This window comes from Azonexus hydrophilus, from assembly GCF_038368255.1.
Classification (GTDB): domain Bacteria; phylum Pseudomonadota; class Gammaproteobacteria; order Burkholderiales; family Rhodocyclaceae; genus Azonexus; species Azonexus hydrophilus.
Window position 1 is genome coordinate 3,162,617 of record NZ_CP151406.1, and the last position, 54,595, is coordinate 3,217,211.

Annotated in this window: 59 protein-coding genes and 1 pseudogene (2 of these 60 cut by a window edge); 34 read left to right on the forward strand and 26 right to left on the reverse strand. The window is 64.7% G+C overall.

Features of this window, described 5'->3' with window-relative positions; translation table 11 throughout:
• Window positions 1-1,330, forward strand: partial view of a nitroreductase family protein gene (locus AADV58_RS15350; protein WP_341743618.1) — the 3' portion only. It extends 305 nt beyond the left edge of the window; the window shows 1,330 of its 1,635 coding nt (coding positions 306-1,635); its start codon lies off the left edge, out of view; the stop codon is at window positions 1,328-1,330.
• Between the two features lie 10 nt (window positions 1,331-1,340).
• Here the strand turns inward: AADV58_RS15350 and crcB are convergent, their stop codons facing one another.
• Window positions 1,341-1,730 (reverse strand): fluoride efflux transporter CrcB, encoded by a 390-nt coding sequence (crcB, locus tag AADV58_RS15355; protein ID WP_341743619.1) that lies wholly within the window; start codon window positions 1,728-1,730, stop codon window positions 1,341-1,343.
• A gap of 168 nt (window positions 1,731-1,898) precedes the next feature.
• Between crcB and AADV58_RS15360 the strand changes: the two genes are divergently transcribed.
• The 8 genes from AADV58_RS15360 to AADV58_RS15395 all read left to right on the forward strand — a co-directional run bounded on the left by AADV58_RS15360 (window position 1,899) and on the right by AADV58_RS15395 (window position 8,709).
• Complete coding sequence (locus AADV58_RS15360) at window positions 1,899-3,470, forward strand: inorganic phosphate transporter (protein WP_341743620.1); 1,572 nt, start codon at window positions 1,899-1,901, stop codon at window positions 3,468-3,470.
• 66 nt (window positions 3,471-3,536) lie between these two features.
• The gene (locus AADV58_RS15365) at window positions 3,537-5,333 is read left to right on the forward strand and encodes a glutamine--tRNA ligase/YqeY domain fusion protein (RefSeq protein ID WP_341743621.1); all 1,797 of its coding nucleotides are present in this window, start codon (window positions 3,537-3,539) and stop codon (window positions 5,331-5,333) included.
• Window position 5,334: 1 nt separating this feature from the next.
• Entirely contained in the window at window positions 5,335-5,526 is a 192-nt protein-coding gene (locus AADV58_RS15370) for a hypothetical protein (RefSeq protein WP_341743622.1), read from the forward strand.
• Window positions 5,523-6,008 carry a nucleotidyl transferase AbiEii/AbiGii toxin family protein gene (locus tag AADV58_RS15375; RefSeq protein ID WP_341743623.1) on the forward strand — a complete coding sequence of 162 codons (486 nt, stop codon included), beginning with the start codon at window positions 5,523-5,525 and terminating at the stop codon, window positions 6,006-6,008. Before AADV58_RS15370 ends, AADV58_RS15375 begins: the two co-directional genes overlap by 4 nt.
• A complete protein-coding gene (locus AADV58_RS15380; RefSeq protein ID WP_028994395.1) occupies window positions 6,001-6,198 on the forward strand; it encodes a hypothetical protein in 198 nt (65 codons plus the stop codon). The genes AADV58_RS15375 and AADV58_RS15380 overlap by 8 nt, the downstream gene beginning before the upstream one ends.
• The gene (locus AADV58_RS15385; protein WP_028994394.1) at window positions 6,198-7,367 is read left to right on the forward strand and encodes an Eco57I restriction-modification methylase domain-containing protein; all 1,170 of its coding nucleotides are present in this window, start codon (window positions 6,198-6,200) and stop codon (window positions 7,365-7,367) included. Before AADV58_RS15380 ends, AADV58_RS15385 begins: the two co-directional genes overlap by 1 nt.
• Entirely contained in the window at window positions 7,364-8,176 is an 813-nt protein-coding gene (gene pyrF, locus AADV58_RS15390) for an orotidine-5'-phosphate decarboxylase (protein ID WP_028994393.1), read from the forward strand. The genes AADV58_RS15385 and pyrF overlap by 4 nt, the downstream gene beginning before the upstream one ends.
• Window positions 8,176-8,709 carry a protein disulfide oxidoreductase gene (locus tag AADV58_RS15395; RefSeq protein WP_028994392.1) on the forward strand — a complete coding sequence of 178 codons (534 nt, stop codon included), beginning with the start codon at window positions 8,176-8,178 and terminating at the stop codon, window positions 8,707-8,709. The genes pyrF and AADV58_RS15395 overlap by 1 nt, the downstream gene beginning before the upstream one ends.
• A gap of 3 nt (window positions 8,710-8,712) precedes the next feature.
• On the opposite strand, the gene AADV58_RS15400 is transcribed toward AADV58_RS15395, so the two are convergent.
• The 6 genes from AADV58_RS15400 to AADV58_RS15425 all read right to left on the reverse strand — a co-directional run bounded on the left by AADV58_RS15400 (window position 8,713) and on the right by AADV58_RS15425 (window position 14,873).
• On the reverse strand, window positions 8,713-10,029 hold the full coding sequence (locus tag AADV58_RS15400; protein ID WP_341743624.1) for an ATP-binding cassette domain-containing protein: 1,317 nt from the start codon (window positions 10,027-10,029) through the stop codon (window positions 8,713-8,715).
• A gap of 12 nt (window positions 10,030-10,041) precedes the next feature.
• Window positions 10,042-10,803: an ABC transporter ATP-binding protein gene (locus AADV58_RS15405; protein ID WP_341743625.1), complete on the reverse strand. Its 762-nt coding sequence runs from the start codon at window positions 10,801-10,803 to the stop codon at window positions 10,042-10,044.
• Window positions 10,800-11,738, reverse strand: coding sequence for a branched-chain amino acid ABC transporter permease (locus tag AADV58_RS15410; RefSeq protein WP_341743626.1), 939 nt, complete (start codon window positions 11,736-11,738; stop codon window positions 10,800-10,802). The genes AADV58_RS15405 and AADV58_RS15410 overlap by 4 nt, the downstream gene beginning before the upstream one ends.
• 2 nt (window positions 11,739-11,740) lie before the next feature.
• Entirely contained in the window at window positions 11,741-12,616 is an 876-nt protein-coding gene (locus AADV58_RS15415) for a branched-chain amino acid ABC transporter permease (protein ID WP_298398520.1), read from the reverse strand.
• Between the two features lie 79 nt (window positions 12,617-12,695).
• Complete coding sequence (locus tag AADV58_RS15420) at window positions 12,696-13,745, reverse strand: 2Fe-2S iron-sulfur cluster-binding protein (RefSeq protein WP_298398518.1); 1,050 nt, start codon at window positions 13,743-13,745, stop codon at window positions 12,696-12,698.
• 99 nt (window positions 13,746-13,844) lie between these two features.
• Window positions 13,845-14,873: a hypothetical protein gene (locus AADV58_RS15425; protein WP_341743627.1), complete on the reverse strand. Its 1,029-nt coding sequence runs from the start codon at window positions 14,871-14,873 to the stop codon at window positions 13,845-13,847.
• A 354-nt stretch (window positions 14,874-15,227) separates the two neighbouring features.
• On the opposite strand from AADV58_RS15425, the gene paaN reads away from it, so the two are divergent.
• From paaN to AADV58_RS15470, 9 genes are all read left to right on the forward strand, one after another.
• A complete protein-coding gene (gene paaN, locus AADV58_RS15430) occupies window positions 15,228-16,895 on the forward strand; it encodes a phenylacetic acid degradation protein PaaN (protein ID WP_341743628.1) in 1,668 nt (555 codons plus the stop codon).
• Between the two features lie 9 nt (window positions 16,896-16,904).
• Window positions 16,905-17,699, forward strand: a complete 795-nt coding sequence (gene paaG / locus AADV58_RS15435; RefSeq protein ID WP_341743629.1) for a 2-(1,2-epoxy-1,2-dihydrophenyl)acetyl-CoA isomerase PaaG — start codon at window positions 16,905-16,907, stop codon at window positions 17,697-17,699.
• Window positions 17,700-17,701: 2 nt separating this feature from the next.
• Complete coding sequence (gene paaH / locus AADV58_RS15440) at window positions 17,702-19,225, forward strand: 3-hydroxyacyl-CoA dehydrogenase PaaH (RefSeq protein WP_341743630.1); 1,524 nt, start codon at window positions 17,702-17,704, stop codon at window positions 19,223-19,225.
• Window positions 19,218-19,688 (forward strand): hydroxyphenylacetyl-CoA thioesterase PaaI, encoded by a 471-nt coding sequence (gene paaI, locus AADV58_RS15445; protein ID WP_341743631.1) that lies wholly within the window; start codon window positions 19,218-19,220, stop codon window positions 19,686-19,688. The genes paaH and paaI overlap by 8 nt, the downstream gene beginning before the upstream one ends.
• Before the next feature lie 26 nt (window positions 19,689-19,714).
• Window positions 19,715-21,040, forward strand: a complete 1,326-nt coding sequence (paaK, locus tag AADV58_RS15450) for a phenylacetate--CoA ligase PaaK (RefSeq protein ID WP_341743632.1) — start codon at window positions 19,715-19,717, stop codon at window positions 21,038-21,040.
• A gap of 10 nt (window positions 21,041-21,050) precedes the next feature.
• The gene (gene pcaF / locus AADV58_RS15455; protein ID WP_341743633.1) at window positions 21,051-22,256 is read left to right on the forward strand and encodes a 3-oxoadipyl-CoA thiolase; all 1,206 of its coding nucleotides are present in this window, start codon (window positions 21,051-21,053) and stop codon (window positions 22,254-22,256) included.
• Between the two features lie 42 nt (window positions 22,257-22,298).
• The gene (locus AADV58_RS15460) at window positions 22,299-23,444 is read left to right on the forward strand and encodes an ABC transporter substrate-binding protein (protein WP_341743634.1); all 1,146 of its coding nucleotides are present in this window, start codon (window positions 22,299-22,301) and stop codon (window positions 23,442-23,444) included.
• Window positions 23,445-23,526: 82 nt separating this feature from the next.
• Window positions 23,527-24,300 carry an enoyl-CoA hydratase gene (locus tag AADV58_RS15465; protein WP_341743635.1) on the forward strand — a complete coding sequence of 258 codons (774 nt, stop codon included), beginning with the start codon at window positions 23,527-23,529 and terminating at the stop codon, window positions 24,298-24,300.
• 13 nt (window positions 24,301-24,313) lie between these two features.
• Window positions 24,314-25,096, forward strand: a complete 783-nt coding sequence (locus AADV58_RS15470) for an enoyl-CoA hydratase/isomerase family protein (RefSeq protein WP_028994377.1) — start codon at window positions 24,314-24,316, stop codon at window positions 25,094-25,096.
• 5 nt (window positions 25,097-25,101) lie between these two features.
• Here AADV58_RS15470 and AADV58_RS15475 read toward each other — a convergent pair whose 3' ends face one another.
• Window positions 25,102-25,902 (reverse strand): IclR family transcriptional regulator, encoded by an 801-nt coding sequence (locus AADV58_RS15475; protein ID WP_028994376.1) that lies wholly within the window; start codon window positions 25,900-25,902, stop codon window positions 25,102-25,104.
• A 68-nt stretch (window positions 25,903-25,970) separates the two neighbouring features.
• Between AADV58_RS15475 and paaY the strand changes: the two genes are divergently transcribed.
• The gene (gene paaY, locus AADV58_RS15480; protein ID WP_028994375.1) at window positions 25,971-26,591 is read left to right on the forward strand and encodes a phenylacetic acid degradation protein PaaY; all 621 of its coding nucleotides are present in this window, start codon (window positions 25,971-25,973) and stop codon (window positions 26,589-26,591) included.
• Here the strand turns inward: paaY and paaX are convergent.
• Window positions 26,580-27,527 (reverse strand): phenylacetic acid degradation operon negative regulatory protein PaaX, encoded by a 948-nt coding sequence (gene paaX / locus AADV58_RS15485; protein WP_341743636.1) that lies wholly within the window; start codon window positions 27,525-27,527, stop codon window positions 26,580-26,582. The two genes, paaY and paaX, sit on opposite strands and share 12 nt — an antisense overlap.
• A gap of 214 nt (window positions 27,528-27,741) precedes the next feature.
• Here paaX and AADV58_RS15490 point away from each other — a divergent pair, with 214 nt between their 5' ends.
• The gene (locus AADV58_RS15490; protein WP_051295337.1) at window positions 27,742-28,527 is read left to right on the forward strand and encodes a peptidoglycan DD-metalloendopeptidase family protein; all 786 of its coding nucleotides are present in this window, start codon (window positions 27,742-27,744) and stop codon (window positions 28,525-28,527) included.
• Window positions 28,528-28,536: 9 nt separating this feature from the next.
• Here the strand turns inward: AADV58_RS15490 and AADV58_RS15495 are convergent, their stop codons facing one another.
• Window positions 28,537-29,223: a DUF3334 family protein gene (locus tag AADV58_RS15495; RefSeq protein WP_028994373.1), complete on the reverse strand. Its 687-nt coding sequence runs from the start codon at window positions 29,221-29,223 to the stop codon at window positions 28,537-28,539.
• Between the two features lie 95 nt (window positions 29,224-29,318).
• Here AADV58_RS15495 and AADV58_RS15500 point away from each other — a divergent pair, with 95 nt between their 5' ends.
• The 7 genes from AADV58_RS15500 (at window position 29,319) to AADV58_RS15530 (ending at window position 35,253) form a co-directional block, all read left to right on the forward strand.
• Complete coding sequence (locus AADV58_RS15500; protein WP_341743637.1) at window positions 29,319-29,624, forward strand: hypothetical protein; 306 nt, start codon at window positions 29,319-29,321, stop codon at window positions 29,622-29,624.
• 330 nt (window positions 29,625-29,954) lie between these two features.
• The gene (locus tag AADV58_RS15505) at window positions 29,955-30,542 is read left to right on the forward strand and encodes a hypothetical protein (protein ID WP_341743638.1); all 588 of its coding nucleotides are present in this window, start codon (window positions 29,955-29,957) and stop codon (window positions 30,540-30,542) included.
• A gap of 8 nt (window positions 30,543-30,550) precedes the next feature.
• A complete protein-coding gene (locus AADV58_RS15510) occupies window positions 30,551-31,687 on the forward strand; it encodes an efflux RND transporter periplasmic adaptor subunit (RefSeq protein WP_341743639.1) in 1,137 nt (378 codons plus the stop codon).
• Window positions 31,688-32,380 (forward strand): ABC transporter ATP-binding protein, encoded by a 693-nt coding sequence (locus AADV58_RS15515; RefSeq protein ID WP_341743640.1) that lies wholly within the window; start codon window positions 31,688-31,690, stop codon window positions 32,378-32,380.
• Window positions 32,367-33,575: an ABC transporter permease gene (locus AADV58_RS15520; protein ID WP_341743641.1), complete on the forward strand. Its 1,209-nt coding sequence runs from the start codon at window positions 32,367-32,369 to the stop codon at window positions 33,573-33,575. The genes AADV58_RS15515 and AADV58_RS15520 overlap by 14 nt, the downstream gene beginning before the upstream one ends.
• Window positions 33,576-33,577: 2 nt before the next feature.
• On the forward strand, window positions 33,578-34,777 hold the full coding sequence (locus tag AADV58_RS15525) for an ABC transporter permease (protein ID WP_341743642.1): 1,200 nt from the start codon (window positions 33,578-33,580) through the stop codon (window positions 34,775-34,777).
• A gap of 53 nt (window positions 34,778-34,830) precedes the next feature.
• On the forward strand, window positions 34,831-35,253 hold the full coding sequence (locus tag AADV58_RS15530) for a MaoC family dehydratase (RefSeq protein ID WP_341743643.1): 423 nt from the start codon (window positions 34,831-34,833) through the stop codon (window positions 35,251-35,253).
• A 92-nt stretch (window positions 35,254-35,345) separates the two neighbouring features.
• Here the strand turns inward: AADV58_RS15530 and AADV58_RS15535 are convergent, their stop codons facing one another.
• Both AADV58_RS15535 and AADV58_RS15540 read right to left on the reverse strand, forming a co-directional pair.
• Complete coding sequence (locus AADV58_RS15535) at window positions 35,346-36,461, reverse strand: pseudouridine synthase (RefSeq protein WP_341743644.1); 1,116 nt, start codon at window positions 36,459-36,461, stop codon at window positions 35,346-35,348.
• Complete coding sequence (locus tag AADV58_RS15540; RefSeq protein WP_028994363.1) at window positions 36,458-36,802, reverse strand: FKBP-type peptidyl-prolyl cis-trans isomerase; 345 nt, start codon at window positions 36,800-36,802, stop codon at window positions 36,458-36,460. The genes AADV58_RS15535 and AADV58_RS15540 overlap by 4 nt, the downstream gene beginning before the upstream one ends.
• Window positions 36,803-36,930: 128 nt before the next feature.
• Between AADV58_RS15540 and rplU the strand changes: the two genes are divergently transcribed.
• The 4 genes from rplU (at window position 36,931) to proB (ending at window position 39,784) form a co-directional block, all read left to right on the forward strand.
• Window positions 36,931-37,242 (forward strand): 50S ribosomal protein L21, encoded by a 312-nt coding sequence (gene rplU / locus AADV58_RS15545; protein WP_011289195.1) that lies wholly within the window; start codon window positions 36,931-36,933, stop codon window positions 37,240-37,242.
• Between the two features lie 21 nt (window positions 37,243-37,263).
• On the forward strand, window positions 37,264-37,527 hold the full coding sequence (gene rpmA / locus AADV58_RS15550) for a 50S ribosomal protein L27 (RefSeq protein ID WP_028994362.1): 264 nt from the start codon (window positions 37,264-37,266) through the stop codon (window positions 37,525-37,527).
• 68 nt (window positions 37,528-37,595) lie between these two features.
• Window positions 37,596-38,669 carry an Obg family GTPase CgtA gene (gene cgtA / locus AADV58_RS15555; protein WP_028994361.1) on the forward strand — a complete coding sequence of 358 codons (1,074 nt, stop codon included), beginning with the start codon at window positions 37,596-37,598 and terminating at the stop codon, window positions 38,667-38,669.
• Complete coding sequence (gene proB / locus AADV58_RS15560) at window positions 38,666-39,784, forward strand: glutamate 5-kinase (RefSeq protein ID WP_341743645.1); 1,119 nt, start codon at window positions 38,666-38,668, stop codon at window positions 39,782-39,784. The genes cgtA and proB overlap by 4 nt, the downstream gene beginning before the upstream one ends.
• A 147-nt stretch (window positions 39,785-39,931) precedes the next feature.
• On the opposite strand, the gene AADV58_RS15565 is transcribed toward proB, so the two are convergent.
• The 8 genes from AADV58_RS15565 to rpe form a co-directional block, all read right to left on the reverse strand.
• Window positions 39,932-41,032, reverse strand: a complete 1,101-nt coding sequence (locus AADV58_RS15565; RefSeq protein ID WP_341743646.1) for a porin — start codon at window positions 41,030-41,032, stop codon at window positions 39,932-39,934.
• Between the two features lie 235 nt (window positions 41,033-41,267).
• The gene (locus AADV58_RS15570; protein WP_028994358.1) at window positions 41,268-41,597 is read right to left on the reverse strand and encodes a nucleotidyltransferase domain-containing protein; all 330 of its coding nucleotides are present in this window, start codon (window positions 41,595-41,597) and stop codon (window positions 41,268-41,270) included.
• On the reverse strand, window positions 41,597-42,019 hold the full coding sequence (locus AADV58_RS15575) for a nucleotidyltransferase substrate binding protein (protein ID WP_043420899.1): 423 nt from the start codon (window positions 42,017-42,019) through the stop codon (window positions 41,597-41,599). Before AADV58_RS15575 ends, AADV58_RS15570 begins: the two co-directional genes overlap by 1 nt.
• Before the next feature lie 30 nt (window positions 42,020-42,049).
• Complete coding sequence (gene trpC / locus AADV58_RS15580) at window positions 42,050-42,838, reverse strand: indole-3-glycerol phosphate synthase TrpC (protein ID WP_341743647.1); 789 nt, start codon at window positions 42,836-42,838, stop codon at window positions 42,050-42,052.
• Entirely contained in the window at window positions 42,835-43,863 is a 1,029-nt protein-coding gene (gene trpD, locus AADV58_RS15585) for an anthranilate phosphoribosyltransferase (protein WP_341743648.1), read from the reverse strand. Before trpD ends, trpC begins: the two co-directional genes overlap by 4 nt.
• Window positions 43,860-44,432, reverse strand: a complete 573-nt coding sequence (locus AADV58_RS15590; RefSeq protein ID WP_028994355.1) for an aminodeoxychorismate/anthranilate synthase component II — start codon at window positions 44,430-44,432, stop codon at window positions 43,860-43,862. The genes trpD and AADV58_RS15590 overlap by 4 nt, the downstream gene beginning before the upstream one ends.
• A 10-nt stretch (window positions 44,433-44,442) precedes the next feature.
• On the reverse strand, window positions 44,443-45,918 hold the full coding sequence (trpE, locus tag AADV58_RS15595; protein WP_341743649.1) for an anthranilate synthase component I: 1,476 nt from the start codon (window positions 45,916-45,918) through the stop codon (window positions 44,443-44,445).
• A gap of 228 nt (window positions 45,919-46,146) precedes the next feature.
• Window positions 46,147-46,848 (reverse strand): ribulose-phosphate 3-epimerase, encoded by a 702-nt coding sequence (gene rpe / locus AADV58_RS15600; protein WP_341743650.1) that lies wholly within the window; start codon window positions 46,846-46,848, stop codon window positions 46,147-46,149.
• 35 nt (window positions 46,849-46,883) lie between these two features.
• Here rpe and apaG point away from each other — a divergent pair, with 35 nt between their 5' ends.
• Both apaG and AADV58_RS15610 read left to right on the forward strand, forming a co-directional pair.
• On the forward strand, window positions 46,884-47,267 hold the full coding sequence (gene apaG, locus AADV58_RS15605; protein ID WP_298398456.1) for a Co2+/Mg2+ efflux protein ApaG: 384 nt from the start codon (window positions 46,884-46,886) through the stop codon (window positions 47,265-47,267).
• On the forward strand, window positions 47,268-47,861 hold the full coding sequence (locus AADV58_RS15610; RefSeq protein WP_081700104.1) for a class I SAM-dependent methyltransferase: 594 nt from the start codon (window positions 47,268-47,270) through the stop codon (window positions 47,859-47,861).
• A 21-nt stretch (window positions 47,862-47,882) separates the two neighbouring features.
• Here the strand turns inward: AADV58_RS15610 and ydiK are convergent.
• The 4 genes and pseudogenes from ydiK to AADV58_RS15630 all read right to left on the reverse strand — a co-directional run.
• A pseudogene (gene ydiK, locus AADV58_RS15615) lies at window positions 47,883-48,917 on the reverse strand (AI-2E family transporter YdiK); the annotation flags it as partial.
• A gap of 3 nt (window positions 48,918-48,920) precedes the next feature.
• Window positions 48,921-50,147 carry a bifunctional glutamate N-acetyltransferase/amino-acid acetyltransferase ArgJ gene (gene argJ, locus AADV58_RS15620; RefSeq protein WP_341743651.1) on the reverse strand — a complete coding sequence of 409 codons (1,227 nt, stop codon included), beginning with the start codon at window positions 50,145-50,147 and terminating at the stop codon, window positions 48,921-48,923.
• Window positions 50,148-50,212: 65 nt separating this feature from the next.
• Complete coding sequence (gene secA / locus AADV58_RS15625) at window positions 50,213-52,918, reverse strand: preprotein translocase subunit SecA (protein WP_341743652.1); 2,706 nt, start codon at window positions 52,916-52,918, stop codon at window positions 50,213-50,215.
• 106 nt (window positions 52,919-53,024) lie between these two features.
• Window positions 53,025-53,948, reverse strand: coding sequence for a M23 family metallopeptidase (locus tag AADV58_RS15630; RefSeq protein ID WP_281985609.1), 924 nt, complete (start codon window positions 53,946-53,948; stop codon window positions 53,025-53,027).
• Window positions 53,949-54,012: 64 nt separating this feature from the next.
• Between AADV58_RS15630 and AADV58_RS15635 the strand changes: the two genes are divergently transcribed.
• Window positions 54,013-54,393, forward strand: coding sequence for a DciA family protein (locus AADV58_RS15635; protein WP_281170380.1), 381 nt, complete (start codon window positions 54,013-54,015; stop codon window positions 54,391-54,393).
• Here the strand turns inward: AADV58_RS15635 and AADV58_RS15640 are convergent.
• Window positions 54,380-54,568 (reverse strand): hypothetical protein, encoded by a 189-nt coding sequence (locus AADV58_RS15640; protein ID WP_028994346.1) that lies wholly within the window; start codon window positions 54,566-54,568, stop codon window positions 54,380-54,382. The two genes, AADV58_RS15635 and AADV58_RS15640, sit on opposite strands and share 14 nt — an antisense overlap.
• A gap of 7 nt (window positions 54,569-54,575) precedes the next feature.
• A protein-coding gene (lpxC, locus tag AADV58_RS15645) for a UDP-3-O-acyl-N-acetylglucosamine deacetylase (protein ID WP_341743653.1) crosses the window boundary here: on the reverse strand, window positions 54,576-54,595 show its 3' end. Its footprint extends 895 nt past the window's final position; the window shows 20 of its 915 coding nt (coding positions 896-915); its start codon lies off the right edge, out of view; its stop codon occupies window positions 54,576-54,578.

Genomic DNA, 54,595 nt, shown 5'->3' on the forward strand with positions numbered 1-54,595 from the left:
GCGCTGCAATCCCTCGTCGGGCAACCTGCATCCGGTCGAAGCCTGGGTACTGACCGGCGGACTGCCCGGCGTGACGGACGGCGTGCATCACTACGACCCCGAGCAACATGCGCTGGAGGGCCGGGCGTTGACCGCGCCGAGCGGCGAAGGCCCCTGGCTGGCGATCGCACTGAGCAGCGCCATGTGGCGCGAGGCATGGAAATACGGTGAGCGCGCTTTCCGCTATTGCCAGCTCGATGTCGGTCATGCCGTCGGCGCCCTCGCCTACGCCGCGGCGCTGCTCGGCTGGGAGGCGCGGCCACGGACAATCACCGGCGACGACCTCGGGTACTTGCTCGGCCTGGATCGCCCCGACGATTTTCCCCCTTCGCGCTACAGCTTCACCGAGAACGAGGAAGCGGAAATCCTGCTGACCCTCCACGGCCCCGGCCTGAGCACCATGCCACCGGTCGAGCACTTGCGTCAGCGTCTGGCCGGCGTCATCTGGCAAGGGAGTCCAAGCCGGATTGACCCCGCACCTGGCTACCGCTGGCCAGTCATCGACCAGGCGGCCGCTGCCAGCCGTTTCTTGCGGTCGACCGCAGAAAACCCCCTCTTTTCGCCGCTACCGCCACTCGCCCCGCACCCGACATCTGCGAGCACGGCCAAGCTGATCCGGCAAAGACGCAGCGGCCAGCGCTTCAACCCGAACAGCAGCCTGCCCAGTGCCGGTTTCTACCGGATGCTCGACGCCCTGCTACCGCGCCCGCAAGCACCGTTCACCGCGCAGGAAGCCTGTCCACGCATCCACCTGCTGCTGTTTGTGCTGCGCGTCGACGATCTGTCGCCCGGTCTCTACCTGCTGCCGCGCACCCCCGCCGCCGCCAGCGATCTGCCGGCAGCCATGCGCCCCCATTTTCCCGAACTGCGCCGGGTCGAGCACGCTCCGCCACAGCTCGGCCTGATCCAGCTCGCCGAATTCGGGCTGCAAGCCTTGCAGCGCCTCGCCCGCAGCCTTTCCTGCCATCAGGACATCGCCTCGAACAGCGCGTTCTCGCTCGGCATGCTGGGTGAATTCGACGAGGCGACCCGTGACGGTTACGGCTACCGTGAATTGTTACGCGAAGCCGGTCTGGTCGGTCAGAGCCTTTACCTCGAAGCCGAAGCGGCCGGCGTACGCGGCACCGGCATTGGCTGTTTCTTCGACGACCCGGTTCACGAAGCCTGCGGCCTCGCCGGCACGCGCTGGCAAAGCGTTTATCACTTCACTGTCGGCACGCCAATCACTGACTCACGCATCGAAACCTCGCCGCCCTACCCACAACGCCGGCAGGAGCAAAAGCTTCGCTGAGGAACGCGGCCTACGACCAGATCCGCGTCGCCCCAACCGTCATCAGCCCCAGCCAGGTCGCGGTCAGCGAACCGGCCAGGTGGATCGAGGCCAGACCCAGGGCCAGCATCGGCTGGTTCGACAGCAGCCGCTCGACCACTTCGGCGGAGAAAGTCGAAAAGGTCGTCATGCCCCCCAGGAAGCCGGTGATGACGAACAGCTTCAGGGCCAGCGGCAAGCCGGAATTGAGATGAAAGACTCCGACGGCGATACCGACCAGGTAACCGCCGGCCACGTTGGCCGCCAGCGTCCCCAGTGGCAGGGACAGGAATAGCGGATTGAGCGCCAGGCCAAGACCCCAGCGCACCCAGGCACCCAGCGCGGCACCCGCACCCACGGCAGCAAATCCGATTGCATTCATGGGGGCATTCTAGCGCGACGCCAAGCCTGGCGACACCCAGGGCGACGATAACAAAATCGAAACAAAGCTGTCACAATAGCGCCTTTTTGAAACACCGAGCATCGTCGCACCCAGAAACGATGCCATGACCTCATGGTTACGCCCGCATCGCGGGCCAGGGAGAAATGCATGGAACTGAAGGACTTCAACGATATCGAGAAAGCCACCAAACGTGGCCGGCGTGAGTTTTCCCGTCTTGGCATCGGTCTGCTCTTCGTCGTCTGCATCATGATCTACACCGCGCTTGGCGTCGGCGTCACCGGCACCCAGGGCATCATGCTGGTGGTAGCCGCGATGATCGGCGGCTACATGGCAATGAACATCGGCGCCAACGACGTCGCCAACAACGTCGGTCCGGCGGTGGGTTCACGCGCCATCACGATGACCGGCGCCATCATCATCGCCGCCATCTTTGAAGTCATGGGCGCGCTGATCGCCGGCGGTGACGTGGTATCGACCATCCGTGGTGGAATCATCAATCCGGCAGCAATCTCCGACAGCAACCGCTTCATCTGGATGATGACCGCCGCCCTGCTGGCCGGCGCCCTGTGGCTGAACTTCGCCACCGCCGTCGGCGCCCCGGTATCGACCACCCATTCCATCGTCGGCGCCGTGCTCGGCGCCGGTGTTGCCGCCGGCGGCATGGAAGCCGCCAACTGGGGCACGATGGGCAGCATTGCCGCCAGCTGGGTCATTTCGCCGGTGCTCGGCGGCGCCGTTGCCGCGGGATTCCTGTACTGGATCAAGCGCTCGATCACCTACAAGCCGGACATGGTCGAAGCGGCAAAGAAAACCGTGCCTGTCCTGATCGGCCTGATGGCATTTGCCTTCAGCACCTACCTGATCCTCAAGGGCCTGAACAAGATATGGAAAGTCGACTTCTGGACGGCAAGCGCCATTGGCGCCGGCATCGGACTGCTGACCTGGTTCCTGATGGGCGTCTCGATCAAGGGTAAAGCTGCCAGCCTGAGCAACAGCAAGGCCAGTATCAACTCGCTGTTCACCATGCCCCTGATCTTCGCTGCCGCCTTGCTCAGCTTTGCCCACGGCGCCAACGACGTTGCCAACGCCATCGGCCCCCTGGCCGCGATTGCCGATACCGTCGCCCATGGCGAGGTTCACGGCAAGGCCGGCATTCCGCTGTGGATCATGCTGGTCGGCGCCATCGGCCTGGCCGTCGGTCTGGCACTGTACGGCCCCAAGCTGATCCGCACCGTCGGCAGCGAGATCACCGAACTCGACCAGATGCGCGCTTTCTGTATCGCCATGTCGGCCGCCCTGACCGTCATCATCGCTTCGCAGATGGGCCTGCCGGTCAGCTCGACGCATATCGCGCTGGGTGGCGTTTTCGGGGTCGGTTTCCTGCGCGAATTCATCAAGAGCAACTACTCGCAGATGATCGACGAGATCAAGGAGCACCATCTCGGCACCGACAAGGAAGTTGTCGAAACCTTCCTCAACCGTTTTGCCAAGGCCAGCATCAAGGAAAAGCAGGAAATGCTCGACCAGTTGAAGGCCCGCACGGCCCAGGCCGACCTGTCGAAGTACGAGCGCAAGCAGATGCGCAAGGTCTATCGCCACGAACTGGTCAAGCGCTCGGCTGCATTCAAGATCGCTGCTGCCTGGATCATCACCGTGCCGGCATCGGCGCTGATGGCAGCGATGATCTACTTCATGATTTTCGGCATCGTACACGCCTGATCCGGGGCCGGCGGCTGGTAAAATCGGGGCTTTGTGGCTCAACACATCGCCCCCGAACAGCACCTCATGTCAAAAGAAACCTCTGCGCCAGTCGCCGCCGCCAATTTCATCAAGAACATCGTCGAGGCCGACCTCGCTGCCGGCAAGCACGCCCAGCGCCGTTGGGCCGGCGGCCCCGGTCTCGCCGCCGACCATGCAGCGGCACCGCTCGACGCGGCGAAGATCCGCACCCGTTTCCCGCCCGAACCGAACGGCTACCTGCACTTCGGTCACGCCAAGTCGATCCTGCTCAACTTCGGCCTCGCCCGCGAATTCGGCGGCCGCTGCCACATGCGCTTCGACGACACCAACCCGGAGAAGGAAGAGCAGGAATACGTCGATTCCATCCTCGACGCCGTCAAATGGCTGGGCTGCTCGTGGGCTGACGACGCCGAGGACAACCTCTACTACGCGTCGAACTACTTCGACTGGATGGTCCAGTTCGCCGAATACCTGATCTCCGCCGGCCACGCCTATGTCGACAGCCAGTCGGCCGAGGAAATGCGCGCCAACCGCGGCACGCTGACCCAGGCCGGCAAGGATTCGCCGTTCCGCAACCGCTCGGTCGCCGACAACATGGACCTGTTCAAGCGCATGCAGGCCGGCGAATTCGCCGACGGCGCCCACATCCTGCGCGCCAGGATCGACATGGCCTCGGCCAACATCAACCTGCGCGATCCGGCCATCTACCGCATCCGCCACGCCACCCATCACAACACCGGCGACAAGTGGTGCGTCTATCCGATGTACACCTTCGCGCACCCGATCGAGGACGCGCTCGAGTGCATCACCCACTCGATCTGCACGCTCGAGTTCGAGGACCAGCGCCCGTTCTACGACTGGCTGCTCGAACGCCTGGCCGAAGGCGGCCTGCTGCAACGGCCACTGCCGCAACAGATCGAATTCTCGCGCCTGAATCTGACCTACGTCGTCCTGTCCAAGCGCAAGCTGATCCAGCTGGTCGAGGAAAAACACGTCGACGGCTGGGACGACCCGCGCATGCCGACCCTGGTCGGCGCCCGCCGCCGCGGCTATTCGCCCGAGGGCTTCCGCCTCTTCGCCGAACGCATCGGCGTCTCCAAGCACGACTCGCTGATCGACTACGTCGTTTTCGAGGACGCCATGCGCGAAGTCATGAACGAGGCCGACGAACGCCGCGTTGCCGTGCTCGACCCGCTCAAGCTGATCATCGACAACTATCCCGAGGGCCAGTTCGAGGACTGCCACGCCCCCAACCATCCGCTCAAGCCGGAACTCGGCCAGCGCACCATGCCCTTCGGCCGCGAGTTGTGGATCGAGGGCGAGGACTTCCAGGAGGTCCCGGAAAAGGGCTTCCGCCGCCTCTTCCCGGGCAACAAGGCGCGCCTCAAGTACGGCTACATCGTCGAATGCACCGGCTGCGACAAGGACGAGAACGGCAAGGTGATCGCCGTGCATTGCACCTACCTGCCCGAGACCAAGTCGGGCACCCCCGGTGCCGACAGCATCAAGGTCAAGGGCAACCTGCACTGGATTTCGGCGGCACATGCCTGCCCGGCCGAAATCCGCCTCTACGACCGCCTGTTCTCGGTGCCGGCACCGGGCAGCCGACGCGAAGGCGACGCCCCCGACCTCGAACGCAACTTCCTCGACGACCTCAACCCGGATTCGCGCAAGGTCATCACCGCCATGCTCGAACCCTCGCTCAAGGATGTCCAGCCCGAACAGCGCTTCCAGTTCGAACGGCACGGCTACTTCGTCGCCGACCGCATCGACTCGCAACCGGGCACGCCGGTCTTCAACCGCGCCGTCACGCTCAAGGACTCGTGGGGCAAGGGTAGCTGAGATGGCGGGAAGCTGGGGTTGTCCGCACGAGGTCGCTGACCGCTGCACGAAGATCAACAATCTGCCGTGCAACCCCGGCATGAAGGGCTGCGAACTCGCCGGCCGCTACCGCTTCGTCGACGAGAGCAAGAACGAGCGCTACTGGGAAAAGAAGGCGCGCGAACAGGCCGGCGCCGAAGGCGCAAAGCAATGATCTACCTTGACCTTTTCCGTGCGCTGGAGAAACACCAGGTTCGTTATCTGCTGGTTGGTGGTTTGGCAATGAACCTGCACGGCGTCCCCCGCATGACGATGGATGTCGATCTCGTGCTGGCAATGGACGAAGACAACCTGGATCGTTTCATCGCCTGTGCCGGCGAACTCAATCTCACGCCCAGCGCCCCCGTACCGCTCAACGACCTGAAAAAACCTGAGCAACGCAGACTCTGGCACGAACACAAGCGGATGATCGCCTTCGGCCTGCAAAACCCCCAGGCCCGCATTCCAACCATGGTCGACATCCTGATCGCTCCTTGCATCGATATTGGCCTGGCGATGCAACGTGCGGTCGTTCGCGATCTGGACGGCACGCCAGTGACCCTGGCCAGCATCGACGACATGATCGCGCTAAAAAAGGGAACAGGGCGAGCGCAGGACGAAAGTGACATCGAGCACTTGGAGCGTACGCGTGGCTGAACGGCAGGACTCCCCCCAAGGCGGTTACCGTTACTTCGTCAGCGATGAGCAACTCGCCGCCTTCGCCCGGCTGACGCCCCTGCAGCGCCTGGAATGGGTCGAGGCCGCACGGGAATTTACCTGGCTCGGCCAGACCACAGAAACCCGCGCACGACACGAACGCCTCCGTCAGGGAAAGCCCATCGCCTGATGCCGCTCGACGTCGAACGCCTCGGCCAGGTCTTCACCCCGCCCAGCGTGGTGGAGTTCATGCTCGGCCTGTGCCGCAACCGTGGGCGAGTGCTCGAACCGTCGGCCGGCGACGGTGCGTTCTACCATGCGCTGCAGGCGCGCGGCGCCGAGCTCACCGGGGTCGAGATCGACCGCCGCGTGGCCCCGGCCGGTGCCCGCGTCATGGATTTCTTCGCGCTGCCGGAAAGCGAGCGCTTCGCCACCATCGTCGGCAATCCGCCCTATGTCCGCTACCAGGACATCGCCGCACGTACCCGCAAGAAACTGAAATCGCCGCTGTTCGACAAGCGCAGCAACCTGTTCCTGTTCTTCATCGAGAAGTGCATCCGCCACCTCGAGCCGGGCGGCGAACTGGTCTTCATCGTGCCGCGCGAATTCATCAAGCTGACCTCGGCCCGAAAGCTCAACGCCTGGCTGTTCGCCCAGGGCAGCATCACGCATTTCTTCGAGACCGGCGATGTCCGCGTCTTCGCCGGGGCGACGCCGAACTGCTGCATTTTCCGCTTCGAGAAGGGCCGTTTCGACCGGCGCATGGACGACGGCCGGACCTTCACCGAAGTGGACGGCCAGTTGATGTTCCTGCGCGAAAACCACGGCGTGCGCCTGTCCGACCTGTTCGACGTGCGCGTCGGCGGCGTTTCCGGTGCCGACCCGGTATTCCGGCACGCCGAGGGAAACCTCGATTTCGTCTGCTCGAAGACCGCCGACACCGGCGAGACGCGGCGCATGATCTACGGCATCGAACACCCCGCCCTGCTGCCGCACAAGCAACGCCTGCTCGCCCGCCGCGTGCGCAAGTTCGACGATAGCAACTGGTGGCACTGGGGCCGCCATTTCCCGATCAACGACGATCCGCGCATCTACGTCAACGGCCGCACACGCAAGCCGACGCCGTTCTTCCTGCACGACTGCCCGAATTTCGACGGCTCGGTGCTGGCACTGTTCCCGAAAAACCGCCGGATGCGTCGCCGCGACCTGATCGAGTGCACGATGATGCTCAACCACGAAGTCGACTGGCAGCAACTCGGCTTCGTCTGCGACGGCCGCTTCCTGTTCACCCAGCGCAGCCTGCAGACCTGCCTGCTGCCAGACAAGTTTTCCCGCTATCTGCCAAAGGACGAAACATGACCTTTACCGAACAACTCGCCGCCGCCTGGCAAAAGAACGACTCGCAGCTCTGCGTCGGCCTCGATCCCGATCCGGCCAAGTTCCCGGCACACCTGAAGGGTCGCGATGACGCCATCTTCGAATTCTGCAAGACCATCGTCGACGCCACGGCCGACCTCGTCTGTTCGTTCAAGCCGCAGATCGCCTACTTCGCCGCCCGCCGCGCCGAAGACCAGCTGGAAGCGCTGATCGCCCACATCCACGAGCGGCATCCCGGCATCCCGGTGATCCTCGACGCCAAGCGCGGCGACATCGGTTCGACCGCCGAGCAGTACGCAGTCGAGGCCTTCGAGCGTTTCAAGGCCGATGCCGTCACGGTCAATCCCTACATGGGCCGCGATTCGGTCGAGCCCTACCTGGCCTTCCCGGACAAGGGCGTGATCCTGCTCTGCCGGACCTCGAACGCCGGCGGTTCCGACCTGCAGTTCCTCGATGTCGGCGGCGAAAAGCTGTACGAACGCGTCGCCCGCCTGGCCGCCGAACAATGGAACACGACCGGCCAGATCGGCCTGGTGGTAGGCGCCACCTTCCCCGCCGAAATCGCCCGCGTGCGCGCAATCGTCGGCGAGATGCCGCTGCTGGTGCCCGGCATCGGTGCCCAGGGCGGCGACATCGAGGCCACCGTCAAGGCCGGCCGCACTGCGGCGGGTACCGGCCTGATGATCAATTCCTCGCGCGCCATCCTCTACGCCGGTAAAGGTGAGGATTACGCCAGCGCCGCGCGTCTTGCCGCGCGCGAAACGCGCGACGCGATCAACGCCCACCGCTGATGCCGGAAAACGCCGGGAAAAAACCGCGCTGGCGCCGCTGGGCGCTGGAAATCGCCCTCTTCGTCGCCGCCTTCCTCGCCTTCCAGGCCTGGCAGTTGCGCGACACGGCGCGCGGCCCGGCACCGCAGTTCGCCGGCGTGCACACCGATGGCCAGGCTTTCGACCTCGCCGCCTGGCGTGCTGCGCATCCCGGCCAGCCGCTGCTGATCTATTTCTGGGCCGAATGGTGCCCGATCTGCAAGACCACCGCCGGCAGCGTCGAAAACATCGCCGCTGATCGTCCGGTGATCACCGTCGCCACACAGAGCGGCGACGCTGCGGCAGTCGCGCGTTTCATGGCGGCCAACGGCTACCGCTTCCCGGCCCTGCCCGACCCCGCCGGGGCGATCATGAAAAGCTACCGCCTGCCCGGCACGCCTGGCTTCGTCGTACTGGCGCCGGACGGCCAGATCCGCTTCGTCTCGGTCGGCTACACAAGCGAGATCGGCCTGCGCCTGCGCCTGCGGTGGGCCGGCCTCGGCGCCACCACCTGAACGCTACATGCCGAGGTAAGCGGCGCGCACCTGTTCGTTGGCGATCAGTGCCTGGCCGCTGTCGGTCAGCGTCACCGCGCCGGTTTCCAGCACATAGCCGCGGTCGGCGATGGCCAGCGCGGCAAAGGCGTTCTGCTCGACGAGCAGGATGGTCATGCCCTGTGCCTTCAGCGACTTGACGACGTTGAACACCTCCTCGACCAGCAGCGGCGCCAGGCCCATCGACGGTTCGTCGAGCAGCAGCATCTTCGGCCGCCCCATCAACGCCCGGCCGATGGCCAGCATCTGCTGCTGGCCGCCGGACAGCGTACCGGCCGGCAGGTGGCGCTTTTCCTTGAGGATCGGGAACATCGCGAAGACCTTTTCCAGTTCCGCCTCGACCCCGGCCTTCGGCTGGGTGTAGGCGCCCAGGCGCAGGTTGTCCTCGATCGACAGCGGACCGAACACCTGCCGCCCTTCCGGGCTCTGGCAAATGCCGCGGCGCACGCGCTGGTCGGCACGTAGGCCGCTGATGTCCTCGCCGTCGAAGAAGATGCGCCCGCCGCTCATCGGCTGCACGCCCGACAGGGTGCGCAGGAAGGTCGTCTTGCCGGCGCCGTTGGCGCCGACCAGAGCGACCAGCTCGCCCTTGCGCACTTCGAGGTCGATGCCCTTCAAGGCCTTGATCCGGCCGTAGCAGCTTTCCAGGGCGCTGACGTGGAGCAGGATGTCGCCGGCCGCGTAGTGGCCGCCGGGTTCCAGCTCGCCGCCGCTGTGCGCGCCGAGGCCCACCGATTCCGGCGCCAGGCTGGCGATGCGGTGGTAGAGCTGGCGGTACTCGACCCGCGCCTGCTCGCCGAACAGCGGATCGTCGTTATCGGCAAAAGCCCGGTCGATGCTCTCCCAGTCCTCGGCGGTCAGCACCTCGCGGGCCAGCGGCATGGCGTCCTTTTCCTCGGTCCGGATGTGCGCCTTCAGGCTCTGCGTGTAGATGCGCAGGGCGCCGATGAACTCGGCGTTGCCCAGCGTCCCGGCCGCGGTCGCCGCCAGTTGCGCGCGCAACGAGCGCAGCACTTCGGGACCGTTGCGGTGCTCGGCCTGCAGGCGGTCGAGGACAGCTGCCGCTTCCGGGCTGCGCAAGCGCAGCGCCGGGAACAGGTGATCGTCTTCCTTGGCGTGATGGCAGGCGTCCATGAAGTGCTCGATGTAGTCGAAGACCGAGCTGAAGAAAGCCGGGTCGACCGGTTCGCCGGCTTCCATTTCCAGGGCGACGGCGTCGAGCGTAGTGGCGATGCGCCAGAGATTCTGGTGTTCTTCGGTGATGATGGTCAGTGTTTTCATGTCTCGTCCCTGTCAGGCGTGGGTGCCGAGGTAGGCGGCGATCACGTCGGGATTGCCGCGCACCTCCTGGCCGGTGCCCTCGGCCAGCTTGCGGCCGTAATCGAGCACCAGGATGCGGTCGGAGAGGTTCATCACCATCTTCATGTCGTGTTCGACAAGAACGACGGTGATGCCCGAATCGGCAACCTTGCGCACCAGATGGTCGACTTCCTGGGTTTCCTTGGGGTTGAGGCCGGCGGCCGGCTCGTCGAGGAAGATCAGACGCGGCTTCATCGCCAGCGCACGGGCGATTTCCAGGCGCTTGAGCGCGCCGTAGGACATCGCATCGGGGCGCGCGCCGACGTATTTGCCGAGGCCGACGAATTCCATCAATCCGGCTGCCTCCTCGCGCAGCGCCTCGTCGCGCCGCTTGAGCGCGGGCAGGCGCAGGATCGCCTTGAACAGGTTGCGATCCAGGCGCAGATGGGCGCCGACCATGACGTTCTCGATGGCGCTCATGTTCATGCAGATCTGCAGGTTCTGGAAGGTCCGCGCCATACCCCGCCGTGCCAGCTCATCCGGCGACTTACCCTGGATGATTTCGCCGTCGAGACGGATTTCCCCGCTGGTCGGCGTATACACGCCGGTGATCAGGTTGAACAGGGTCGTCTTGCCGGCACCGTTGGGGCCGATCACCGAATAGACGATGCCGGAATCGATGCTGAAGCTGACATTCTGGACGGCCTTGACGCCGCCGAAATGAATCGACAGATCCTTGACTTCGAGCAGGCTCATTTGTCGTCCCCCTTGCTGAAGCGTGCCGCCAGCGTCGGCACCAGGCCGCGCGGCATGAAGATCATGCACAGCATCAGGATGGCGCCGAAGGCGACCGTTTCCCAGCCCTCGAAGGTCGCCAGCGCCTGCGGCAGCGCCGTCAGCAGCACGGCGCCGACGATCGAGCCGTAGACCGAGGCCATGCCGCCGATGACGACCATGGTGACCAGTTCGATGGAATGGAAGAAGTCGGCGAAGTTGGGGCTGATGAAACCGATGTAATGCGCCGAGATGCTGCCCATGATGCTGGCCGAGAAGGCCGACAGGACAAAGATCGACACCTTGTAGCGGGCGACGTTGACGCCGACCACCTGCGATGCCACCTCGGAACCGTGGAGCGCCCGCAGCGCCCGCCCGAACGGCGAGTCGATCAGGTTCAGCGAGCCCCACACGGTCAGCACCAGCAGTGCCGCCACCACCCAATACCACTGGCGGTCGGAGCCGATCTCGAAACCGAACAAGGCCATCGGCAGCACCGGCATGCCGTCGGGACCGCCGGTCCACTGGGCTTCATTGCGCAGCGCGATGTTGATGATGATGCCCAGGCCGAGCGTCGCCATCGCCAGGTAATGCCCCTTCAGCTTGAAGATCGGCTTGGCCACCAGCGCCGCCAGCAGGGCCGAGGCCAGGGCCCCGGTGAGCATGGCGGTCACCGGGTGCCAGCCGAAATGCATCGGCAGCACCGCCGAGGCATAGGCACCGATGCCGAGGAAGCCGGCGTGACCGAGGCTGATCTGGCCGGCAAAGCCGATCAGCAGGTTGAGCCCGATGACGATGATGGCGTTGATCGCCATGCGCACCGCGAGGTCGAGGTAGAAATTGTTGGGCACGACGAAGGGCAGCACCAGCAAGATCACGATCAGGCCGTAGAGGCCGAAATAAATGCGCTTGTTCATGCTTACACCCGATCCGTCGATTTACCGCCGAACAGGCCGCGCGGCATGAAGAAGAGAATCAGCAGGATGAGCACGAAGGGAATCGCGTCCTTGTACGCCGACGAGATGTACCCGGCGCCCATGGCTTCGAGGATGCCGACCAGCAGGCCGCCAACCACCGCCCCCAGACCGTTGCCCAGGCCGCCGACGACGGCGGCGACGAAGCCCTTGAGGCCGAGCATGATGCCGACATCGTAGGAAGTCATGGTGATCGGCGTGATCAGGATGCCGCCAAGCGCACCGAGCGCAGCCGACATGGCGAAGCTCATGAACAGCACCCAGCTGGTGTTGATGCCGACCAGTTCGGCGGCCAGCCGGTTGACCGAGGTCGCCAGCATGGCCTTGCCCTGCAAGGTGCGGTTGAAGAAGTACCAGAGCGCGACCACGACCAGGGCAGTGATGCCGAGCACCCACAGGCTCTGCGGCAGCAAGGTGGCGCCGAGGACGTGAATCGGTTCGTCACCCGAGAAAGCCGGCAGGCTAAAGGTGTTCTTGCCCAGCCAGACCTGGATCAGACCGCGGATGACCAGCGAGGCGCCGATGGTGATGATGATCAGGGTCACCGTCTCGGCGCCCTTGACCGGTTCGATCGCCAGTTTCTCGACCAGCACGCCAACCACCGCCGGCACCAGGACGGCGAGCAGCAGGACAGCCGGCAGCGGCAGGCCCATCTGGGCAAATAGCACGGCCAGCATGCCGCCGAGCATGATGAATTCGCCCTGGGCGAAGTTGATCACATGGCTGGCGTTGTAGATCAGCGTGAAGCCAAGCGCCGCCAGCGCATAGGTGGCACCGACGGTGATGCCGGAAAACAGGAATTGCAGGAACTCAGCCAGCATGGTGGCTCCCTGCCCGTTGACGGGTCGTTGTCATATTGTCTCCTCCGTGTGTTTATCGCGCATTGTCCCGTTCGGGCGACTAGCTTGGCAACAGGTGATCGCTGTCGGGAACCTCGGGCTGTTGCTGCGAGAAGAAGCCTTCGGTATGGATCAGCTCGGGTTTGGCGCCCAGTTGCTTGACGACCTGGACGCAGGCGTCGACGAACTCCGGACTGCCGGCGGCGAAAATGGTGTGCTTGGACAGATCGGTAAACATCTTCGGCAGGACCGCGTCCACCCGCCCGTTCAGATAGCCCTCGCGCTGCTCGCGGGTCAGCGTGACCTTGTAGTCGAAATTGCGATGCTTGGTCCGCCACCAGGCCATCAGGCCTTCGGCATAGACGTCGTCGTGGCTGCGCGCCGAAAACAGCATCGTGACCGGCCGCCGGAAACCGCGGCGCAAGGCAGCCTCGGCCAGTGCCAGCACGGGTGCCAGACCGGTGCCGGCAGCCAGGCAGAGGACCGGCGTATCGACCGAAGGATCGCCGATGAAGGTGCCGTAGGCGCCGGAAACCTTGACGCTCTCGCCGATACCGAGCTGTTCGTGCACCCAGTTGCTGGTGACGCCGCCTTCCTGGCGGGCAATCTGCAGCACCAGTTCGCCATCCGGGCGCGGTGCGTTGGAAATCGAATAGGCACGCGCCGGCACATCGGCCCGCGGATTGCCCAGGGTGACATACTGGCCGGGCCAGTAACGGATCGGCTGGCCGACCGGGCGCAGCCTCAGTTCAACCACACGCGCGGCGATCGATCGCTTGTCGACGACGACGAAGAGCGCATCCTCGCGCGGCGGGAAAAGTTTCGGTTTGGCATCCTCGGTGCCCCACTCGATGGTGATTTCCTCGGAAATCGGCTTGGCCATGCACATCAGGCCGTAGCCCTGTTTGCGCTCGTCCTGGGAGAGCGCCATGTCGAGGACCATGCCCTGGTCGAACTGACCCTGCGTGACCTTGACCTTGCATTCGCCGCAGGCACCGGCGCGGCAGTTGTTGGGCAGCGCGTAGCCGGCCTTCTCCAGCGCCATCAGAACGGTATCGCCATAATTGCATTCGACCGATTTTCCGGACGGCTGCATGATGATACGAGCCATTTGTCTTCCCCTTGTTATCCTGTGTTCTCTGTTGTGGCAAAGCCGGCGCCCCGTCAGGGGCACCGGCTGTCGATCAGACCGATAGGCGGATGAGGCGCATCAGAAGACCGGGATGATGTCGTCCAGGTCGACGTCGCTGACTTCCTGGCCGGTGATGCCGACTTCCGGGATCGACGGGAAGGGGATGTTGTAGCGGTCGAGGACGCCCTTGAGGTTGATCATCGCGTTGCGCCAGTTTTCCTTCTTCGCCTCGTAGCTGGGGATGCCGAAGCCGGCACCGCGGGCCACTTCCTCGGCCTCGCGCTGGTTGTCGATGAAGTCGGCCGGCAGGTCCCAGAACTCCATCGGCGGCTCGAACAGCACGGCCGACAGGAACAGGTAACCGGCGCGGATCTGCTTGGTGACGACGGCCTTGGTCTCTTCCTTGAGGCCCGGGTAATCGCGCTCCATGACCGCCATGCAGATGGCCATGTGACGACCTTCGTCGCGGCCGATGTTCTTGAAACCTTCCTTGAAGACGGCCTCGCGGGAGTTGTCGTACATCTGCTTGAAGATGGTGGCGGCGGCGATCTCGCCCATCAGGAAGGACGAGAACAGCACGGCCAGGTCGTACTTGGGCACCGCCTGCTTGTAGCCGTTCCAGTAGCGGGCACCGTTGAAGTACAGCCACTGCACGTTCTTCTGCAGGCGCTTGCCGAGTTCGGTCTTCGGCTGGTAGGTGATCGGATCGGGATGGCCGAGTAGCTTGGTGATGGCCAGGCCGCACATGATCTCGTGGTTCTGCTCGTCGCGGGTGACCGAGAAGAAGCACTTGCGCACCGGATCTTCCTCATGCACTTCATAGGTCTTGATCAGCGCTTCGGCGAAGACCGGCGGGGCGGATGCGTCGAACACCGACAACAGGCTCCACCAGTAGGCGATCGATTCGCGCTCTTCCCAGGTGTAGCTTTCCAGGTCCAGCGTGTCCCACGGCAACTTCTCGGGATCCCAGTCCTCGCGCCGCGCCGCTTCCCACACTTCCTGCAACTTCTTGGTCTTGCTGTTCCAGGACAGCGGATAGACGTTGGGTTGCTGGATTTCCGGCGGGAATTCCATCTTGTCCGAAAAACGCTCCTTGTTGGCAGCCATAGCTCCTCCTTCAATCGAAATATCGTGGTCGTTTTGGGCACCGCACCGGTTTGGCGAGGCGACGGAGAAATAATGATACACACTGACAAGCCATGTCAACGATTTTTGTATCGAAATATGAAAAATTACACACGAAACAACTTACGCAATCCAGAACACGAAGAAACAACAATCGCAATTTTAATAACAACATGTTGTTTTTTATTGATTAACCATATCGCAAGTAATCGATTTTGCTAAACATAACCAAAAAATCATCGCAAAAAAACGATACCTTTATTTGACTTTCTTAAAACAACTTCGTATCGTTGCAACAAAGAAGCACGACAGAAACCGTCACCCAGGAGACACCCCATGCCCCAGCAACTATTGAACAAGCACCGCGCCACGCTCGACGGCGCCCTGGAAGCCATCCGCACCCGCGGCTACTGGTCCGCCTATAACGAAATGCCAAGCCCCAAGACGTATGGTGAAACCGCCGCCGACGATGGCAAGGCGGCGTTTGCCGCCCACCTCGGCCAGGCCTTCGAGCTCGACCAGCCGGGCAGCACGGGCTGGCATGGCGGCGAACGCTCGCCTTACGGCATAGCACTGAACGTCAGCTACCCGGTGTGCGATCCGGAAGTGCTGATCGCCGCCGGCCGGAAGGCCATGGACGGCTGGCAGAAGGCCGGCGTGGACGGGCGCACCGGCGTCTGCCTGGAAATCCTCGATCGCCTCAACAAGCAGAGCTTCGAAATCGCCCACGCGGTGATGATGACCACCGGCCAGGGCTGGATGATGGCCTTCCAGGCCGGCGCCCCGCACGCCCAGGACCGCGGCCTGGAAGCCGTCGCCTACGCTTACCGCGAACAGAGCTTCGTGCCAACCGAGACGGTCTGGGACAAGCCGCAGGGCAAGAACCCGCCGCTGGTCATGAAGAAGCACTTCGAGATCGTCGGCCAGGGCGTCGGCGTCGTCGTCGGCTGCGGCACCTTCCCGACCTGGAACACCTATCCCGGGCTGTTCGCGGCGCTCGCCACCGGCAACGCGGTGATCGTCAAACCGCACAGCAACGCCATCCTGCCGGCAGCGATCACCGTGCGCACGATCCGCGCCGTGCTCGCCGAAAACGGCATCGATCCCAACCTGGTCACCCTGTGCGTCGCCAGCGAACGCAGCGCGACGCAGAAGCTGGTCACGCATCCGGCCGTGAAATCGGTCGATTTCACCGGCGGCAACGCCTTCGGCCAGTGGCTGGTCGACAACGCCCGCCAGGCCCGCGTCTATGCCGAACTGGCCGGCGTCAACAACATCGTCATCGACTCGACCGACGCCTACAAGGCGATGCTGCGCAACCTCGCGTTCACGCTCTCGCTCTATTCAGGCCAGATGTGCACCACCTCGCAGGCGATCTTCGTGCCGGCCGCCGGCATCGATACCGAAGACGGCCACAAGTCCTACGACGAAGTGTGCGCCGACCTGGCCAAGGCCGTCGCCGGCTTCCTGAGCAAGCCGGAAGTCGCCCTCGCCGTGCTCGGCGCCGTGCAGTCGGCCGACACCCTGCAGCGGATCAAGGACGCCGACAGCGGCGCCCTCGGCCACGTCGTGCTCGCCTCCTGCAAGCTGGACAACCCGGAATTTCCGGCCGCCGAAGTGCGCACCCCGGTCCTGCTCGCCTGCGACGCCGCCGACGAAGCCGCCTATATGGAAGAACGCTTCGGGCCGATCAGCTTCATCGTCAAGGTGGCCGACACGCCGGCTGCCATCGCCCTCTCCGAACGCATCGTGTCCACCCACGGCGCGCTGACCGCCGGCATCTACTCGACCCGCCCGGAAATCATCGACGCGATGACCGCCGCCACGATGCGCGCCAAGGTCGCCCTGTCGATCAACCTGACCGGCGGCGTCTTCGTGAACCAGTCGGCGGCCTATTCCGACTACCACGGCACCGGCGGCAACCCGGCAGCGAACGCGTCCTACGCTGACGCCGCCTTCGTCGCCAACCGGTTTGTCGTCGTCCAGCGTCGTTACCATATCTGAGGGGGCCGCATGGAATTCGCCACCATCCGTTTTGAAGTCAGCGACGGCATCGCCCGCCTGACCCTGAACCGCCCCGACAAGCTGAACAGCTTCACCGGCGAGATGCACGCCGAACTGCGCGTCGCCCTCGACCGCGTCCAGGCTGACCGCAGCATCCGCGTGCTGGTGCTCAGCGGCGCCGGCCGCGCCTTCAGCGCCGGCCAGGACCTGGCCGACCCCGACATGCAGGCCATAGCCGGCCACCAGCCGGACATCGGCAACATCGTCGAGAAGAACTACAAGCCGCTGGTGCTGCGCCTGCAGAACCTGCGCGTGCCGACCCTGGCCGCGGTCAACGGTATCGCCGCCGGCGCCGGCGCCTCGGTGGCGCTGGCCTGCGATCTGGTCGTCGCCACACAGTCGGCCTCCTTCCTGCAGGCCTTCTCGAAGATCGGCCTGATTCCCGACACCGGCGGCACCTGGTTCCTGCCGCAACGCGTCGGCATGGCGCGCGCCATGGGCCTGGCCCTGCTCGCCGACAAGCTGCCGGCAGCGAAGGCTGCCGAATGGGGGCTGATCTGGGAATGCGTCGCCGACGACGCCTTCGCCGCCCGCATCGACGCGCTCGCCGCCCAGCTCGCCAGCCTGCCGACCAAGGCGCTGGTGCGCACCCGCCAGGCGATGCACGCCGCCCCCGGCCACACGCTGGAGCAGCAGCTCTCCTATGAGGGCGGCTTCATGCGCGAACTCGGCTGGAGCGCCGACTACGCTGAAGGCGTCGCTGCCTTCATGGAAAAACGCGCACCGAAGTTCACCGGGGACTGACGATGGCCGCCCTTCATCAAACCGCGGTCGTCGCCGTGGTCGGCGCCGGTGCCATGGGCGCCGGCATCGCCCAGGTCGCGGCGCAAGCCGGCCACCCGGTGCGCCTGCTCGACAACCGGCCGGGCGCCGCAGCCGCCGCCATCGAGAACATCCGCGGCCAGTTCGCCAAGCTGGCCGACAAGGGCAAGCTCAGCGCCGCCGATGCTGCCGCCGCCGGTGCTCGCCTGCAACCAGCAGAAAGCCTGGCCGACCTGGCCGGCTGCGCGCTGGTGGTCGAAGCCATTGTCGAGAACCTGGAAGCCAAGCAGAAGCTGTACGCCGACCTCGAAGCCATCGTCGGCGACGACTGCCTGTTCGGCACCAACACCTCGTCGATCTCGGTCACCGCCATCGGCAGCGCGCTCAAGCGCCCGCAGCGGCTGGCCGGGCTGCACTTCTTCAATCCGGCGCCGCTGATGGCGCTGGTCGAGATCGTCTCCGGCCTGGCCACCGACGACGCCGTCGCCGACACGCTGTACGCCACCGCCGCCGCCTGGGGCAAGACGCCGGTGCATGCCAAATCGACCCCCGGCTTCATCGTCAACCGCGTCGCCCGCCCCTACTACGCGGAAGCGTTGCGCCTGCTGCAGGAAGGCGCCGCCGACCCGGCAACGCTCGACGCCGTGCTGCGCGAAGCCGGCGGTTTCCGCATGGGACCGTTCGAGTTGATGGACCTGATCGGCCACGACGTCAATTTCGCCGTCACCAACTCGGTCTGGCGCGCCTTCTACCACGACCCGCGCTTCCTGCCCTCGCTGATCCAGCAGGAACTGGTCGACGCCAGCTTCTACGGCCGCAAGACCGGGCGCGGCTTCTACGATTATTCCGCCGACGCCGCCCGCCCGGCACCGCAGACCGAAGCGCCGTGCACGCCGGCCGGCAAGATCGTCGTCTGCGGCGAATCGCCGCTCGCCGAAGCATTGGCCGAGCGCCTGCAGCACGGCAAGCTGTCGTTCAGCCGGGCACCGTCGACCGACGGGCGCGTCGCCGAAATCGGCCGCGCCGTGCTGTTCCAGACCGACGGCCGCTCGGCCACCGAGCGCGCCGCCAGCGAAGGCGTCGCCAACTGCGTGCTGGTCGACCTGGCGCTCGATTACGAAACCGCCGGCCGCCTCGCCGTCGCCGTCGCCGCGCAGTGCGAGCCGGCCGCTGCGGAAGCCGCCATCGGCCTGCTGCAGGCCGCCGGCTACGCCGTCTCGCGGCTCGCCGATGTGCCCGGTCTGGCGGTCATGCGCACCGTCGCCATGCTCGCCAACGAGGCCGCCGACGCGGTCAACCAGGGCGTCTGCGCCGCCACCGCCGCCGACGCGGCGATGCGCTTGGGCGTCAATTACCCGCGCGGCCCGCTGGCCTGGGCCGACCAGGTCGGCGTCGGCGCCATCCGCGACGTCCTCGCCAACCTCGGCGCCAGCTACGGCGAAGACCGCTACCGCGTCTCGCCGCTGATCCGCCGCGCCGTCTTTGCCGGAAAGAACCTCCATGACTGAACCCAAACTCAGCGCCGCCGAGGCGCAGGCCCTTGCCACCGCCACCGCCGAAGCCATGTATGCCCGCGACCGGGCGGCGCAGGCCTTCGGCATCAAGATCCTCAGCGTCGCTCCCGGCCAGTCGCTGCTCACCATGCGCGTGCGCTCGGACATGGTCAACGGCCACCACATCTGCCACGGCGGCATGATCTTCACGCTCGCCGACACCGCCTTCGCCTACGCCTGCAACAGCTACAACCGCAATACCGTGGCCTCGGCCTGCCACATCGATTTTCTCGCCCCCGCCCGCGAGGACGAGATTCTCCAGGCCGAGGCGACGGAACGCTCGGCAGCCGGCCGCACCGGCGTCTACGACATCACCGTGCGCAACCAGCACGGCACCACCATCGCCCTGTTCCGGGGCAAGAGTTACCGCATTGCCGGCGAAGTCATCGCCGGGCTGCAACAGGCCGACCGAGCCTGACGCCAATCAACACGGAGGAGACAAACATGACTGCCAGAAAACCCCAACCGGGCGAACTTGAAGCCATCGAAACGGCCAGCCGCGACGAGATTTCGGCGCTCCAGCTTGAACGCCTGAAGTGGTCGGTGCGCCACACCTACGACAACGTCGCCCCGTACCGCGCCAAGTGCGAGGCCAAGGGCGTCCATCCGGACGACCTGAAGTGCCTGGCCGACCTGGCCAAGTTCCCGTTCATGACCAAGCTCGACCTGCGCGACAACTACCCCTTCGGCCTGTTCGCCGTGCCGCGCGACAAGGTCGCCCGCCTGCACGCCTCGTCGGGCACGACCGGCAAGCCCATCGTCGTCGGCTACACCCAGCAGGACATCGACAACTGGGCCAACCTGGTCGCCCGCTCGATCCGCGCCGCCGGTGGCCGTGCCGGCGACATGGTCCATGTCGCCTACGGTTACGGCATGTTCACCGGCGGCCTCGGCGCCCACTACGGCGCCGAGCGCCTGGGCTGCACCGCCGTGCCGATGTCCGGCGGACAGACCGAGAAGCAGGTCCAGCAGATCATGGATTTCAGGCCGGACATCATCATGGTCACCCCCTCCTACTCCCTGGTGATCGCCGAGGAATTCGAGCGCCTGGGCATCAAGCCGGAAGAGATTTCGCTCAAGGTCGGCATCTTCGGTGCCGAGCCCTGGGGCGAAGGCATGCGTGCCGAAATCGAGAAGAAGCTCGGCCTGGACGCCATCGACATCTACGGCCTGACCGAAGTCATGGGCCCGGGCGTCGCCTGCGAATGCATCGAGACCAAGGACGGCCCGGTAATCTGGGAAGACCATTTCTACCCCGAGATCATCGACCCGGAAACCGGCGAAGTCCTGCCCGACGGTTCGGAAGGCGAACTGGTGTTCACCTCGCTGACCAAACAGGCCTTCCCGGTCATCCGCTACCGCACCCGCGACCTGACCCGCCTGCTGCCGCCGACCGCCCGCTCCTTCCGCCGCATCGGCAAGATCACCGGCCGTTCCGACGACATGCTGATCATCCGTGGCGTCAACGTCTTCCCCACCCAGATCGAGGAACAGATCCTGCGCGATGCCCGCCTAGCCGGCAATTACCAGGTCGTGGTCACCCGCGACGGCCACATGGACAACCTCGAAGTGCGTTGCGAAGTCCAGCGCGAGCTGTCCGGAAAACTCGGCCCGGCCGACATCCAGCAGATCGGCAAGGAACTGCAGCACCGCATCAAGACCAACATCGGCGTATCGACCAAGATCACGGTCATGGAATTCGACGCCATCCCGCGCACCCAGGTCGGCAAGGCCAAGCGCGTGCTCGACGAACGCCCGAAGCAGAACTGAGGACAGCGCCATGACCCAAGCCTTCATCTGCGACGCCATCCGCACCCCGATCGGCCGCTACGGCGGCGCGCTGAGCAGCGTGCGCGCCGACGACCTCGGCGCCATCCCGCTCAAGGCGTTGATGGAACGCAACCCGCAGGTCGACTGGAGCACGGTCGACGACATCATCTACGGCTGCGCCAACCAGGCCGGCGAAGACAACCGCAACGTCGCCCGCATGTCCGGCCTGCTCGCCGGGCTACCGGTCGAGGTACCGGGGACCACGGTCAACCGCCTGTGCGGCTCCGGCATGGACGCGGTCGGCCTCGCCGCCCGTTCGATCAAGGCCGGCGAAGCCAGGCTGATGATCGCCGGCGGCGTCGAAAGCATGTCGCGCGCGCCCTTCGTCATGGGCAAGGCGGAATCGGCGTTCTCGCGCAACGCGGCAATCTTCGACACGACCATCGGCTGGCGCTTCGTCAATCCGGCGATGAAGAAGCTGTACGAGACGCACTCGATGCCGCAGACCGCCGACAACGTGGCGGCAGACTTCAACATCAACCGCGCCGACCAGGACGCCTTCGCCATACGCTCGCAGCAGCGCTGGGGTGCCGCCCACGCCGCCGGCCGTTTTGCCGACGAGCTGGTGCCGGTGCTGATCCCGCAGAAGAAGGGCGACGCCAAGGTGGTCGATACCGACGAGCACCCGCGCCCCGAGACCACGCTCGAACAACTGGCCAAACTCAAGGGCGTGAACGGCCCCGAGCTGAGCGTCACCGCCGGCAACGCCTCCGGCGTCAATGACGGTGCCTGCGCCCTGCTGCTCGCCTCGGAAGCCGCCGCCGGCCAGTACGGCCTGACGCCGCTGGCCCGCGTGGTCGGCATGGCCACCGCCGGCCTGGCGCCGCGGATCATGGGTTTCGGCCCGGCCCCGGCGGTGCGCAAGGTACTTGCGCAAACCGGCCTGAGCCTGGCGCAGATGGATGTGATCGAACTCAACGAAGCCTTCGCCGCCCAGGCGCTGGCCGTGCTGCGCGACCTCGGCCTGGCCGACGACGCGGCACACGTTAACCCCAATGGCGGCGCCATCGCGCTCGGCCATCCGCTCGGCATGAGCGGCGCCAGACTGGTGACGACTGCGGCCTACGAGCTGAAAAGGCGCAACGGCCGCTTCGCACTGTGTACCATGTGCATTGGAGTCGGACAGGGCATTGCGATGATCATCGAACGTGTCTGATTCTGCTGTACTCGACAACAACCTCAAGGAGGAGACAAATCCATGAATGCTAGCTTGAAGAAACTCGTCGCCGGCGCCGCCCTGGCTTTCGGTGCCCTCGGTGCCTTCGCTGCCGAACCGATCAAGATCGGTTCGGTGCTGTCGGTCACCGGCCCGGCCGCCTTCCTCGGCGACCCGGAACTGAAGACGCTGCAACTCTACGTTGCCGACATCAACAAGAAGGGCGGCGTCCTCGGCCGCCAGTTGCAACTCGTGCATTACGACGACGGCAGCGACGCCGGCAAGGCCAACGGCTTCACCAAGCGCCTGATCGACGACGACAAGGTCGACATCCTGGTCGGCGGCACCACCACCGGCGCCACCATGTCGGCCGTACCGCTGGTCGAACGCGCCGGCATCCCCTTCATCTCGCTGGCCGGCGCCGTGGTCATCATCGAGCCGGTCAAGAAGTGGGTGTTCAAGACCCCGCACACCGACCGCATGGCCGCCGAAAAGGTCTTCGAAGACATGAAGAAGCGTGGCATCAGCAAGGTTGCCCTGTTCTCCGAAACCTCCGGTTTCGGCGCTTCCGGCAAGAAGGAAACGGAAGCCGTCGCCGCCAAGTACGGGATCACCCTGGTCGCCAATGAAACCTACGGCCCCAAGGATACCGACATGAGCCCGCAGCTGACCAAGATCCGCAACACCGCCGGCGTCCAGGCCGTGTTCGTGTTCGGTCTCGGCCAGGGCCCGGCCATCGTCACCAAGAACTACAAGCAACTGGGCATCAACCTGCCGCTTTACCAGTCGCACGGCGTCGCTTCCGACGAATTCCTGACGCTCGCCGGACCGGCTGCCGAAGGCGTCCGCCTGCCGTCGCCGGCGCAGTTGATCCCGGAACAGCTGCCGGCCAACGATCCGCAGAAGGCTGTGGTCACGGCTTATGCTGAAGCCTACAAGGCGGCCTACAAGACCGACGTGTCGACCTTCGGTGGCTATGCCTACGACGGCCTGATGCTGGCGGTCGACGCGATCAAGCGCGCTGGCGGCACCGACAAGGCCAAGGTCCGCGACGCCCTCGAAGCGACCAAGGGCTTCGTCGGCACCAGCGGCACCTACAACATGTCGGCGACCGACCACATGGGCCTCGACCTGTCGGCCTTCCGCATGCTTGAAGTCAAGAACGGCAACTGGTCCATCGTCCAGTAAGCCGGAACCGACACACGCATAAAAGACAACTGCACTTCGGGCCGCCCGGGGTTGGGCGGCCTTTTTTTTGGAGATTTTTGCCATGAGCACCACGGTTCTCAGCGAAGTCCACGGCAAGGTGGGCCTGATCCGCATCAACCGGCCGGAAGCGATGAATGCGCTGAACAACGAAGTCGTCGACGGCATCGCCACCGCTATCGACGCCTTCGAAGCCGACGAGAATATCGGCTGCATCGTCCTCACCGGCAACGAGAAGGCCTTCGCCGCCGGCGCCGACATCGGCTTCATGAAGGACTTCGACTACATGCACGCCTATAAAACGGACTTCATCACCCGCAACTGGGAGCGCATCAAGACGACCCGGAAACCGGTGATCGCCGCCGTTTCGGGCTTTGCCCTGGGCGGCGGCTGCGAGATGGCGATGATGTGCGACATGATCTTCGCCGCCGACACAGCCAAGTTCGGCCAGCCGGAAATCCGCCTCGGCACCATGCCCGGCGCCGGCGGCACCCAGCGCCTGCCTCGCGCCGTCGGCAAGGCCAAGGCGATGGACCTGTGTCTGACCGCGCGCATGATGGACGCCGCCGAAGCCGAGAAGGCCGGCCTGGTCGCCCGCGTCATTCCGGCCGAGCAACTGCTGGAAGAAACCATGAAGGCCGCCACGACCATCGCCGGCTATTCGCTGCCGGTGATCATGATGATCAAGGAATCGGTCAACCGCGCTTTCGAATCCTCGCTCAACGAAGGCCTGCTCTTCGAACGCCGCGTCTTCCATTCGGCTTTCGCCCTCGAAGACCAGAAGGAAGGCATGGCCGCCTTCGTCGACAAGCGCAAGCCGGCGTTCAAGAATCGCTGAGTCGGAGCCCACCATGTACGACACCCTGGAAATCGAACGCAAGGGTCCGGTGGCGACGATCTGGATGAACCGTCCGGCCGTCTTCAACGCCTTCGACGAAACGCTGATCGGCGAACTGGCCGCCGCCTGCCGCGAGCTGGAGGCCGATGCTGGCGTGCGCATCGTCGTCCTCGGCGGGCGCGGCCGGCATTTCTCGGCCGGCGCCGACCTCAACTGGATGAAACGGGCGGCGCAATTCGGCGCCGAGCAGAACCTCGCCGATGCCCGCAATTTCGCCGCCATGCTGCATACCCTGGCCAGCCTGCGCAAGCCGACCGTCGCCCGCGTCCAGGGCGCCGCGCTGGGCGGCGGCACCGGCCTGACCGCCGCCTGCGACATGGCGATTGCCGCCAGCGACGCCAGTTTCTCGACCTCGGAAGTGAAGTTCGGGATCATCCCGGCAGTGATCAGCCCCTACGTGCTGCGCGCCATCGGCCCGCGCCACGCGCTGCGCTATTTCCAGAGCGGCGAAAAGATCGGCGCCGAACGCGCACTGGCGATTGGTCTGGTCGGCGAGGTGGTCGCCCCCGAGGCGCTCGACGCCGCCATCGACCAACTGACTTCCGCACTGCTGCAGGGCGGGCCATTGGCCCAGAACGCCGCCAAGGACCTGATCGCTGCCGTTGCCGGGCGCCCCATCGACGCCGCCCTGGGCGAGGAAACGGCGGGCCGCATCGCCCGCCAGCGAGCGACCGACGAGGCCCGCGACGGCATCGCCGCCTTCCTCGACAAACGACCGCCGGCCTGGCTCGCCTGAGCCCGCTATTGCGGCGGCTTCGGCTCGCCGGTGGCGCCCAGGCGCAGCGACAGGGCCTCGGCGTGCCGGCGCAGATGGCTGACTTCGAGACCGTCGGCGCTGGTGTCGAGCATGCCCTGAACGCCGACGGCGAGCAGGGCCATGGTGATTTCGTTGCGGAAGTTGAACACCGGCACCGCCGCTGCCGTCACACCCGGCACCTTGTGGAAGCCGTCGGTGGTGGCAAAGCCCCTGGCCCTGACGTCGGCCAGCAGGGCTTCAACACCGGCCTTGCTCTTCAGTTCCGGCGGCAGGTCCGGCGCCTTCATCTCGGCAGCGAGCAACGGCGCGACGACCTTGCGCGGCATCCAGGCGGCGAACACCCGGCCGGTGGCCGACGACAGCAGTTCGAGCACGGTGCCGGTGATGACATTGACCGTGATCGGCCGGCGCGGCCTTTCCCAGCGCACCACCACCGGACCGCGGTCGCCCCAGACGGCGAGTGCGGTGGTCTGGTTGATCTCGTCGCGCAGTTCGGCGATGGCATTGAGCCCGAGGCGTACGCGGTCGAGGCGGTCGAGGGCGACCAGGCCGACGTTGAGCGCAAACGGCCCGAGGTCGTAACGCGAACTCATCGGGTCCTGTTCGACCAGGCCGGCACGGATCAGGCTGACCAGGTAGCGGTGCGCTTTCGACGCCGGCATCCCGGCCGCCGCCGCAATGTCCTTGAGCATCATCGAGCGCTGCCCGTCGACCATGGCCCGCAGGATGCTCATGCCGACCTCCATCGACTGCACGCCGTGCTTGCCGTCAGTATCCTCGCTCATCGCCAAAAATTCCTCATTACAAAACAGGTTCTATAATAATGCACTTCGACAGCCAAGCGACAAGCCCCATGAACTCCCTGCGCGTCTATGCCATCGACGGCATCACCCCGGTGGTTGACCCGACCGCCTACGTCCATCCCAGCGCCGTCCTGATCGGCGACGTGATCGTCGGCCCGGGCTGTTACGTCGGCCCCTGCGCCAGCCTGCGCGGCGATTTCGGCCGGCTGATCCTGGAGCGCGGCGCCAACCTGCAGGACACCTGCGTCATGCACGGCTTCCCCGGCACCGATACCGTGGTCGAGGAAGACGGGCACATCGGCCACGGCGCCGTGCTGCACGGTTGCCGCATCGGGCGCAACGCGCTGGTCGGCATGAACGCGGTGATCATGGACAACGCCGTGATCGGCGCCAACAGCATCGTCGCCGCCTCCAGCTTCATCAAGGCCGGCCAGGAAATTCCCGACGGCGTGCTGGTCGCCGGCCTGCCCGGCCGCGTCGTCCGCCCGCTGAGCGACGAGGAAATCGCCTGGAAGGGCGAAGGCACGAAAACCTATCAGGAGTTGACCCGGCGTTGCCTGGCCACGATGGTCGAAACGGCACCGCTGACGGAAGTCGAAGCCGACCGTCGGCGTATCGAGATCGCCGGCGTGATCCCGCTGGTCGACCTGAAGAAGGAATCAGCGGCTTAAGGGATCGTCCTGGCTGAAGCGGTTGGCCAGGGTCGCGTCCTCGACCGGTGTGCTGCCGTCGGCCACGCACAGCATGGTGTCGAGATGGCGCGACGAGGCCGTCTCCAGCCGCCGGTAAATCTCCTTGCACAGCAGGCGCGCCTGCTGGCCGGGCCACTGCGCGGGCAACAGGACTTCGGGCAGTTCCGGGTCGCGCAGCAGCATGCGCCGGTAATCGTGGATCAGCAGGATGCGCAGCAGGAAGGCATCCTGATCGCTCAGGGCTAGGCGCTGATCGCGCTGCAGTTCGTCGAGCACCGGCTGGTAGCGGCTGACGAAATGCCCGTAGGCTTCGGCCAGCGCCGGCAGGTTCCAGGCGCGGCTGACCAGGTCGGCGTCACTGGCCGACATGGCCGAACGCGAATCGGCGGCAAAAAGCGGCAGTAGCGCCGACAAGGCTGAAGACAGGCCTTCGGCAACCAGGGCATCGAGCACCACCGACAGGTCGGCGCCCGGGTGCACGAAGCATTCGCCGCCGAGCATGCCGAACCCCTGCCAGGCGAGCGCGCTGCGCACCTGCTCGCGGGTCTTCTGGGGCAGTTCGCCAACCTGGAGGATCAGGCGCCAGCGATGGTCCCACAAGGGCGCCCGCGACGCGTAAATGTGCCGGGCGGCTTCTTCGAAACGTCGCCGACCGGCAGCGGTCAGGGCATAATCGGCGCGACGGCCGATGGTTTCGGTACACAGCCATTCTTCCTTGACCAGGCGGAAGACCGAGGTCCGGATCAGGCGCTCGTTGAGGTCCAGCGGTTCCAGCAGGCGGATCAGGCTGCCCAGCCAGATCTTGCCGCCACGGGGCAGAATGGCGTCGCCAAAGACGGTAATGATCAGCGAACCGGCCTGTACCCGGCGTTTCTGCCGAAATGCGCTGAGACGCTGCTGTATTTCACTATTCACGGAATCACGACCCCGGACACTTACCGATCAGGAAAAATCGAATTAAATCATTTACCAGCATAATTTAAAAGACTTTTTCATGAAAACCGCAGAAACAACCCAAAGCAACGCGACACAGATTTCAAATGTTTTTATTTTTATATGTAACATTTTCAGAAATCCAGCAAACCCCAGCTCGCGCGCTCGCCTGATCGCCGCCTTGCTGCTCGGCGGCATGCTGTCGTTCGCCCCCGCCTACGCTGCACTGCCACGGCATCTGGCGGTTCCGGGCGGTGTTGCCGTGATCGATCTGGGGCCCGACAGCCGCCCCCGCCCGCAGGCCTTCCACGACACCAGCCCGCTCGCCGTTGTCGCTCACGCCGGACGCTGGCACGCCCTGCTTGGCATTCCCCTCGATGCCCTGCCGGTACCGCTGGAAGTCACTGTCGCCGAAGCAGCGTCGTCGAGGACGATCAGCGTTCCGGTCGGCACGAAGAACTATCCGGAACAGCGCCTGACCATCAAGGAAACACGCAAGGTCGAACCTTCGCCGGAAGACCTCGCACGCATCGAACGCGAGCAGGCGCACACCGCCGAACTGAAACGCCGCTTCAGCGCCGGCAACCCCGACACCGGTTTCTCACGACCCGCCGACGGCCGCCTGTCGTCGCGTTTCGGCCTGCGCCGCTTTTTCAACGGCCTGCCGCGCAACCCGCACAACGGGCTCGATTTCGCCGCCCCCAGCGGCGCGCAGGTCAGCGCCCCGGCTGCCGGCACGGTGATCGACACTGGCGATTATTTCTTCAACGGTAACAGCGTCTTCCTTGATCACGGCCAGGGCCTGATCAGCATCTACATGCACCTGTCGCGCATCGATGTGCAGGTGGGTCAACGCCTTGCCCGCGGCGAACGCCTGGGGGCCGTCGGCGCCACCGGCCGCTCGACCGGGCCGCACCTGCACTGGACGGTCATCCTCAACGATACGCCGGTCGACCCGGAACTGTTTCTTGCCCGCCCCTGAGGGGCGCACTTACATGCCGAGGGAGTTGAGCAGATCGTCGTGGTCGTTGGCCGGCGCCTGCACGGGGGCCGGTTTGGCCTTGGCGGAAGCCGCCTGGGCGATCAGTTCGTCGGGGTCGGCGACTTCCTGGGCATCGAAGTCGAACAGCTTGATGAACTCGGTGCGGTCGATCGCCAGTTCGAGATAGAAGATGTTGTTGCGGCTGGTATAGAAGGTGACCCGACGCGCTTCCGGCTTGTCCAGGTTGGTATCGACGCTGAGCATGACCTGCTTGTTGAGCACCAGCATCTTCGGCTGATTCTGGGTGATGTGCGTCTGCAATTCACGCCCGACCTTGCCGGTGAAATTGCCGACAATCTGGTTCATCAGTTCGCCCATCACGTTGCTGACTTCATCGGCGGTGTGCGAACTGGCCAGCTCCTCCTTCGCCATGCCCATGCTCAGCAAATAGGTCTCGTACAACTCCATCGCTGCCGAGGCGGAAAAATTGATCACGACCAGACCGGAAAAACCGCCGTCGAACAACACGAAACAACCGATATCCGGTTTCAGGCAGGTCTTGGTGATGCGCTGGACCATGCCGGAATAACGGATCTGGCTCTGGGTGGCGACATTGAGGACATCGGTCACCGAGTTGCACAGGCTCATCAGGATGTCTTCGGTGCCAAAGACGACAGGTTTGTCTTGTTCGATCATGATTCGGCAAAGTCTCGGTGAATTAACAATATCCGCATATATAGCACAGTCACGGACGACTTGCCGGCCTTCACCTTGATGCCGCATCATGCGCCGTGCGCGAAATCATCCTGGAACTGCATCGCGAGGCCCCTGCCAAGCCCGCCGAAGGCCAGCCCTGCAATGGCTGCGGGGTTTGCTGCGCACTCGAAACCTGCCCACTCGGCCGCTTGCGCTTCCTGCAGCGGCTCGGCCCGTGCCCGGCGCTGACCTGGTCGGCGGATGCGCAGCGCTATCACTGCGGACTGCTGCTGGCCCCCGGCGCCGACAGCTTGCTCGGCCGACTCTGCGCCCGCTGGATATCGGCCGGCAGCGGCTGCGACTGCAGCGCCGAAATCAGCCCTGAAAACGCCGGGCCCTGAAAGCGTGAAGCCCATGCGTTTCAGGCATGGGCTTCGTTTGCTGCAACCCCAACACACCCGGTCGGGGCAATCGGCATTACGCCGTATGGGGAGTACTACACGGTAATCTCAAGAAATGCTTCCTTTGACAACTGCCATAGAATCTCCTGCAACGCAGCATTGACTGCCACTGCATGTCGGGCTTGCTGCACACTCGACACAACTTCAGCTTACCACTCTGAAAATAAAAAACCAGCCTGTTTTTTTCTCCAGCAAATTCCCTTGCGCCATGTTTGGTCAATCCCGTGCAATCGGCGAGAATAGCAGGATTCGCACCACGCCAACGGGATCATGGACAACCTGATCAAGGACACTGCAACGCTGGAGCTTTTCTGCTGGCTCGACGCAGGCGCCGACCTGCCCGGCTGGGACATCCTCAAGGGCAGCCCCTTCGGCGCCACACTGGCCGCGCCGCAGGGTGGTGCACCGAGCGCCGGCGACCAATTGCTGTCGGTGCAGAATTATTTCGCCGAGTACCACCTCGAATATTTCCGGCAACGGCGCTACAACCATTTCCCCAGCCGCCTGCATGCCCTGCTGCAGTTCGCCACCCGTACCGACGCGATGACCTTCCGCCACAAGCATCCGGATCGCGTCTTCGGCAAGAACCTCTCCTGCTCGCGGACCAAGGGCGCCTACATCTGCTCCTTTCACGATGCCAGCTGGCTCGATTATTTACGCCTGCCGCACAGCCTGTCGCTCGAAACCCTCGACGAAGTCGCCGAGTACTACTGGTCGGGCCGCACCGTCGAGGAAGTCGGCCTGACCTTCATGAACGAACCCTGGCAGGAGCCGCCGGTGATCGAGGCGCTTTACCAAGGTAGCCTCGAACCGGTGTGGGGCCATGAACAATCCGGCTGGCTGCCCGGCTTCAGATAGGAAACCCCATGCGTCGCCTCGTCACCGCCCTGATTATCGTCGCCATCCTCGCCGCCACAGCCTTCTGGCTGAGCCGCCCCAAACCGGTTGCCGTTACCGTCGCCAGCGTCGGCACCGGCACGGTCGAGGCGACGCTGGCGAACACCCGCGCCGGCACGGTCGAGGCCTGCCAGCGCACCAAACTGTCGACCATCGTCGGCGGGCGCATCGAATACCTTGGCGTCAAGGAAGGCGACAAGGTTGACAAGGGCCAATTGCTGCTCAAGCTGTGGAACGACGACCAGCAAGCCAGTTCGACGCTGGCTGCCGCCCAGGTGACGCTGGCGGCAAAGCGCGCCGAGGAAGTCTGCATTGCCGCGACCAACGCCGAAAAGGAAGCCAGCCGGCAAGCCGAGTTGCGCGCCCGCGGCTTCGTCTCGCCCAGCCGCGAGGAAAGCGCCCGCACCGACGCCGAGGTCCGCCGGGCCGCCTGCGCCACGGCGCGCGCCGACATCGCCCAGGCCGAAGCCCGGCTCAAATCAACCCGCGTCGACCAGGGCCGTGTTGCCTTGTACGCGCCCTTTGCCGGCACGGTAGCCAAGATCGTCGGCGAACTGGGCGAATACTCGACGCCATCACCGCCGGGTGTGCCGACGCCGCCGGCAATCGACCTGTTCGACGCCTCCTGCCTCTACGTCAAGGCGCCGATGGACGAAGTCGATGCACCCAAGATCGCGGTCGGACAACCCGTGCGCATTACCCTCGATGCGCTGCCCGGCAAGGTGCTGACCGGGACCGTGCGGCGTGTTGCCCCCTACGTCTCGGCCGTGGAAAAGCAGGCGCGCACCGTCGATATCGAAGTCGATTTCGCCAAGCCGGACGAAGCCGCCGGCCTGCTGGTCGGCTACAGCGCCGATGTCGAGATCATCCTGGCGACCCGGGAAAACGTCCTGCGCATTCCGACCGCGGCGATCCTTGAAGGCGGCAAGGTGCTGCTGCTGGAAGACGGCAAGCTGGTCGAACGCAGCATCAAGGCCGGGCTCGCCAACTGGGAACACACCGAGATCAGCGAAGGCCTGCAGGCCGGCGAACGCATCGTCACCTCGCTCGAACGCAGCGGTGTCGTCGCCGGCGCCAAGGCGACGGAAGAACAAGCGGCTCGCTGAATGGCGCTGATCGAACTGTCCGGCATCGAGCGCCGCTTCCAGCTCGGCGACACCACGGTGCATGCGCTGGCCGGCCTCGACCTGAGCATCTCGGCCGGCGAATACGTCGCCGTGATGGGGCCGTCCGGCTCGGGCAAATCGACGCTGCTCAACCTGCTCGGCCTGCTCGACCGCCCCAATGCCGGCAGCTACCGGCTGGAAGGTCGCGACGTGACGACGCTGAGCGCCGACGAACAGGCGCAGGTGCGCAGCACACGCATCGGTTTCGTCTTCCAGAGTTTTCACCTGGTGCCGCGCCTGACCGCCGCCGAGAACATCGCGCTGCCGATGATGCTGGCCGGCATCGCACGCAGCGAGCGCGACCGCCGGGTCACCGAGGCACTGAGGAACTTCGGCCTGGACCAGCGCGCCGACCACAAGCCGGACCAACTCTCCGGCGGTCAGCGTCAGCGCGTCGCCATCGCCCGGGCGACGATCATGCAGCCGGCGCTGATCCTCGCCGACGAACCGACCGGCAACCTCGACCGGCACACCGGCGAGGAAGTGGTCAATCTGCTCGAAGCCCTGAACGCCAGCGGCGTCACCCTGGTCGTCGTCACCCACGACCCGCAGATGGGCGAACGCGCCCGCCGCCAGCTGGTCATGGAAGACGGGCGCCTCAAGCACGACAGCGCCGCGCATGCGCCTGCCTGACATCCTGCGTTTCGCCCGCGACGCCGCCACCGGCTACCCGGTGCGCACGGCGCTGTCGGTGCTGGCGATGGCCATCGGCGTCGCCGCCGTGGTGCTGCTGACGGCACTCGGCGACGGTGCCCGACGTTACGTCGTCGGCCAGTTCTCGTCGCTCGGCAGCAACCTCGTCATCGTCCTGCCCGGGCGCACCGGCACCGGCGGCTTCAACCCGGCGACGGCGATCACCAATACGCCGCGCGACCTGACCATCGACGACGCCGGTGCCCTCCGCCGCGCGCCGGCCGTACACCGCGTCGCCCCGCTCGCTGTCGGCACCTCGGAAATCAGCGTCGGCGGCCGACTGCGCGAGGTCATGGTCGCCGGCACCACAAGAGAATATTTCGCCATCCGCGATTTCGCGCTCGCCCAGGGCGACGCGCTGCCCGAAGAAGACTGGAACCGCGGCTCGGCCGTCGCCGTGATCGGCGCCACCGTCCGCGCCGAACTGTTCGGCAGCGCCCCGGCGGTCGGCCAACTGGTGCGCATCGGCGACCGCCGCGTGCGCATCGTCGGCGTCCTCAAGTCGACCGGCCAAGGGCTGGGCATGAATACCGACGAACTGGTCATCGTCCCGGTCGCCTTCGCCCAGGCGATGTTCAACAGCAACACGCTGTTCCGCGTACTGGTCGAGGCGCGCAGCCGCGACGCCATTCCGCAGGCGCGCGACCAGACGCTGGCGATCCTGACCCAGCGCCATCGCGGCGAGGAAGATGTCACGGTGATCACCCAGGATGCCGTCCTGGCCACCTTCGACAAGCTGCTCGGCGCGCTGACCCTGGCCGTCGCTGGCATTGCCGCGATCAGCCTGGCGGTGGCCGGCATCCTGGTGATGAACGTGATGCTCGTCGCGGTGACCCAGCGCACCGGCGAAATCGGCCTGCTCAAGGCGCTCGGCGCGCCGGCGCGAACCATCCGCCTGGCCTTCCTGACCGAAGCCGCGATGCTGTCGGCGGTCGGCGCCCTACTCGGCTACCTGCTCGGCCAGCTCGGCGCCTTCGTCCTGCGCCAGATCTTCCCGGTCTTTCCCGCCTACCCGCCCGACTGGGCGGTGATCGCCGGGCTGTCCACCGCCATCGGCACCGGACTGCTGTTCGGCTTCCTGCCAGCGCGTCGCGCCGCCCGGCTCGATCCGGTGCAGGCGCTGATGAAGCACTGAGCATGGATCTCCGCGACGCCATCCGCCTTGCCGCCCGTGCCGTCACCGCGCAGCGGCTGCGCAGCTTCCTGACACTGCTCGGCATCGCCGTCGGCATTGCCTCGGTGATCCTGCTCACCTCGATCGGCGAGGGCATCCATCGCTATGTGCTGGGCGAATTCAGCCAGTTCGGCACCAACGTCGTGACCATCGCCCCGGGCAAGACGAAAACCGGCGGCGCCCCCTCCGGCCTGCCGTCGAGCGCCCGCCCGCTGACGCTGGAGGATGCGCAATCGCTGGCCCGCCTGCCGCATGTCGTCGCGGTGACGCCGAACATCAAGGGCAACGCCGAAATCCAGGGCAATGGGCGCACCCGGCGCACGCTGATCTCCGGCGTCAGCGCCGATTCTGCCGCCGTTTTCCGTCTGGCCGCGCGCAGTGGCCAGTACCTGCCCGCCGACGATGCCGGCAATGCGCGCGCCTTCGTCGTCCTCGGTGCCAAGCTGAAGGAAGAACTGTTCGGCGCCGACAACGCGCTCGGCCAGCGCATCCGCATCGGCGGCCTGCAATTCCGCGTGATCGGCATCATGGAAGCCAAGGGCCAGTTCCTCGGCATCGACCTCGACGATACCGCCTTCATCCCCGCTGCCCGCGCCCAGGAACTGTTCAACCGCGAGGGCATGGACGAAATCAATGTCGCCGTCGCCGAGAACGCCCCGTCGGCGGCGGTCGCCGGCCAGATCCGTCGGCACCTGATCGAACGCCACGGCCGCGAGGACTTCACCATTGTCACCCAGGAAGAGATGCTGAAGACGCTGTCCAACATCCTCAACGTGCTGACCCTGGCCGTCGGCGCGCTCGGCGGCATTTCGCTGCTGGTCGGCGGCGTCGGCATCGTCACCATCATGACCATCGCCGTCACCGAGCGAACTGGTGAAATCGGCCTGCTGGTCGCCCTCGGCGCCCGCCGGCGCACCATCCTCGGGCTGTTTCTCGGCGAAGCCATCGCCCTCTCGGCACTGGGCGGGGCGCTCGGCTTGTTGCTCGGCATCGGCCTGGCGCAACTGATCCACCTGCTGGTGCCAGCGCTGCCGGTGCATACGCCGCTCAGTTTCGTGCTGCTGGCCGAGGGCATTGCCATCGCCATCGGCCTCGCCGCCGGCGTACTGCCGGCCCGGCGCGCGGCCGGACTTGATCCGGTTGAAGCATTACGGACAGAATGACGTGCTAAAGTTCCGGCTCCAGATCAACAAGCCACAACAGGAGCCCAGCAACAATGTCCTACTACATCGACCAGCTCGAACCCGGCATGTCCGCGAGTACTTCCAAGACCGTCACCGAAGCCGACATCATCCTGTTCGCCGGCATCTCGACCGACGTCAATCCGGCCCACCTCGACGAGGAATACTGCAAGGGCACGATGTTCGGCACGCGCATCGCCCATGGCATGCTCTCCGCCGGTTTCATCTCGGCCACGCTGGCCAACAAGCTGCCCGGGCCCGGCACCATCTACCTGTCGCAGACGCTGAAGTTCAAGGCCCCGGTCAAGCCGGGCGACACCGTTACCGCCACGGTCACCGTGCGCGAGGTCAACACCGCGAAGAATCGCGTCGTGCTCGACACCGTATGTACGGTCGCCGGCAAGACCGTGATCGAAGGCGAATGCCTGATGATGCCGCCGGTGCGTCCAGCCGCCTGATTTCTGCCAGCACATGAAAAACGCCGGTCGGGTAACCCCGCCGGCGTTTTTTGCATTTTATTGCGGTCGACCGCAATAATCGGTCAAAAAGCTCAGAACGCTTCGTCGGCACGCAGGAAACGCCACTGCCCCATCGGTAGGTCGCCCAAGCGGATGCGGCCGATGCGCACGCGCTTCAGGCCGACCACCTTGAGGCCGACCAGTTCGCACATGCGGCGGATCTGCCGCTTCTTGCCTTCCTTGAGGATGAAGTGCAGCTGGTCCTCGTTCAACTGCTTGACCCAGGCCGGCTTCAAGGGCTTGCCGTCGAGCTCCAGACCATGGCGCAGCAACTCCAGGCCGCCCTTGATCATCTCGCCGGAGACACGCACCAGGTATTCCTTCTCGGCGTCGCTGTCCTCGCCGATCAGACGCTTGGCGACACGACCGTCGCTGGTCAGCACCAGCAGGCCGGTCGAATCAACGTCGAGCCGGCCGGCCGGGGCCAGGCCGCGCAGCATCCACGGCTTGAACTCGGGCCCGCCCGATTGCGGCACCTGGTTTTCCGCAGTGATCAGCGTCACCGCCGGAATGCAGCCCGGCTCAGGCTGACCGGAAACGTAACCGACCGGCTTGTGCAACAGGATGGTGACCGCTTTGGCTTGATCCTTCTTGGCCTCGGTCGAGACTTCGATGCGCGCATCCGGATCGATCCGCGAACCGAGTTCGCTGACCTGCTCGCCATTGACGAAAACCCAGCCGCGCTCGATCCACAGATCGGCTTCGCGCCGCGAGCACATGCCGCGTTCGGACATCACCTTGGACAGCCGCGTCCCCGTGGGCGGTGGGCCTGAGCGCTCGACGGGCGCTGCCACCTTTTTCACTGGCCGGCCAGCCGGACGCTCAACCGGCGCCGCAGCCGCCATCGGCTTGCGTACCGGCGAACCACCGCGCAAGGGCGTGCGCTTGCCGGGCGCTTCCGAACGCAGACCGGCCTTCACGCCCAGCGTACCGGCCGGCTTGGTTTTCACCTCGGCCTTGACCTCGAGGTCGGCCGCACGCTCATCCGCTGGCCGCTTGTCGACCACCGGGCGTTCCGGCGCTTTGGCCGGCCGTGCTCGCGCCGGTGCGGATTTTTCCGGGACCGGCGGTTCCGCTTTCTCGGCGGCAGGCGCGGCCTTATCGGCCGGCTGGCGCCACTTGGCCCAGGGATCGTCAGCCTGGGTCATTGCAGATCGAGGAGTTCGACCTCGAAGACCAGCGTTGCATTCGGCGGGATGACGCCGCCAGCGCCACGGGCGCCGTAACCGAGGTGAGCCGGGATGGTCAGCTTGCGGGTGCCGCCGATCTTCATGCCCTGGACGCCTTCGTCCCAGCCCTTGATGACATGGCCCTGGCCAAGCGGAAACTGGAAGGGATCGTTGCGATCCTTGCTCGAATCGAACTTGCTGCCGTCGGTCAGCCAGCCGGTGTAGTGCACGGTCACGAAAGCGCCGGCGGCGGCGACAGCGCCGCTGCCTTCAACGGTGTCTTCGTAGATCAGGCCGGAGGCCGTGGTGATTTCAGCCATGAGATGCTCCTTTGCGAAAGGCCGAAATTCTAGCACAAGCCCTTGAAAGGCTTTGACTTTCATGAACTCCTGCGTATAATGCGCGGTTCTTTGTAGCACCCTTTAGATTTATTTTCGGAGTCCAACCCATGTATGCGGTCATAAAAACCGGCGGCAAGCAGTATCGCGTTTCCGCTGGCCAAAAACTCAAAGTAGAACAGATACCGGCAGACGTTGGCGCAGAAGTTACCCTTGACCAGATCCTCATGGTAGGCGAAGGCGAGTCGGTAAAGATCGGCGCCCCCTTCCTTGCTGGCGCCACCGTCAAGTGCACCGTGGTTTCCCACGGCCGCCACGACAAGGTCAAGATCTTCAAGATGCGCCGTCGCAAGCACTACCAGAAGCGTCAGGGCCATCGTCAGAACTATACCGAACTGCGCATCGACACGATCGCTGCCTGAGTTCAGAGAAGGAGCTAGCAAATGGCACACAAAAAAGCAGGCGGCAGTTCGCGTAACGGCCGCGACTCACAGGCACAACGACTCGGCGTCAAGCGCTACGGCGGTCAATTCGTTCTCGCCGGCAACATCATCGTTCGCCAGCGCGGTACCGAATTCCACCCGGGCGAAAACGTCGGCATGGGCAAGGACCACACCCTGTTCGCGCTGAAGGATGGCACCATCCAGTTCGCCATCAAGGGCGAAAAGAAGCGCCGCACGGTCACCATCGTTCCGGCTGCCGAATAATTCGGACCGGCGGAACCCAGAAGCCCTATCCGCCGGATAGGGCTTTTTAATTTTCAGAGGCGGAAAGCATGAAGTTCATTGACGAAGCAAAGATCTACGTTAAAGCCGGTGACGGCGGCAACGGCATCGCCACCTTCCGCCGCGAAAAATACATCCCGATGGGTGGCCCCAACGGCGGCGACGGCGGTCGTGGCGGCAGCGTGTACGTGATCGCCGACCGCAACATCAACACCCTGGTCGATTACCGCTACACCCGCAAGTTCCTCGGCCAGCGCGGCGAGAACGGCGGCAGCGCCGATTGCTACGGCAAGGGCGGCGACGACATCTTCCTGCGCATGCCGGTCGGCACCGTGGTCACCGACCTCAACACCGGCGAAATCCTCGCCGACCTCGACGTGCACGACAAGAAGGTCCTGCTCGCCAAGGGCGGCAAGGGCGGCCTCGGCAATACCCATTTCAAGTCGTCGACCAACCGCGCGCCGCGCCAATGCACCAAGGGCGACCCCGGCGAGGAATTCGAGGTCAGCCTCGAACTGCGCGTACTCGCCGATGTCGGCCTGCTCGGCCTGCCCAACGCCGGCAAGAGCACGCTGATCCGCGCCGTCTCGTCGGCCCGCCCGAAGGTCGCCGACTACCCGTTCACCACGCTGCACCCGAATCTCGGCGTGGTCCGTGTCGGCGCCGAGAAGAGTTTCGTCATGGCCGACGTGCCCGGACTGATCGAAGGGGCCGCCGACGGCGCCGGCCTCGGCATCCGCTTCCTCAAGCACCTGCAGCGCACGCGCATCCTGCTGCACCTGGTCGACATCGCGCCGATCGATCCCGATGCCGACCCGGTCAAGGACGCCAAGGCCATCGTCGGCGAACTGGTCAAGCACGACCCGGCGCTGGCCGACAAGCCGCGCTGGCTGGTCCTCAACAAGCTCGACCTGATTCCCGAGGAAGACCGCGAAAAAGCGGTCAAGGACTTCCTCAAGGCCTACAAGAAGGCGACCAAGTACGATGGCCCGGTGTTCCCGATCACCGCCATCACCGGCGACGGCACCAAGCCGTTGATCTACGCGATCCAGGAAGCCCTCGAACAGATGGCCCGCCCGGAAATCGCCGACGACGACGAAGACACGCCCGCCGAGGAACAATGAGCCGCAGCCGCCTCGCTTCCGCCAAACGCCTGGTCGTCAAGGTTGGCTCGGCGCTCGTCACCAGTAACGGCAACGGCCTCGACCTCGCCGCCATCGACACTTGGGCGCGCCAGATCGCCGCGCTGCGCGAACAAGGACGCGAGGTCATCCTCGTCTCCTCCGGCGCCGTCGCCTGCGGTGTCCAGCGCCTGGGCTGGGGCCGCCGGCCGAAGACCGTGCATGAAAAACAGGCCGCCGCCGCCGTCGGCCAGGCCGGTCTGGTCGAAGTCTACGAGGCCGCGTTCAGCAAGCACGGCCTGCACACCGCGCAGATCCTGCTCACCCACGACGACCTCGCCGACCGCAAGCGCTACCTGAACGCCCGTGCCACCCTGAACACCCTGCTCGGCCTGGGCGTCATCCCGATCATCAACGAAAACGACACGGTGATCACCGACGAGATCAAGTTCGGCGACAACGACACGCTGGGCGCCCTGGTCGCCAACCTGCTCGAAGCCGACACCCTGATCATCCTCACTGATCAGCAGGGCCTGTATACCGCCGACCCGCGCAAGGATCCAGCGGCAACGCTGATCCAGGAAGCCAGCGCCGGCGACCCCGCACTCGAAGCCATGGCCGGCGGCGCCGGCAGCCGCGTCGGCACCGGCGGCATGATCACCAAGGTCATCGCCGCCAAACGCGCGGCACGCAGCGGCGCCGACACCGTGATCGCCAGCGGCCACGAAAACGATCCCATCCTGCGCCTGGCCACCGGCGAGGCACTGGGCACCCTGCTCGTCGCCCAGACGCCGCCCCTGGCCGCCCGCAAGCAATGGTTGGCCGACCACCTGCAACTGGCCGGCCGCCTCGTACTCGACGACGGCGCCGTCAAGGCCCTGAAATCCGGAAAAAGCCTGCTGCCGGTCGGCGTCTCGGCCGTTGACGGCGAATTCGAGCGCGGCGCGGCGGTTGCCTGCATCGCCCCCGACGGCCACGAAATCGCCCGCGGCCTGACCAACTACGGCAGCGGCGAAGCCCGCCTGATCGCCCGCAAGGCGACTCATGAAATCGACGGCATCCTCGGCTACATCGACGAGCCGGAAATGATCCATCGCGACAATCTGATCCTGGTTTGAAATCGGGCTGACAACAAAAAACCACGCCAACATGAGCGTGGTTTTTTTATTGTCCCGTTTCCAGCGCCGAAGCTTTCATGAACCCCAATAGAAAACGGCCACTCCGAAGAGTGACCGTTTCAGTTTTCTAAAACCAGCTAGGCTAGATTAGAAGGAGTGACGCAGACCAACCATGAAGCCGGTGTAGTCACGACCAGCAGCGGCCGGAGCAGCAGCAGCAACCGGGTTGTAGTAGAAGCGATAATCAGCACCAGCGTTGTTCGACAGCTTGCTGTAACGGGCGTGAGCGGTGGTGCGCTTGCTCAGGCTGTAGGTACCGACCAGGGTCCAGATGTTGGCGCTGGAATCAGCAACCGTACCGGCTTCGGTCTTGATCTTGTTGGACTTGGCCCACTCCAGACCAACGGCAGCTTGGCCGAAGGACTGCATGACACCCAGCGAGTAGGCAGCGCGCTTGAAGTAAGCACCAGCCACGTTGGTTTCAGCCTTGGTGTTGTCGTACAGGGCGGTAACCTTGGTGTTGGTCGGGAAGCTGTAGGTAGCAGCCAGACGCCAGACAGCGGCATCAGCTTCAACGTTACCAGCGGTACCAACCGGGGAACCGTTCTGGACCTTGTGGTAGCCAGCGCCGACGTACAGCGGGCCGTCTTCGTACTGACCGGCAACTTGCCACTGACGGGCTTCGCCTTGACCTGCACCGTTCGGGTTCACTTCGCCATTGACGTAAGCAACGGTAGCGTTGAAACCACCGAACTTCGGCGAAACATAGGCCAGGGCATTTTGAGCACGATCATCAGCACCGGTCTTGGTGGTGCCGATAGCGCCGGTGATCGAGTTGACGGTACCGAAACCAGCGGCGCCCGGAAGGATTTCAACCTTGGAACCCATGGCACGCAGCGGGTGCGTCAGGTTACCGGCAACGAAGGTACCGAAACCGCCGGTCAGGCCGATGTAGGTGTCACGACCACCACCCCAACCGCCGTTGGTGTCGGTGTTGATACCAGCTTCGAACTGGAACAGAGCCTTCAGGCCGTTGCCCAGGTCTTCCGTGCCACGGAAGCCGATGTTGGAAGAGTTGTTGTCAAGACGGCCAACATTCTTTTGACCTTGAGCACCAGCGGCGCTGTCATTGGACTTGACCCAGGCCTGGCCCAGATCGACCGTACCGTAAACGGTAACGTTGGACTGCGCGAAGGCAGCGGAAGAAGCCAGAGCGGCAACGGCCAGAGCAATAATCTTCTTTTGCATCAGAAAATCTCCTTAGTGGTTAGTTTTTAGCCGACTCCAAGGAGCCGGCTAAGCTTTACCTCTCGGATCGAGAAGTTGAGAAGCATTGTGCAAGCCCGACTGCCAAGGGGCAAGGCTTAATCCCGGACCTTTCCTGATCAAGCTGACATCTGTTGCATCAATGCAACAAGATCATGCAAAAAGTCTGAAAAACCGAAAAACCGGGGTCAGACCGCGGTTTTACGCAGTTTCGGTTTTACGCGGTTTTCTGACCGAACAAGGTAATACCCACGCGCGCCACATGCGCCAGCAGCTCGGGGTTATCAACCTCGTGTGCCATCACGACATCGATCTTCCAGGGCAGGAGCAGATCATCGAGTCGGGTTTCCAGGCCAAGTCGCCGCCCCGGATTCAGCGTTGGCGCTTCGATGAAGAGATCGATATCCGAACCCGGGCGTTGATTTCCCTTGGCTCGCGAACCGAAGAGTTGCACACGTTCCACTTCCGGATACATAGCCAGCACGCCCACGATGGCTGCCAGCGCATATCCGGGCAACCCGGCGGCGGGCGCTTCGCGGGATTTCATCAGGTCGGCACCCGTTGCTGCATGCTTGTTTGCAGCGCCAGCAACAAGGGGTGATAGCTCGCGATAATCGCATCGGCAATGGTGTTGGCAACCTGCTGGTTGTAGGTATGCGACGACTGATTACGGCTTCGTATCATCGCCATCCAGGCTTCGCCATCGTCGATCAAGCCAGCGGCAAATGCTTCCCGGGTGGCATCGCGCGAACCGGTGATGCCGGAAGTGCCTTGCCAGTAGAAATAGTCCTTGAGAAGATTCCAGGCCAGTTCATGAGTGAACTCGAACGCCTGAATCAACCCCTGCTGCTCCAGGGAAGATAGCGTGCGCTGCCCTGCCAGCTCAACTGCCTCTGAGAGACGGCAGAGCGCCAGCGTGTAGTTGGAAAGACGCTGCACCCAGCGAACATCTGCATCCGATCCAGTCATGACTTCCTCCCAAAACCAATCCGGATGTTATCAGGCAAACAATCTGGCCAGCTCTTCCCCCGGCTCGTCCGCGCGCATGAAAGCCTCGCCCACCAGGAAGGCGTTGACCGCGTGTTCGCGCATCAGGGCGACGTCTTCCGGCTTCAGGATGCCGCTTTCGGTGACCACGATGCGCTCCTGCGGAATCCTTGCCAGCAGGCCGAGGGTGGTGTCGAGGGTGACGTCGAAGCTGCGCAGGTTGCGGTTGTTGATGCCGAGCAGCGGCGTCTGCAACTGCAACGCGGCATCGAGTTCCTCGCCGTTATGGACTTCGACCAGCACCGCCATGCCGTAGTCCATGGCCTGGCGCTCCAGTGCCTGCATTTCCGCCAGACTGAGCGCGGCGGCGATGAGCAGGATGGCGTCGGCGCCCATGGCGCGGGCTTCGGCGACCTGGTAGGCATCGACGATGAAGTCCTTGCGCAGTACCGGCAGGTTGCAGGCGGCGCGGGCGGCCTGCAGGTATTCTGGCGCGCCCTGGAAATACTGGCGGTCGGTCAGCACCGACAGGCAGGCGGCGCCGTGAGCGGCGTAGCTGCGGGCGATGTCGGCCGGGCGGAAGTCGGCACGAATGATCCCCTTGGACGGACTGGCCTTCTTGATTTCGGCGATCACGGCGGGCTGAGCGGCGGCGATTTTGGCGCGGATGGCGCCGACGAAGTCGCGCGGGGCGGCTTGTTGCGCGGCTTCGGCATCAAGTGCGGCGAGCGGCTTGAGCGCCAGACCGGCAGCGATTTCCTCGTGCTTGGTGGCGATGATCTTGTTCAGGATGTCGCTCATGCGGCCCCCAGGCGTTGCGTGGATTCGACGAACTGCGCCAGCTTGGCCCGGGCGGCGCCGCTGGCGATGGCTTCGCGCGCCTTGGCGATGCCGTCGGCGATGCTGTCGGCGACGTTGGCGACGTAGAGCGCAGCGCCGGCATTCAGGCAGACGATTTCGCGGGCAGCACCCGGCTGATTGTCCAGGGCGGCAAGCATCATCGCCTTCGACTCGTCGGCGCTGCCGACGCGCAGGTTACGCAACGACATCATCTGCAGGCCGAAGTCTTCCGGATGCACTTCGTACTCGCGGACTTCACCGTCCTTCAGCTCACCGATCAGCGTCGTCGCGCCGAGCGAGATTTCGTCGAGGTTGTCCTTGCCGTGCACGACCAGCACGCGCTCGGCGCCGAGGCGCTGCATGACGCGCACCTGGATGCCGACCAGGTCGGGGTGGAAGACGCCCATCAGCGTGTTCGGCGCGGCGGCCGGGTTGGTCAGTGGGCCGAGGATGTTGAAGATGGTGCGCACGCCCATTTCGCGGCGCACCGGCGCGACGTGCTTCATCGCACTGTGGTGGTTGGGCGCGAACATGAAGCCGATGCCGCACTGTTCGATGCACTCGGCGACCTTTTCCGGCGCCAGGTTGATGTTGGCGCCGAGCGCTTCGAGCACGTCGGCACTGCCCGAGCTCGACGAGACGCTGCGCCCGCCGTGCTTGGCCACCTTGGCACCGGCCGCGGCGGCGACGAAGATCGAGGTGGTGGAAATGTTGAAGCTGTGCGCGGCGTCACCGCCGGTGCCGACGATATCGACGAAGTGACGGTCGTAGGGCACCTTGACCGGCGTCGCCAGCTCGCGCATGACGCTGGCGGCGGCGGCGATCTCGCCGATGGTTTCCTTCTTGACGCGCAGTCCGGTCAGGATGGCGGCAATCATCACCGGCGAGACTTCGCCGCTCATGATCTGGCGCATCAGCGAGACCATTTCGTCGTGGAAGATTTCGCGATGCTCGATGACGCGCTGGAGGGCGGCTTGCGGGGTCATGGCTGGTGCTCCTCGAGGAAGTTGTTGAGCAGGTCGTGACCGCGCTCGGTCAGGATCGATTCCGGGTGGAACTGGACGCCTTCGACGGCCAGCGTCTTGTGGCGCACACCCATGATCTCGCCGTCCTCGGTCCACGCTGTGATGTCGAGACAATCGGGCAGGCTGGCGCGCTCGATGGCCAGCGAGTGGTAGCGGGTGCAGGTCAGCGGATTGGGCAGATTGCGGAAGACGCCCTCGTTCTTGTGGTGCACCGGCGACACCTTGCCGTGCATCAGCGTTTTGGCGTGCACGATGCGCCCGCCGAAGGCTTCGCCAATCGACTGGTGACCGAGACAGACGCCGAGCAGCGGAATCTTGCCGGCGAATTCCTTGATCGCCGCCAGCGACACGCCGGCCTGCGCCGGGGCGCAGGGGCCGGGGGAAATGACCAGGTAGTCGGGCTTGAGACGTGCGATCTCGGCCAGCGTGATGGCGTCGTTGCGGAAAACTTTCACCTCCTGGCCGAGCTCGCCGAAATACTGGACCAGGTTGTAGGTGAAGCTGTCGTAATTGTCGATCATCAATAACATGGTGCGCCCCTCAATCCATCCGCGTGTTCAGGCCCTGCTCGGCCAGTTCGGCAGCGCGCAGCACGGCGCGCGCCTTGTTCCGGGTTTCTTCCCATTCGGAATGCGGATCGGAGTCGGCGACGATGCCGGCGCCGGCCTGGACGTGCAGCTTGCCGTCCTTGACCACGGCGGTGCGGATGGCAATGGCCAGGTCCATGTCGCCGTTGAAGCCGAGGTAGCCGACTGAACCGGCGTAGATGCCGCGTTTGACCGGTTCCAGTTCGTCGATGATTTCCATCGCCCGCACCTTGGGCGCGCCGGAGACGGTGCCGGCCGGGAAAGTTGCCTTCAGTACGTCGACCGCATCCAGGCCCTTTTCCAGCCGGCCTTCGACGTTGGAGACGATGTGCATCACGTGCGAGTAGCGTTCGATCAGCATGTTTTCGGTCAGTTTGACGCTGCCGATCTTGGCCACCCGGCCACAGTCGTTACGCCCCAGGTCGAGCAACTGGGTGTGCTCGGCGCGCTCTTTTTCGTCGGCCAGCAATTCCACGGCCAGCGCCGCATCCTCTTCCGGCGAGGCGCCGCGCTTGCGCGTGCCGGCGATCGGGCGCACGGTGACGCGGTCGCCTTCGAGGCGGACCAGGATTTCCGGCGAGGCGCCGACGACGTGGTAGTCCTCGAAGTCGAAATAGAACATGTAGGGCGACGGGTTGAGGCTACGCAGTGTCCGGTACAGCGCCAGCGGGCTGGCGTGGAAGGGTTTGGTCATGCGCTGCGACAGCACCACCTGCATGACGTCGCCCTCGGTGATGTAGTCCTTGGCCTTCTTCACCGCCTGCTTGAACGCCGCCTCGCCAAATACCGACACCGCCGGCTCCGAATGCGCCGGCTTTTCGGCGGGAATGGTCACCGGCTGGCGCAGCCTGGCCAGCAATTCCTTGAGCCGGGCGCGCGCCTTCTGGTAGGCGCCGGGGAAACCGGGCTCGGCATAGACGATCAGCGTCAGTTTGCCGGACAGGTTGTCGACGACGGCGATTTCCTCGGACAACAGCAGCTGGATGTCGGGCGTGCCGATTTCATCCGGGCGCTGGGTCTTGGTCAGCTTGGTCTCGATGTAGCGGATCGTGTCGTAGCCGAAGCAGCCGACCAGTCCGCCGAGGAAGCGCGGCAGGCCGGTCGCCTCTGGCGCCCGGAAGCGCTTCATGTAGCTGTCGATGAAGTCGAGCGGGTTGGCGTCGTGTTCGCGCTCGGCGATGCGGTTGCCGGTCAGCACCAGCACCTCGTGGCCCTGGACGACGATGCGCGTCGACGCGGCCAGGCCGATGATGGAATAGCGGCCGAAGCGTTCGCCGCCCTGCACCGATTCGAGCAGGTAAGTGAACGGCCCGTTGGCGAGCTTCAGGTAGATCGACAGCGGCGTGTCGAGATCGGCAAACGTTTCCAGCGTGACGGGAATACGGTTGTAGCCTTGCGCGGCAAGCGCATTGAATTCGGTTTCGGTCATGGGATACCTCGGGTACGACAACGATGACGGGGTGCTGCAACTGGGTGCGCCGACAGACTCGGCGCCAGACGGGCGAGAGATTATGGACGCCAGGGGCGCCAACGAAGCTCGATGATCCAGTTGCGGGAAGCAGTCATTTGTCGTGAGGTGTAGAGAAGTCCCGGCCGGAGGCGACGGGTGGAACGCAGTCTAGCGCATGCGCTTTGCCGCTGTCCACCCGGTAGCGCCTCAGACTTTGGCCAGTTCGCTGCGCAGGGCGGCGATGATCGAGTCGTAACGGTGCGCGTCGCTGTCCTTGCCGGCGCCGTAGACGGCCGAACCGGCGACGAAGGCATCGACGCCGGAACGGGCGATTTCGGCGATGTTGCCGGTGTTCACCCCGCCGTCGATCTCGAGGCGGATGCGCCGGCCGCTGTCGCGTTCGTAGGCATCAAGCTTGGCCCGGGCCTGGCGCGCCTTGGCCAGCGTGCCGGGAATGAACTTCTGGCCGCCGAAACCGGGGTTGACGCTCATCAGCAGGACGACGTCCAGCTTGTCCATGACGTAGTCCATGTAATCGAGCGGCGTCGCCGGGTTGAAGACCAGGCCAGCCTGGCAGCCGGCATCGCGAATCAGCGACAGCGTGCGGTCGATGTGCTCGGAGGCTTCCGGGTGGAAGGTGATGATGTTGGCGCCGGCCTTGGCGAAATCGGGGACGATGCGATCGACCGGCTTGACCATCAGGTGCACGTCGATCGGCGCGTCGGTGCACGGGCGGATCGCTTCGCAGACGAGTGGTCCGATGGTCAGGTTGGGAACATAATGGTTGTCCATCACGTCGAAGTGAATCCAGTCGGCGCCTGAGGCGATGACGTTAGCCACTTCCTCGCCCAGTTTGGCGAAATTGGCGGACAGAATGCTCGGCGCGATGACAAAATCCCTGGCTGACATGATGTATTCCCGAAAACAAGAGGCGAAATTATCCCATGACCGACCCCGACAAGTACCAGATTGAAATCATCCCGACCCCGCAATTCATCCCGGAACAATCGGACCCGGAAGAAAACCGCTACGTCTTCGCCTACACGATATCGATCCGCAACGTCGGCAGCGTGCCGGCGCAGCTGGTGTCGCGGCACTGGATCATCACCGACGCCAACAACCAGGTTCAGGAAGTCCGTGGCCTGGGTGTCATCGGCAAACAACCGCTACTGCAACCGGGCGAGCGTTTCGAGTACACCAGCGGCTCGTCGTTGACCACGCCGGTCGGGACGATGCGCGGCACCTACCAGATGGTCGCCGAGGACGGCACGCACTTCAATGCAGAAATCCCGGAATTTGTTCTAGCCATCCCGCGTGCCCTGCACTGAATGGGACTGCAGCACAGTTACCGGCTGATTGCGCCGTTCTACGACCTGGCCATCGAACGGACGACACGCTCGCCGCGCCAGCGCAGCCTGGCCGCGCTGCCTGCGACACCGGGCCGGATTCTGCTGGCGGGCGTCGGCACCGGCCTCGATCTGCCGCACCTGCCGACACAGCACCGCTACGTCGGCGTCGACCTGACCGGCGCCATGCTCAGACGCAGCCTGCCGCGCGCCCGGCACCTGGATTTCAAGGCGGTACAGGGCGACATGCATTGTCTGCCATTTGCCGATGCCAGTTTCGATGCCGTGATCGCCCACCTGATCCTGGCGGTCGTGCCGCAGCCGGCGCTATGCCTGGCGGAAATTTCACGAGTTCTGAAACCCGGCGGCGAGGCCCTGATCCTCGACAAGTTCCTGCGCCGGCAGCAGAAAGCGCCGTTACGGCGCCTGCTCAACCCCCTGGCGCGGCGCATCGCCACCCGGCTCGACGTGGTTTTCGAGGACCTGCTCGACGGCGAGTCCGGCCTCGCCCTGCGCGAGGACAGCCCGGCCCTCGCCGGCGGCTGGTTCCGACGGATCCGCCTGGTCCGGCGCTGAGTCGTCGCCGAGGGCATCGGCGATCCAGGCCTGGAGCAAGGTCCAGGTAATGGCCAGGACGACCGGGCCGACGAAGATGCCGATCAGGCCGAAGCCGAGCATGCCACCGATGACGCCGGCGAAGATCAGCAGCAGCGGGAGGTCGGCGCCGCGACGAATGAGCGCCGGGCGCAAGAAGTTGTCGAGGCTGCCGACGATCACGCTCCATACGACAAGGAAGATCGCCCAGCCGGTGTCGCCGCTCCAGAACAGCCAGCCTGCGGCCGGCAGCAGGATCAGCACCGGCCCGATCTGGGCGATGCACAGCATCAGCATCAGTGCCGACAGCAAGGCGGCGAACGGCACCCCTGCCACCGCCAGACCCAATCCGCCGAGCACCGTCTGCACCAGCGCGGTCACACCGACGCCGAGCGCCACCCCACGGATCGCCTGACCGGCCAGAATCACCGAGTTTTCGCCGCGCACGCCGGCCAGGCGGCGGCCAAAACGGCGCAGCAGCCGGGCGGCCGGCTCGCCGCCGGAATACATGATGGCGGCGATGGTGACGACCAGCAGGAACTGCACCAGCATGCCGCCCAGACCACCGACCTGAGCGAGCGCCCACTTGCCGGTATCGGCAGCATAGGGCGTGACCTGGGCGATCAGACCATCGGTGCCGCCAGCAGCCAGCTGCGCCCATAGCGCCGCCAGGGGGCCGCCGACCAGCGGCAGTTCGGCCAGCCAGTTCGGCAGCGGCGGCAGGCCGTTGGCGATCAGGTAATCGGCCGCCGCGCCCAGGGCGTCGACATTGCCGGCAATGGTGTCGATCGCCAGCCACAACGGCAAGACCAGCAACAACAGCATGGCCAGCGTCATCAGGGCGATGGCCAGCAGGCGACGGCCACCGAGACGCGCTTCGAGCGCCAGGAAAGCCGGCCAGGTGGCGACGACGATCATCGCTGCCCACACGCCGGCGGCCAGGAAAGGCCGCAGTACCCACAACGACAGTCCGGCCAGCCCGACGACGAAAAATATCGCCAGGGTGTTGCGGGTCAGGTCGCGGTGGATGTCGCGCATCGTTTACGAACGGTAGTCGGCGTTGATCTTGACGTAGTCGTAGGAGAAATCACAGGTGTAAACCTTGGCCGCCGCGTTGCCGCGACCGAGCGCGACACGCACGGTGATCTCGGCCTGCGCCATCACCCGGGCGCCGTCGGCTTCCTGATAGGCGGCGGCACGGCCGCCGTTCTCGGCGACCAGCACATCGTCCAGCCAGACCTTGACGCCATCGACGTCGAGATCGGCAATCCCGGCGTAACCAACGGCGGCAAGGATGCGGCCGAGGTTGGGGTCGGAGGCGAAGAAGGCGGTCTTGACCAGCGGCGAATGACCGATGGCGTAGCCGACCTGGCGGCATTCCTCGATTGTTTTGCCCCCCTCGACGGCAACAGTGATGAACTTGGTCGCGCCTTCGCCGTCGCGGACGATGGCCTGCGCCAGTTCGACCGACACGGCAATGATCGCGGCCTTGACCTCAGCCCAGCCGGCGTCGCTTTCCGCTGCGAAGCTGGCGCCCGACTGGCCGGTGGCGATCATCACGTAGGAGTCGTTGGTCGAGGTATCGCCATCGACGGTGATGCAGTTGAACGAGGCGTCGGCAGCTTCCTTGACCAGCTGGTCGAGCAGCGGCTGGGCGATGCCGGCGTCGGTGGCGAGGAAGCCGAGCATGGTCGCCATGTTCGGCTTGATCATGCCGGCGCCCTTGGAAATGCCGGAAATCGTGACTTTCTTGCCGTTGACCTCAAGCACGCGCGAAGCCGCCTTGGCCACCGTGTCGGTGGTCATGATGCCGTGCGCGGCGGCATGCCAGTTGTCGCCCTTGAGATCGGCGAAGACGGCCGGCAGGCCAGCCTTGATGCGCTCGACCGGCAACGGTTCGAGAATGACGCCGGTGGAGAACGGCAGCACCTGCTCCGCCGCGACGCCGAGCAGTTCGCCGACCGCTTCGCAGGTCTGGCGGGCGGTCTGGCGACCGGGTTCGCCGGTGCCGGCGTTGGCGATGCCGGTGTTGATCACCAGGGCGCGGATTTCCTGACCGCTGGCCAGATGCTGGCGGCACAGCTGGACCGGTGCCGCGCAGAAGCGGTTCTGGGTGAACACCCCGGCCACCGTGCAGCCGGCGTCGAGCGCAACCAGCGTCAGGTCGCGGCGGTTCTTCTTGCGGATTTCGGCTTCAGCGACGCCGAGACGGACGCCGGCCACGGCGAACAGTTGATCGGCGGTCGGGGTAGCGTAGTTGACGGGCATGGTAAGAGCTCCAACAGCATCAAGGCACCGCTTAGGGTGCCTTGAATCGGGGGGTTATCGAATGATCAGGAAAGCTTGCCGTGACACTGTTTGTACTTCTTGCCGGAACCGCAGGGGCAGGGATCGTTGCGCCCGACCTTGGGGCCGTTGTGCTGCGGTTGCGCCGGTTTTTCCTCTTCGTCGGCCAGCGCCTCGTCGTAGCCGGCATGCTGGTACTTGACGTTGCTGACGTCGGCGTGCGGTGCGGTTTCCTCGACATCTTCGGGCGAACGGATCTGCACGGTGAAGACGATGCGGGTGACTTCGCGGCGCACGGCGTCGAGCATGGCCTCGAACAGTTCGAAGGCTTCGCGCTTGTATTCCTGCTTCGGGTTCTTCTGCGCGTAGCCGCGCAGGTGGATGCCCTGACGCAAGTGATCGAGCGCCGCCAGATGTTCGCGCCAGTGCATGTCCAGGCTCTGCAACATGACATTGCGTTCGAACTGATGGAAGTTCTCGGCCCCGACCAGTTCGACCTTGGCCGCATAGGCTTCGTCAGCGCCGCGAATGATGCGCTCGAGGATTTCCTCGTCGGACAGGGTCGGCTCGTCCTTGAACCATTGCGCAACCGGCGCACCGATCTGCATGTCGGCAGCCAGCGCACGTTCCAGGCCTTCCATGTCCCATTGCTCTTCGACCGATTCCTCGGGCACGTAGAGCCGGAAGATTTCACGCAGCACGCTGTGGCGCATGGCGCCGACGGTCTCGGAAATGTCGTCGGTTTCCAGCAGTTCGTTGCGCTGCTGGTAGATGACCTTGCGCTGGTCGTTGGCGACGTCGTCGTATTCGAGCAGTTGCTTGCGAATGTCGAAGTTGCGGGCTTCGACCTTGCGCTGCGCCGATTCCAGCGAACGGGTGACGAGCGGGTGCTCAATCGCCTCGCCTTCCGGCATCTTCAGCTTGTCCATGATGCTGCGCAGACGCTCGCCGGCGAAAATGCGCAGCAGCGGATCGTCCAGGCACAGGTAGAAGCGCGACGAACCGGCATCGCCCTGACGACCGGCGCGACCGCGCAACTGGTTGTCGATGCGGCGCGATTCATGGCGCTCGGAACCGATGATGTGCAGACCGCCGGCGGCCAGCACCGCCTCATGGACCTGCTGCCACTCGGCCTTCATTTCGGCGAGCTTGGCGTCGCGGGCTTCCGCCGTCAGCGATTCGTCGTTGCGCACGGCATCGAGCTGCTTTTCGACATTGCCGCCGAGGACGATGTCGGTACCGCGACCGGCCATGTTGGTGGCGATGGTGATCATGCCCGGACGACCGGCCTGGGCGACGATCTCGGCTTCGCGGGCGTGCTGCTTGGCGTTGAGCACCTGGTGCGACAGCTTTTCCTTGTCGAGCAGGGCCGACAGAAGCTCCGACGACTCGATCGAGGTCGTACCGACCAGCACCGGCTGGCCGCGCTTGGCGCAGTCGCGGATGTCGGCGACGATGGCGGCGTTCTTCTCATCCATGGTCTTGTAGACCAGGTCGTTCATGTCCTTGCGCGACATCGGCCGGTTGGTCGGAATGACCACCGTTTCCAGCGCGTAGATCTGCTGGAATTCGTAGGCTTCGGTATCGGCCGTGCCGGTCATGCCGGCGAGCTTGCCGTACATGCGGAAATAGTTCTGGAAGGTGATCGAGGCCAGCGTCTGGTTCTCGGCCTGGATCTGCACGCCTTCCTTGGCTTCGACTGCCTGGTGCAGGCCGTCCGACCAGCGGCGACCGGCCATCAGGCGACCGGTGAATTCGTCGACGATGATGACTTCGCCGTTTTGCACAACGTAGTGCTGATCCTTGTTGAACAGGGTCAGCGCACGCAGCGCCGCGTTCAGGTGGTGCATCAGCGTGATGTTGGCGGCGTCGTACAGGCTGCTGCCTTCGGCCAGCATGCCGGCCTGGGCCAGCAGGATTTCGGCGCGCTCGTAACCGGATTCGTTGAGGTGCACCTGGTGCGCCTTCTCGTCCACCCAGTAGTCGCCCTCGCCCTTTTCTTCCATCGCCCGCGTCAGTTGCGGGACGATGTCCTTCATGCGCAGATAGAGGTCGGTGTGGTCGTCGGCCTGGCCGGAAATGATCAGCGGCGTCCGCGCCTCGTCGATCAGGATCGAGTCCACTTCGTCGACGATGGCGTAATTCAGGCCGCGCTGGACACGTTGTCCGGCGGCATAGACCATGTTGTCGCGCAGGTAGTCGAAGCCGAATTCGTTGTTGGTGCCGTAGGTGATGTCGGCAGCGTAAGCCGCCTGCTTGGCCTCGTGATCCATCTGCGACAGGTTGATGCCGACCGAGAGCCCGAGGAAACGGTGCAGCCGGCCCATCCATTCCGCATCGCGGCTGGCCAGGTAATCGTTGACCGTGATGACATGCACGCCCTTGCCGGAAATTGCGTTCAGGTAGGACGGTAGCGTGGCGACCAGGGTCTTGCCTTCGCCGGTACGCATTTCGGCAATCTTGCCGTAGTGCAGGACCATGCCGCCGATCAGCTGGACATCGAAATGGCGCATGCCAAGTGCCCGCTTGCTCGCCTCGCGAACCACGGCAAAGGCTTCGGGCAGCAGGTCGTCAAGGGTCTCGCCATCGGCATGGCGCTTTCTGAATTCGTCGGTCTTGGCCTTGAGCTGGGTGTCATCCAGCGCCGCCATCTGCGGCTCGAGCGCATTGATGCGCTTGACGGTCAGGGAATACTGCTTGATCAGCCGATCGTTGCGGCTGCCGAAAATCTTTTTGAGTAGGCCGGATATCATCGCGATGGAATAGGTTTATTGCACAGACGTGAGCAATGGAGCCGGGATTCTAGCATGCCCGACCGAGGTGTCGGGGGCGCTTGCCGGCCATGGCCGGCAAGCCGGGTCAGCGACGTTGCAAGCGGGCGAAGTCCTCGCCCCGCTTGAGGAAGGTGGCCGGATTCTGCGGCACACCGAGCATACGCACTTCGAAATGCAGATGCGGCCCGGTCGACCGACCGGTGGTCCCGACTGCACCAATCTTTTCCCCGCGCCGCACGATCTGCGACTCGACAACATCCATGGCCGACAGGTGAGCGTAGCGGGAAATCAGACCGTCGCCATGATCGACGTCGATCATGTTGCCGAATTCCTGGTGATATGAAGCCGTCAGCACCACGCCGTCGGCGGCAGCCACCACCGGCGTTCCCGTCGGCGCCGAAAAGTCCAGCCCGTCATGACGCGAGCGCAGACCCGAAAACGGATCGTTGCGATAGCCGAAACTCGATCCGAAGACCGCATTCCTGACCGGCAAGGTGGTCGGCATCAGGCGCTCTTCAACGCGCTTTTCCAGCAACTTGAATTCCATGAAGGCAAGATCGTCGGCCTGGCGGTCAACGGCCTTGGCCAGGCGCTCGATTTCCTGCTGCAACTCAGTCGCCGACAACGGCGCCGGCAGGAAAGGCCCACCCTGACCGGGCTTCTCGGCGGCTTCGGCAGCCGGCTTGGACTTGATGCCAGCCAGATCGGAAACGCGATCGCCCAGGGTATCGAGTTGCAGCAGACGCCCCTGCAATTCCCCCAGGCGGGTTGCCATCAGATTGAGGTTGTTGGTAATGTAATCGCGGGTCTGGCGGGTTTCCTGCTGCTGCACGGAAAGCAGGATGTTCTCGACAATCGGCAAACGGAAATGCAGGGAAATAAACGAGAAGAACGCCGACGACAGGAACACCAGGACAAAGAAAACTGCGAGCGCCCCGAGCACGTGCCGGGGCATAATGGTGATCGTACGCGCCGACTTGAGATGGCGTGAAACAACGATAATCTGCACGGATCCTCCTATGTACAAAGCGCCAGCGCATTACCTCGACGCCGATGCCGCAGTTGGCCGGGTCATGGCCCATGCCAGGCTGCTGATGAAGCTCTCCAGCCGATTCGACGAGCTTGCCCCCGGTGCGCTGCGCCATGCTGCGCATGTCGCCAACTACAAGTCGGGGAAAATCGTTATCCACGCCGAAAATGGCGCGGTCGCCGCAAAATTGCGCCAGATGAGCCGGCGACTTTGTGGCGAATTATCTATAGAAGGCGCCGAGTGTAACGACATCGAAGTAAAAGTTCAACCTCGACAATCCTCATATCGATCAACGACTTCCACGAGCAAGCCGATTTCCGGGCGCGCCGCGGACAGTTTACGGGCCGCTGCCGAAGCCATGCCGCCGGGCAAATTGCGCCAGGCAATCGACACATTGTTGCAACGTTCGATCAGAGCGGAATGATTGCCAGGCGCTCGACGAACATCAGCGCGAAGACCAGCAGGGCGAAGACCAGGCCGTAGCGGAACAGGCGCCAGCTGAACGAGAGATAGGCCCGGTTACCGGTGAATACATAGAGCAGGATGCCGGCGCCGACGGCGATGACCAGGATGACCGCGAGCAGGCGCAGCATCCACATGGCGGGATCAGGCGGCCTGGGCCAGCC

Bases quoted from the DNA above. Each gene is read 5' to 3' on its own strand.
- crcB (WP_341743619.1), bottom strand. From the start codon at position 1,730: ATGAATGCAATCGGATTTGCTGCCGTGGGTGCGGGTGCCGCGCTGGGT.
- AADV58_RS15360 (WP_341743620.1), top strand. From the start codon at position 1,899: ATGGAACTGAAGGACTTCAACGATATCGAGAAAGCCACCAAACGTGGC.
- AADV58_RS15365 (WP_341743621.1), top strand. From the start codon at position 3,537: ATGTCAAAAGAAACCTCTGCGCCAGTCGCCGCCGCCAATTTCATCAAG.
- AADV58_RS15370 (WP_341743622.1), top strand. From the start codon at position 5,335: ATGGCGGGAAGCTGGGGTTGTCCGCACGAGGTCGCTGACCGCTGCACG.
- AADV58_RS15375 (WP_341743623.1), top strand. From the start codon at position 5,523: ATGATCTACCTTGACCTTTTCCGTGCGCTGGAGAAACACCAGGTTCGT.
- AADV58_RS15385 (WP_028994394.1), top strand. From the start codon at position 6,198: ATGCCGCTCGACGTCGAACGCCTCGGCCAGGTCTTCACCCCGCCCAGC.
- pyrF (WP_028994393.1), top strand. From the start codon at position 7,364: ATGACCTTTACCGAACAACTCGCCGCCGCCTGGCAAAAGAACGACTCG.
- AADV58_RS15395 (WP_028994392.1), top strand. From the start codon at position 8,176: ATGCCGGAAAACGCCGGGAAAAAACCGCGCTGGCGCCGCTGGGCGCTG.
- AADV58_RS15400 (WP_341743624.1), bottom strand. From the start codon at position 10,029: ATGAAAACACTGACCATCATCACCGAAGAACACCAGAATCTCTGGCGC.
- AADV58_RS15405 (WP_341743625.1), bottom strand. From the start codon at position 10,803: ATGAGCCTGCTCGAAGTCAAGGATCTGTCGATTCATTTCGGCGGCGTC.
- AADV58_RS15410 (WP_341743626.1), bottom strand. From the start codon at position 11,738: ATGAACAAGCGCATTTATTTCGGCCTCTACGGCCTGATCGTGATCTTG.
- AADV58_RS15415 (WP_298398520.1), bottom strand. From the start codon at position 12,616: ATGCTGGCTGAGTTCCTGCAATTCCTGTTTTCCGGCATCACCGTCGGT.
- AADV58_RS15420 (WP_298398518.1), bottom strand. From the start codon at position 13,745: ATGGCTCGTATCATCATGCAGCCGTCCGGAAAATCGGTCGAATGCAAT.
- AADV58_RS15425 (WP_341743627.1), bottom strand. From the start codon at position 14,873: ATGGCTGCCAACAAGGAGCGTTTTTCGGACAAGATGGAATTCCCGCCG.
- paaN (WP_341743628.1), top strand. From the start codon at position 15,228: ATGCCCCAGCAACTATTGAACAAGCACCGCGCCACGCTCGACGGCGCC.
- paaG (WP_341743629.1), top strand. From the start codon at position 16,905: ATGGAATTCGCCACCATCCGTTTTGAAGTCAGCGACGGCATCGCCCGC.
- paaH (WP_341743630.1), top strand. From the start codon at position 17,702: ATGGCCGCCCTTCATCAAACCGCGGTCGTCGCCGTGGTCGGCGCCGGT.
- paaI (WP_341743631.1), top strand. From the start codon at position 19,218: ATGACTGAACCCAAACTCAGCGCCGCCGAGGCGCAGGCCCTTGCCACC.
- paaK (WP_341743632.1), top strand. From the start codon at position 19,715: ATGACTGCCAGAAAACCCCAACCGGGCGAACTTGAAGCCATCGAAACG.
- pcaF (WP_341743633.1), top strand. From the start codon at position 21,051: ATGACCCAAGCCTTCATCTGCGACGCCATCCGCACCCCGATCGGCCGC.
- AADV58_RS15460 (WP_341743634.1), top strand. From the start codon at position 22,299: ATGAATGCTAGCTTGAAGAAACTCGTCGCCGGCGCCGCCCTGGCTTTC.
- AADV58_RS15465 (WP_341743635.1), top strand. From the start codon at position 23,527: ATGAGCACCACGGTTCTCAGCGAAGTCCACGGCAAGGTGGGCCTGATC.
- AADV58_RS15470 (WP_028994377.1), top strand. From the start codon at position 24,314: ATGTACGACACCCTGGAAATCGAACGCAAGGGTCCGGTGGCGACGATC.
- AADV58_RS15475 (WP_028994376.1), bottom strand. From the start codon at position 25,902: ATGAGCGAGGATACTGACGGCAAGCACGGCGTGCAGTCGATGGAGGTC.
- paaY (WP_028994375.1), top strand. From the start codon at position 25,971: ATGAACTCCCTGCGCGTCTATGCCATCGACGGCATCACCCCGGTGGTT.
- AADV58_RS15490 (WP_051295337.1), top strand. From the start codon at position 27,742: ATGCTGTCGTTCGCCCCCGCCTACGCTGCACTGCCACGGCATCTGGCG.
- AADV58_RS15495 (WP_028994373.1), bottom strand. From the start codon at position 29,223: ATGATCGAACAAGACAAACCTGTCGTCTTTGGCACCGAAGACATCCTG.
- AADV58_RS15505 (WP_341743638.1), top strand. From the start codon at position 29,955: ATGGACAACCTGATCAAGGACACTGCAACGCTGGAGCTTTTCTGCTGG.
- AADV58_RS15510 (WP_341743639.1), top strand. From the start codon at position 30,551: ATGCGTCGCCTCGTCACCGCCCTGATTATCGTCGCCATCCTCGCCGCC.
- AADV58_RS15515 (WP_341743640.1), top strand. From the start codon at position 31,688: ATGGCGCTGATCGAACTGTCCGGCATCGAGCGCCGCTTCCAGCTCGGC.
- AADV58_RS15520 (WP_341743641.1), top strand. From the start codon at position 32,367: ATGCGCCTGCCTGACATCCTGCGTTTCGCCCGCGACGCCGCCACCGGC.
- AADV58_RS15525 (WP_341743642.1), top strand. From the start codon at position 33,578: ATGGATCTCCGCGACGCCATCCGCCTTGCCGCCCGTGCCGTCACCGCG.
- AADV58_RS15530 (WP_341743643.1), top strand. From the start codon at position 34,831: ATGTCCTACTACATCGACCAGCTCGAACCCGGCATGTCCGCGAGTACT.
- AADV58_RS15535 (WP_341743644.1), bottom strand. From the start codon at position 36,461: ATGACCCAGGCTGACGATCCCTGGGCCAAGTGGCGCCAGCCGGCCGAT.
- AADV58_RS15540 (WP_028994363.1), bottom strand. From the start codon at position 36,802: ATGGCTGAAATCACCACGGCCTCCGGCCTGATCTACGAAGACACCGTT.
- rplU (WP_011289195.1), top strand. From the start codon at position 36,931: ATGTATGCGGTCATAAAAACCGGCGGCAAGCAGTATCGCGTTTCCGCT.
- rpmA (WP_028994362.1), top strand. From the start codon at position 37,264: ATGGCACACAAAAAAGCAGGCGGCAGTTCGCGTAACGGCCGCGACTCA.
- cgtA (WP_028994361.1), top strand. From the start codon at position 37,596: ATGAAGTTCATTGACGAAGCAAAGATCTACGTTAAAGCCGGTGACGGC.
- proB (WP_341743645.1), top strand. From the start codon at position 38,666: ATGAGCCGCAGCCGCCTCGCTTCCGCCAAACGCCTGGTCGTCAAGGTT.
- AADV58_RS15565 (WP_341743646.1), bottom strand. From the start codon at position 41,032: ATGCAAAAGAAGATTATTGCTCTGGCCGTTGCCGCTCTGGCTTCTTCC.
- AADV58_RS15570 (WP_028994358.1), bottom strand. From the start codon at position 41,597: ATGAAATCCCGCGAAGCGCCCGCCGCCGGGTTGCCCGGATATGCGCTG.
- AADV58_RS15575 (WP_043420899.1), bottom strand. From the start codon at position 42,019: ATGACTGGATCGGATGCAGATGTTCGCTGGGTGCAGCGTCTTTCCAAC.
- trpC (WP_341743647.1), bottom strand. From the start codon at position 42,838: ATGAGCGACATCCTGAACAAGATCATCGCCACCAAGCACGAGGAAATC.
- trpD (WP_341743648.1), bottom strand. From the start codon at position 43,863: ATGACCCCGCAAGCCGCCCTCCAGCGCGTCATCGAGCATCGCGAAATC.
- AADV58_RS15590 (WP_028994355.1), bottom strand. From the start codon at position 44,432: ATGTTATTGATGATCGACAATTACGACAGCTTCACCTACAACCTGGTC.
- trpE (WP_341743649.1), bottom strand. From the start codon at position 45,918: ATGACCGAAACCGAATTCAATGCGCTTGCCGCGCAAGGCTACAACCGT.
- rpe (WP_341743650.1), bottom strand. From the start codon at position 46,848: ATGTCAGCCAGGGATTTTGTCATCGCGCCGAGCATTCTGTCCGCCAAT.
- apaG (WP_298398456.1), top strand. From the start codon at position 46,884: ATGACCGACCCCGACAAGTACCAGATTGAAATCATCCCGACCCCGCAA.
- AADV58_RS15610 (WP_081700104.1), top strand. From the start codon at position 47,268: ATGGGACTGCAGCACAGTTACCGGCTGATTGCGCCGTTCTACGACCTG.
- argJ (WP_341743651.1), bottom strand. From the start codon at position 50,147: ATGCCCGTCAACTACGCTACCCCGACCGCCGATCAACTGTTCGCCGTG.
- secA (WP_341743652.1), bottom strand. From the start codon at position 52,918: ATGATATCCGGCCTACTCAAAAAGATTTTCGGCAGCCGCAACGATCGG.
- AADV58_RS15635 (WP_281170380.1), top strand. From the start codon at position 54,013: ATGGCCCATGCCAGGCTGCTGATGAAGCTCTCCAGCCGATTCGACGAG.
- AADV58_RS15640 (WP_028994346.1), bottom strand. From the start codon at position 54,568: ATGTGGATGCTGCGCCTGCTCGCGGTCATCCTGGTCATCGCCGTCGGC.